A 55883-nucleotide genomic window follows, 5' to 3' on the forward strand; every position below is an offset into this window, starting at 1 on the left:
CACCCCCAAGCGCACCCGCACGCCCACCCGAACGCCTGGCCCGACCCCCCCACCCACCAGCTCACCCCCCACGGCCCCCGCCCCCCCCCCGGGGGGCGCCCACCACGGTCTCACGGGAAATCTAGTACGGCTGGTCGTCGCCCGCATTGCACGAGCACATGACGGTTTCGATCAGCTCGTCCAGGTCGCCGACGATGGTGATCTCGTCGTCGGAGAGCGGGCGCGGACTGATGGTGACGGGGACCGGTGCCGGCTTGGTCTCCGGGGTGGTAGCTACAGGGCTCATGACGGTTACCTCTCTGCGTGTTGGCAGTACCTGTTCCGTGGTGCCTTCGCCTCCTGGTAGAGCTTGGCCAGCGGCCGACAAGTCCAGCAGGTGCCGGACAGTTGGCAGCCGGAGCATCCACCGGTGCGAAGCATGAGTGAATCGGCGATGTCGCCGAGTCGGGTGAGCCCTTCCACGCCTTCCTCGATGAGGTTGATGTTCGGGTCGCGGCCGACCTTGCAGATCGAGGCGATACCGAACGGGTCGGCGTGGAAGAAGGTGTGGCCGGCGTTACAGCCGCTGAAGGGCTTCCGCTGGCGCAGGAAGTCCTCCGCCTGGGTCGGCAGGGGGTCAGCGCTGCCGCCGATGGTGGGCGCCATGTTCGAGTACGTCTGGTGCGGGAAGCCGTAGCTGTCGGCGAGCTCCCGCATGGCGTCGAGCTCGTGCGCGTTGGCATCCGCGACGATGAGGTTCAGCCGTACGGGCAGCTTCGCCTCCCGGGCGGCGGCCAGTCCTCGGGTGAAGCGACCGAAGGCGCCGCGGTTCCGCGTGAAGCCATCGTAGGTCTCTGCGGTGGCGCCGTAGACGCTGAGCGTGAGCCGGTAGGGGCGCTGGCGGCTGAGCAGGTCGAGGATCAGCGGTTTGGCAAGCTGTGACCCGTTGGAACTGATGGCGATCATCATGCCCAGCGCGTGGGCGCGGGCGTACACGGCCGCGAAGTGCCGGTCGATCAGTGGCTCACCTCCCGTGATCTGGAGCCACACCACCCCGGCGTCTCGCATGATCTCTAGCAGGCGTGACTTGTGGTCGAAGGACAGCCCTTCGAACTTCTTCTGCCCGAGGTAGCAGTGTGGGCAGTCGTAGTCACACCCCTTGTTGATCTCGTACGAGGCACGGGCGTACCCGTAGGGCGAGGGAGTACGGACGAGGACCGAGTCGCCGGTGGAGCGGCCGGCCAGGTCCAAGCCCCAGGCTTTGCGTGCGACCTCCTCGGCCCAGCCGGGTACCGGCAAAGCGTTGTCGGCAGCGTTCTGGATCTCCTGGTATCGGGCGGTGCCGATACGGACGCCGGATGCCTGGCCGGGGCGGAGGAGTAGATGCTCGCCTAAGAACGGGGCCGCGATCATGTCATGGTGCGTTGTCACTGATCCCACCTCTTCTGAGTGGTCGACGGACGCTGGACTGGAGGGCTTGAGCGGGGGCCCGTACCCGCCGGGGAGAGCTGTGAAGCGGTACGGGCCCCCGTTCCCGTGCGGCGGACTCGGAGTCTCGCCGGCCGGGACCGGCCGCGTGAATCGGCTCACGCGGCCGGGGTCAGTGAGATCGGACCAGCGGTCCGCTCCGGTGCCGGGTGCGCTCGGGTGCGTCCCATTCGCCGGCGAGCGTCCACGGCCAGGGGATGAGCCGGGCGCAGAGGTAGACGGTGTGGGGGATGGTGCTGGCTTGGACCTTGTTGAGGAGCTGCTTCTCCCACACCGACCAGGCGGGCGCGTCCATGCCCAGCTCTGCGGCCAGGTCGGCAGAGAGCCACCCTGCGGCCAGCCCGCTGACCGTCCAAAGCATGGGGCCGTCCAGGATGATCTCTGTGCGGCGTGGAAGCGGCGGCGGAATCTCCTGATGGACCACGGCCCGGTAGACGAGCTCGGGCCACCGCTTCGTACGAGCTCGCATCTTGGTCTTGACGCTGTCCGCGTAGTGCCCCATGTCGCGCCGCTCGTAGCCCCATGCCCTGTGACGCCTGCTGTCACCGAGGGCGAAGCTCGTAAGGAACGCCTTCTCGACCGGGGTCAGCGGGTGTATGGCGGGCGCGTAGTGAGGCGGCGCCGGTAAGGGTGCGAACACGGGGCTACTCCCATGCTTGGGTGACGATCAGTACGGGCGGCCTCTGCGAGGGGCATGTCCCCCTCCATGGCCAGCAGACGAGCCATCAACGGCTCCGGCCCCGGCCGGGGCCGGAGGAAGAATGGCACCTTCACGGCCACCCGCGATCTGCCGCCGGTGCCGCATCGCGGGCGATGGCTCTCGCGGCCAGGCGGTCGTGAATGCGCCTCTCAGCCTCTGCGCCCACCGTGCTCAGGGCTCGGACCAGGCGGGCGAGGTTCTGCGCGCGCAGAGCGTCTCTCCTCGCCGCGGCCTTGAGTCGCCGGTCGGCCTCCCCCTGCGTGACGACAGCGCGCCGGCGGATCGCGTCATCAGGCGGCAGAGCCCAGATGTGGGCGGCGAGGTCATCGCGCAGGGCCACAGCGTGCTGGGTGAGCTGCGTGATCGCTGCCTCAACGGTCTCGGAAGGCGGCTCTTGCCTGTCGCGGGTACTGAGATCCCAGCCCAGCACCGTGTTCGCCAGCGCCACAATCTCCACTGGGTACTGCGCGGTGCGTGTGCTCGGCTGGCCAGTCATGCCGAAGGCTCCTTTCAGGGGAAGGGCGGGGTTAGGCGCTGACGTAGTAACCCGGCCCATGGGGACCGTGCTCGTCGTGGCGCAGCGTGCCGTCGGCCACCAAGTGGCGGAACGCGCGCGGTATGCACTTCGGCTGGACGCCATGCGCGACGGCGAGGATTGAGGTCGGGATCGCCTGGCCCCGGTGGTAGACGCCGGCCCTGACCCGTGCTCGAACTTCCTTGACCAGGTACACGTCCTCGGGATGCACCTCGCCGGGCGCCAGGACCTCGCCGCGCTGGTGCATGCCCCAGACGATTTCACCGGCGCCGTCCAGGTGGACCAGTGCTGCCTTCAAGGTCGTGTACGGCACCGAGAGATCGTGGGCCAGGACGCGGGCGCTCGGGAGGGGGCCGCCCGGTGAGCAGTGCTGCGCGATGTACTTCCTGACCAGCCAGACGGCAGACGCCAGGCGCTGCTCCATGCCCCGGTCCACGGTGTCGGTGCGCATCGTCGTATCCGTATCTCGTCTCGAAGGGACCATCGCTGCCGGAACCGGATCCGTTCCGGCAGCGGGGGAGTGAACCGTGTCGCTGGCGTCCGAGGGCAGCGCCAGCGACACGGAGTCTCAAAGGGTGGTGCCGAGCTGGGCCGCGAGAGCGGCGTGAGGCGTCGGCTCGGGGCTGAAGTGGGTGAGGGCCTCGCGCAGCGGTCCGGCCGGCACGAGTCGGTCGCTCGCTGATCGCCGCAGCCAGTAAGGGCCGGGTGGCCTGTTGGTGCTCAAGGAGGGCAGGGTGATCACGTGCGGGGCGCCGAGGCATACGGCGTGGGAGTGAGGGGCCCACCGGCTCGACGTCCCGGGCGGGACCAGCCAGTACAGCCACCCGTTATCCGGGTCTGCGATGACCGGCCCGCATCCGTCTTGGACGACGTCCATCCGTGCGACGACGTCGTAGGCCTGGGGGCCTGCGCCTGTGATGACGACGTCGAACAGGCTGCCTCCCAGGCGCACGCGCGTGTCGCGGCGGGCCCGGACGTCCATGAGGGTTCGGAGTAACTCGGCCAGGTCGGCCATGTCGGCGGCCGGTTTCCGTGTCGGTCCTGACTGCTCGATCAGGTGATTCATCACCTCTTCGCCGGTCCGCAACGGCGTGGTCACGGCGTTCACAGCCCTACCCGGCCCTGGCGCATGGTGGCTCGCACGGTCTTGCCGTGGGAGCTACCCGGGAACCACGTAATGGCAGCCCCGAGGCGCTGCGCGCCTACGAGGCCCCGCCCCAGCTCCCCGTTGACGGCCTTCTCGAAGTCGGGGAACGACGGGTTCGGATCCGTGACGTCGATGAGCAGGTCGTGCGCCTTGGTGATGCGGAACCAGACGCCGACCTCGTGCCCGGTCTTCTCCGACAGGCCGCCGTGCTGCAGAGCGTTGTGGACGAGTACGTACAGAACGTCGATGGCGTCGCTCTGGTTGCCGTGCCAACTCAGCACGGTGAGCAGCATCCGGCCCCTGATCCGTGCCATGCTCACCGCGCTGGAGTCGGCGGGGAGCCGCAGGAACGCCTCGTGTAAGACCGACGTGGTCTCTGCGGGGCCGGCTTCCACCTCCGTACGTCCTTTGGCCACGGCGAGAGTGCACCAGGTCGTCGTGCCGTCGGGGCTGACGCCCCACTCCTCGGCCATGGCGTCGACGATGAGGAGCCCGCGGCCGTTCTTCTCCGTGTGTGTAGCGCGGCGCAGTACAGGACGCTGGGAAGAGCCGTCGCGCACCTCCATAACGAACTTCCCTCCGGTGAGGTACAGGCGCACACCGACGTCGTTGCCGTTCCCATACCGGAGGGCGTTGGTGACGAGCTCGGTTAACAAGAGTTCGGCGGTCTCCACGAGGTCCGGCCAGCCCCAGTGCTGCAGGATGGCTCGGACCACACGGCGAAGACGCGCCGGCCAGATGGCGTCTGCCTTACACAGCTCTTCCGTCCCGGGAACTGAGCCCCGTTCGAAAGACATGTCGAAGCCGTCACGCACCGCACGAGGTTTGGGGCTCGCCCACGTGGTGATCGCAGTCGTCGACATGCCGAGTCCTCCGAATTGGGTCATGGTCATCCGTGGTCGGGTGGGCCGCTGCTGTGACGCCAGGCAGCGCAGCGGCCCACCCTGGGGGTGACGGACAAGAGAGGCAGAGACTCCCCAGTCGGGGCCTTCTCTTGCCCGCCGAGATCAGTTAACTGCCGCTCATCAGCCAGGCACAGCCTCGGCAAGGGGTCTAAGCGTTCAACGCGTTCAACGGCTCAACTAGGCCATTCAGAACTAATGTTGAGACATGACCCGGTCGGAAAACACGAAGCTCGCACGCGCGATCGAGCAGTCAGGCTTGAGCTACAGCGCAGTCGCGCGCGGGGTCCAGGCGCTGGCAGCGGCGTCTGGCGACCCTTCTATCCGCACGAGCAAGTCGAACGTGTCGTACTGGGTCCAAGGAACGCCGCCCAAGCCCAATACCGCTCGCTACCTGCACGAGTTCCTCTCGCGCCAACTCGGCCGCACGATAACTCTTCGTGATCTGGGCCTCTCCACCCCCGATGACTGTTCCGAGTCGACCGACTTGGGGCTTACCGTCGAAGATGACCCGGTGGAGACGCTGGGGCGGATTGGGAGAGCTGACATCGAGCGACGAACCTTCTTGACCACAGCCGCTTACTCCGTGGCCGGAGCCGCCCTGCCCCTCGGGGTAGCCGGCGAGATCCAGTCCCGCACCGCGCGCGCGATCACCGGCGGCATCGCTGGCGCCGCCGAGGTGGAGGCCGTCCGTGACATGGTGAAGATGTTCACGGCAATGGACGAGCGCCACGGCGGACAGCACGGACGCAGCACAGTCGTCCAATACCTCACCGATGACGTGCAGTGCTTGTGTAACTCGCGCTTCCGAACTGAGGCCCTTCAGCGAGAAATGTTCTCAGCAGCCGCCTCGCTGGCCTACCTAGCCGGATGGAAGGCTTACGACGCCGGCGAGCACGGCCTGGCGCAGCGTTACTACCTTCAGGCGTTCAGCCTGGCGCGCTCAGGTAATCCCGCTGATCAGGCGTACGTCCTGCGCATCCTCGCCCACCACGGAATGGACAACGGCCGGCCGGAGCACGTGCTCGGGCTGGCAGATTCTGCGCTCAGCATGAGCCGTGGCACAGATCCAGCAACCGAGTCGCTGTTCGTCATCTGCCGCGCCCGCGCGCTCGCCGAGTCGGGGAAGGACGCTGACGCTCTGCGCGAGGCGGACCGTGCCCGCGACCTCGCAAGGGAAGGGCAAATCGGGGACATGACGGGGTGGGCAGCACTGTGGGGAGCGCCCGCAGCAACGGTCAACTCCCACACGGCGAAGATCTACGAGCGTGTCGGCGATCACGTAGCCGCCGAGCAGCATCACGCCCACGCGAGGAAGCGGTACGGATCGACGGCACATCAACGAATTGCCGCGCTGTCGGCCGCGGCCGAAGGCCACGCCCAACTACAGCAGGGGCAGATCGAGGCGGCGTGTGCAACGTGGGACAGGGCGTTGGACACGATGACCGGTATCCGCTCCTCCCGAACGCGAAAGGCCGTCCAGTCGATGCGCTCCGACCTTGGCCGATTCCGGACACGAGGCGCTCGTCCGGCCCTGGAACTCGATGAGCGAGCTCGAACCTGGCTGCGTGAGGCGGTCTGATACATACGGCGGAGATGTGGAGCCGGGGTGAGCAGCACACTCAGTGAGTGAGGGACCGCTGACGCGTCTACGGAATGCGAACCCTCGTCTCTGTCGTTGCCCAGCGCACCCCGGTGTCCTTGTCGCCACTCCAGATGTACTGGTGCTCTGGGGTGCGCGTCATGCCGAAGTCGTAGAGGCCCGGTGCGCCGGCGTCCTGCCACCTCTGCCATGCCTGCTCAGGCTCTTCGGCCAGGCGCCGGGGGCCGCCCTGGTACGCCACAGCGGGGCCAGCTTCCGGAGCTACGAGCGTGGCCCAGGAGGAGTGACCGTCGTGGAGCCAGGCGGTCACGCCCTGGTCGACCTCCGTCGATGCGAGCCTCGGGCAAGGTGACGCGCAGGGCGAACCGCAGGTTCCAGTCCGCGTGTAGTGGCTGCAGGTCTCGGTTGATGGGGTCTTCGGCCTCGGGGAGGCCCTGGCCGCGGACTTGGTCCCACGGCTTGCCCTGGTCCGTGCCGCGGTTGGGCATGAACATTGCGAGGCCCTGCATCCATCCGCTGGCCGACTGGCCGTCAGGGGCAACGGTGAGCGCCACATGACCGAGCCGGCCCCAGGGGGTAACGATGCGGCCTCCCGGCCGCACCTGCTCTACCCATGGCCACGGCACGAGGTCGACCGCGTACGTCGCGATGCGACGGTCATATAGCCGATGGCTCTGTCCATGAGAACGGGCTCTGGCTCAACTTCTGTGACGCGGCCACTCTCCGTGACTGCTGGGCCTCTTCGAGCTGTGGGTGAAGTCGCCTGAAAATGATCCCTGGGCAACGCAGTTGGGCTGAATGTTCAGGGCCGTGGAAGAGGTCCTGCTCCGGCTCAAGGAGTTACTGTTCCCGTCGATCGCAGCCATCGCGGTGCTGTCGGTAGACGTGAACATCGCGATCGTGCGCGTTGACGCGCAATGCACCGCCGAAGGCGCCGTGTGCCCAATCTGTGGCACCTGGTCGAACCGGGTTCACGGTTCCTACCCGCGGTTTCCTGCTGATGTTCCCAGCGGAGGCCGACGGGTTGTCCTTCAATTGAAGGTCCGACGGTTCACCTGTGGAAACTCGGACTGCGCACGCCGTACCTTCGTCGAGCAGATACCGGGCCTGACGCGCCGGCACAGTCAGCGGACCGAACGGTTGCGCTCGACCCTGGCGTCGGTCGGCTTGGCGCTCGCGGGCCGGGCCGGGGCCCGTATCGCCGGCGTTCTCGGCGTTTCCGTCAGCCGCAGCACGGTGCTTCGTCTGGTGGACGCGCTTCCCGAGCCCGAGGTGGCCGCACCACGGGTTATCGGCGTTGACGAGTACGCGACCCGGAAGGGCCGCCACTACGGCACAGTCCTCATCGACATCGAGACCCGCCGCCCCATCGACCTGCTGCCCGACCGGGAGGCGTGCAGCCTGGCGGCCTGGCTCGCCACGCGGCCGAGCGTTGAGGTGATCTGCCGTGACCGGGCGCCGTTCTTCGCCGAAGGTGCCACCGTCGGCGCTCCACAGGCGGTCCAGGTCGCGGACCGCTGGCACCTCTGGCACAACGTGAGCGAGGCTGCCGAACGGGCCGTCGCTCAGCACCGCCGCTGCCTCCGCGCCCTTGTCACGGCCGCCCCCGATCCCGATCCGGAGCCTGCGCCGGAGAAAGATCCCTCTGGCTCGCCATGGCCGACCGGCCATCGTTTCGCCGACCGCACCAGGGCCCGGCACGCCGACGTCCACGCACTGCTGGAAGCCGGGCACAGCCGTCGCTCGGTCCAGCGGCAGCTCGGAATGACCTGGCGGACCGTCAAGCAGCTCGCCGAGGCCAAGGCTCCGGAGGAGCTGTTCACCGGCCAGTGGCAGAACCGGCCCTCGGTCCTCGATGATTACAAGCCCTACCTGGACGACCGGTGGAATGAGGGCTGCACTAACGCCTGGAAGCTGTGGGAAGAGATCGTGCCGCTCGGCTACAAGGGCAGCTACCAGCGCGTCCGCGCCTACCTGCACAAGAAGCGCACTTCCCCACGACCGGTAGTCGCCCGGCCGCCCTCACCCCGAACGGTCGCCGGATGGATTCTCCGGCGACCGGAAACCCTTCCCGAGCCCGAACAACTGCTGCTCAAAACCGTGCGCACCCACTGCCCCGAGATCGACGCGCTCACCCGACACGTCCGCGCTTTCGCCGTCATGCTGACCGAGCGCCAGGGCGAGCGTCTTCCGGACTGGCTCGTCGCCGTCCGGCAGGACGATCTGCCCAGTCTCCACACCCTTGCCGCCGGCATCGACCGCGACCGCGATGCCGTCATCGCCGGTCTCACCCTGCCCTGGAGCTCGGGCGCAGTTGAAGGCCATGTCAACCGCATCAAAATGATCAAGCGGCAGATGTATGGACGCGCTGGCTTCAACCTCCTGCGCAAGCGGGTGCTGCTTGCCCCCTGAGCGCACTGTCAGTGGCCAGTGCGACGATCCCCAGACGACCGCGCGAGGAGAGACATGGGCACTTGGGACATCGGCCCCTTCGACAACGACACCGCCGCCGATTTCGCCGGTGACCTGGACGAGGCAGCACTGGAAGAGCGCGAAGCCATGATCCGGGGCGTGCTCAAGCGTGCCGCCGGGCCCGCGGACTTCCTGGGTATCTACGACGGCGAGCGAGCCGTGGGCGCGGCGGCTCTGGTCGTTGCCCAGCATTCTGACTGCGATCGGCCGTGTTCGAACTATGGCCCTTCGGAGCCGCTACCGGAGTTGCCTGCAGACCTTCGAATGCTCGCCGTCGACGCCCTGGATCAAGTGGTTTCCAACCGGTCTGAACTCGCCGAGCTGTGGGCCGAAGCCGCGAACTGGTCGAAGTGGCGCCAGGACATCACCCGCCTCCGCGACGTCCTCGACCCTCCGATCCCGCCACAAGAGGAAGTCCTGTTCGAGATCTAATCGGTGACCCGCAGTCACGGATCACAGAACCTGAGCCAGAACCCCTTCTCATGAACAAAGCCAGGCCGATGAGGCGAGAAGCCCTGGGTGCCGTCGCCCACCTCCACGGCCACCTCGGCGCCGACCGCCTTGAGGCACTCCCGCGCGGCATTCGCCAGGTCCGGGTCGGCCTCCCCGCTGGTCACCTGGCCCGGTCCGGCGCGTGCGCTCAGCAGCGCAGCGTTCCAGCCGAGTCCTGTGCCGAGCTCCAATACGCGGTGGCCGGGTTCTGCCATCAGGGAGTCGAGCATGTCCACCACGACTGACTGTGGGAAAGCCCCCGCCACCGCCCAGCGGCACTCGCCGGAAGTAGAAGCCCGTGGACGAGTTCACTGCAGCACGGCACCGGCTGGCGCACGTCGTGGACGCCCGAGGTGCCTGGCCCGCTGGTTCCCCGTGGGTCCGCCAGGCTGTCGAGGATTTGCCGCGTCACCGCTTCACCCCTGGACGAGTGTGGTCTGGGACGGCTCGGAATAGGCATCGGTAGGGCTGCCGAGTCGAAGCACCTCCTTCACGATCATGCGATGGTCTCGATCCGCGCCCGGCGGCCGGACCCCAAGGAATCATGGCAACCTGTCGGCGGACACGATGCTGGCTCACATCGTCGCGGCCGACACCCTCTACACCCTGTACTCCATGGAGGAGGTGTCCGCCCGGCTCGGGTGGGCTGGGAGCCGCGCGAGGTGACGCCCAGCCGCCGGCCCGTCATGGAAATTGCTGGGATCGACCAGCGGCTCATCAGCTGGCAGTCGACCCGACGCCAGCAGATCGAGGACGCCATGTCCGTCCTGACAGCCGCGTACGAGAAGAAGCACGGGCACACGCCGGGGGAGCGGGCCGCCCACGCGCTGGGCTGCCAAGCCGCCGACCGCAGCCGCCCGCCCAAGCGCACCGAGCTGCTGTCGCTGACCGAGCTGCGCAAGCGGTGGCGCACCTCAGCGATCCGGGCCTACAGCGCCGACGTCGTCGACCAACTCGCACAGCGGGCGCGGGTGGCGGCCGCGGCGGTATGGGCGCGGGTGCGGCCGGTGGTCAACATCGTCCTGGCGGCCGTCGACGTCGTCGCCGTGGTGTACGTGATGCGTGGCAGCTTCAAGCGCCACCACCTGCTCGCCGAAGCGCGCCGCTATCTCTCCTACGTCCTGCGCGGCCAGCCCCACCAGGCGGGCCTGGACGAACAGATCGTGCAGACCGTCGTCGACTACACCCGCCCCGTCGGGCGGGGCCGGATGATGACCGCCGGTCTGCGCGCCCTGTACCCGCGCGACACCGATGACCAGGCCGTGCTGCGCCCGCTGACCCGCAACCGGATCGCTCCTCTCTACGAGCGGGCTCGCCTGGCAGCCGGAGCGCTGAGTGCCCGGGTCCATGCGGTGCGCCGCTCGGAGCGCCTGGGTTCCCGTGCCCGCACACCGTCGCCGTGCCCGGCACCTCGAGGTCTCGCCCGCATCCGTCGCGCACGGCCCGGAAGGCCGGCCTGGGCCAGGAGCAGAAGCGGGAACCGATGTCGCCGCGCTGGAGCAGACCCGCGCCACGATCGCGGCCGCCGCCAAGATGGCCGCCAAGCTCCAGGACGGTGTCCGTCAGCGGGCCGTCGCCACCCGCCCCGGCGCCGTCCCCGCCGTCACACACCCAGCAGCCCGGCGTGCAGCAGACGCCGGGCCGGACACCCACTGGAGGAGTCGCATGAGCACACCGGAGGAGAACCCGGAGATTCCGGGACTCGAGGACGCTCTCGCCCGAGCCCGCGCAGCCCACAAGGAGATGGCCGCCGCGCTCGACGAGGACCAGGAGCCCGGGGTGGCTGCCGGTCTGGAAGCGGCCCCGGAAGCACAAGTCGAAGGCGGTGCAGAAGCTGGAGGTGCACAAGCAGCGGCGGCGGCTCCAGGACGCCGGGAAGCGCCGCCTCGCGGCCGGGGAGTCCCGCCGGCCCCGGTCCCGGCAGAACCGGATCGGCATCGCGGCCGCGCGCCGCGATGCCCGCGCCCTGTCCCGGGTGCGGCATTCAAGTGCCTGGCTGTGGTGACGATGCCGGGCATCGTCCACCGAGTGGACCGCTCGATGTTCAGCATCCAGTGGACGATGCCCGGCATCGGGTGCAGAACATCGGGTGGACTCCACTCCCGTGCGCACCGGATGACGGTGGACTCCACTCCCGTGCGCACCACGATGTTCCGCACCGCACCCGGTGCGCCTCGCGACGATGCCTGGCACTCTCGCGCGCACCACGATGTCGAGCATCCGATGTTCCGCACCGCACGCGATGCGCACCGCCCGGATCGCGCGCACCAGTCGACGATGCCGGGCACTCTCGTGCGCACCACGATGCCCTGCATCCGATGTTCTGCACCGCACCCGGTGCGCACCGCCCGGGTCGTGCGCACTGGCGGCCCGACCCCTTGTCCGCCTCCGGCCGGGCGAACCGGCCCCCCTTGTCCGCCTCCAGGCAGGCCAGCCGGAGCGAGCGCACGTTTCCCCTTGACCACCTTCGCTACCGGAGCGTTTCCCCTTGACAGAGCCGGTCTCGGCCGCCGATCAGATCGAAGTCAAGGGGGTGTGTGATATAGGAGTCCGCCCCCACCTGAGGACGGCGATCAGCGACATGATGCGCGCACTCGATACACGCGACGCACGGTGCGCACCGCACCTTCCGATAGGTGGGCGCACCGGATGCGCGCGGCACGGTCCACGGTGCGCAGGGAGCACCGCACCTCCCGCCGGTGGCGCGCGCACGATGCGCATCACCGGCGGGCTCGGTGCACACTGCACGCCGGTGGTGCGTTCCACGGGTGCACCGGCCGGTGCGGGGTGCACTCCGATCGCCTGCTCTATCCCGATGGCCTCCAGTTGGCGGAGTACGCCGGTGACGTTGCCGGGCTCCTCCGTGAGGATGTTCTGGGTGAAGCGGACGATGGTGTCGGCGATGCCCGGCGCATTGGCCAGGCACTCGCCGTGGCAGAGGAGCTCCAGCAGCAGTCGCCCGAGTGCCGCTGCCAGGAAGGAGTGCGCGCACGGCTCCCTGTCGCAGTCGTCCACGGCGGTGACCGGGATGAAGACGCGCGCGGCGCCGTCCAGGAGCAGCGGGTGGAGCTCCGGGCCCGTGTCGTTGGCGACCGCGCAGGCGGTGTCGATGTCGTCGGCCTGCAACGCCCGGATGTAGGCGAAGGCGTCGGCGACGTCTTGCGGTTCCATCGGGGCGAGCGGCGCGGTGACGGTGTTCTCGGGCATGAGGGCTCCTCACGTACGGGCCGCCCTACTGATCGCGGCGACCTCACAACCGATGCTCTGGGCGCGGCCCTGTGGACAGAGTCCGCGCACCGACGGTGAGCGCCGTCCCGCGGCCGTCGCGCCGCGTTTCCCCTTGACCACGTTGGCTACGTGCGACATACCGCCGATTTCGATGGGGGGAGAGATCTCCGTCCCGGCACGCTGAGCGACGACCCGGGGAAGAGCCGCTGCCGCCCGGGGCGCGCCGCTGGGAGACTTCGTGGATGACCACGCAGCGGCTGCCGTTCCCGCTCCCGGATGAACGCGCCCACCACTTCGTCGACAGCTACGCCGACATGCACGACCTCGTTGAGGACCTGGTCGTGCCCGACGGCGCTCCCGAGGCCGCGGAGACGGTTCTGCGCACCGCCCGCGAGCTGCTGCGCCAGTCGTACTACTGCAACGAGTTCTCCACCGTGGCGGTCATGCACTCCCTGATCGCTGTCGAGATCGTGCTGCGCGACCGCATCCCGGACGCGGGCAAGAAGCCGCTGCACGGGCTCATCAGCAGGGCGCCGACGCATGCATCCTGACGGCTCGGCAGGCGGAGTACCTCGACTACGGTCGGCAGATCCGCAACGGCATGGCGCACGGCAGGACCACGCACGCGGTGATGCCGCCGGCCATGGCGGCGGAGATGGTGACGACCTCGTTCACGATCGTCTCCGAGCTCTGCGCGGCGCCCGCCGGATGATCACGGCTCGGTAACGGTGCTCGGGCGGATGTCACACCGTTGGATTTCGCCACACCTCTAGCAAGTGACGGGGGATTTCCATCCGGGCCCCCGCGCTACCTGCGTGAGGAGCCTCGCCATGACGTACACCAGCAGCGCCCGGCAGCCCGATCCGGAGCCGCGCCTGACCTGGACAAGGGGTGCTGAGCGCCCTGTGGGCGGCCCGGAATCCAGTGCCGCGTCCAGTGCCGTGAACGATTCCAACGTCGTTCCCATCACCGCAGCCCAGCCTGCCCGTAAGGGGGCCTCACGGCAGGCTGACACCTCTCTAACTTCACCTGAGACACCGGCGAAGGGGAAGAGGTCTACTCCCACAGCCGGGAAGGTGAGGGCTGATGCCTTGAGGTTGCTGGGGTGTGTGCGGATAGCGACGGTTCGGCAGATGGCTCAGGTGATCACGAAGGATGAGTCGGACGGCCGGTCGTACGTGCGCAGGGCGATGAAGCAGTTGGCGGAGCTGGGGCTGGCGGAGACGAACGGCAAGGTGGGCAAGGAGCAGATCTGGAACCTGACGGTGGCGGGGCAGAAGGCTCTGGCTGCAGGCAATGAGCTGCCGCCGCGTCCGAAGGCCGGCACCGGAGCGAAGGCCGTTCGAGCCGGGTTCGGCCCTCACGCTGTCGCGGTGACGGAGTTGATCCTCGCCTACACCGACACGGTCCTCTCCGGCCGCCGCGAGTACCTGACCGACTGGCAGGTGGAGGTCAACCACGCCATCAGGGAGACCGGCCTCAGCTTCAACACCGACGCCGTCCTCGCCGTCCCGACCAAGACCAGCGAGGTGCGTCTCTTCGAGCTCGACAACGGCACCATGTCCCAGGCCCGCCTCGCGAAGGAGGTCTGGGACTACGAGCGCTACGCCGGGCACCGCACGTGGGAGGGAGCCCGCGGCACCAACGGGCGCACGTTCCCGTTCTGGCAGCGCCACCGCTACACCCGCTCCGAGCGCTTCCCGCTGCTGTATGTCGTCCTGGCGGGGAAGGAGGAGCACCTGCTCGACAACCGCCGCCAGGCGCTCACCGCCGACGTGAAGGGCATTACCGTCGCGGTGTGGGTGAACACCTTGCCCCGGCTGATGCGCGGCGAGCCCTGGTACGAGATCGGCGTCGACGACCCGGACCGGCGCCGCCAGCGCTATCCCGAGCCTGTCGGCCGCTGACGCCACGCGCGACGCCGGACACGCCCCCGTTGTGGAGGGGCTGTCCGGCGTCCGGCCCGGCGGGCGGAACGGGCACCGAAGTCCCCGCGCCACCGCGCGGGACAAACGGGCCACCCGACGGCCACAGCCCAGAGGAGGCCGTACACAAGCCGTATGAAACGCAGCCGAGAAGAAGCCATCACCCCCGGCCTGCCGGGTGATCTGTGGCACGCCCTGGCCGAACTTCAGCACACCCATCCTGACCCGGTGGGCCGCGTCGGGCCGCTCGCTCGTCCGGCCGGACTGCTGTCCTTCACCGCGGCAGCCGACACCACCCTCGCGGCCCGGGTGCAGCTGACCGGCGCGGAGACGATGCACCAAGTGAACGAGACGCTCCGCGCGATGACCGGCAACCTCCCCCACGCCCACGCCCACGCCCACGTCACCGGCCCCGGCGTCGCCCTGGAGCTCACGCTCGGCAGACGGCAGGAGCTCCCGATCCACGCGGCGCACACCACCGGCCTCACCCGGCTCTTCCGACACGCCGCCGGAACCATCGGCGCCCGCAGCACACCAGGAGGCGGCCGGTGCTTCCACTGCCACGGGACCGGACGTGCCCGCCCGCTGTGGGAGCCGGCGGCCGGGCAAGCCTGAGCGGCTGGGCAAGCTGCCCCGAACGGCGGCTTGCGCGGCCTACCCACCCCGCCCCCGGCGCGCTGAGGTGGTGCCCGTCCGGCTGGACGTCCCCGCCGGGCTCGCTAGGGAGGCACCGGTGAAGACCTTCACGACGGGGGAGACGGCCATTCGGCGCGACGGCACCGCCCCGGGCACGTGTGGAGCGAGCAAGCACTACGCGTCCTCACCGACACCAGCGAGGCGCTGGTGACCGCCTGCGCGCCCGGTGCTCAGGCGCTGTGGCCGGCCCTGTACACCGAGGCCCGCGCCGACGGTGACCGGTCGGTCCGTACGGAGACGTTCGACGCGATGGCGACGGGGGAGTGGGGGCTCGCGCTCGGCAGGCAGCCGACTCACACGCCACGGTCGACCAGGTCATCGGCGTCCTCATCGCGGTCCAGCACGCTCCGCCGGCCGGCGGGTTCGGGTGCTGCGCGAGGTCTCCGAGCACACCGACATCGAACTGCGCATGGTCGCTGAAACGGTGGTTGCCTGGGCACTGGGGAGGCGCTGCCGCAGGCGGTGGCCCCTGCTTGGCCTGGCCGTGCAGGCGCAGCTGACGACCCCGTGACCCGGATCAGAGGTGGGCATATCACCGAGGGCTGCTCCTGGCGGCATGTGCGGTTGGCGTCGGTGGGAGTGATCCAGCACGCATGCGGGCAGGTCCTTCGGCGAAGGACGCCGCGATCATGGCCGATGAGGGGCGGAACTCCGGATTGGGCTTCCGAGGTCAGGGCAGGCGCTGGCCGGCATCGCGGACATCCGAAGGAACGGAGCAGTGGTCATGGCGGTGCAGGGCGCGGACGTGCTGGTGATCGGCGCTGGGGTGGTGGGTCGTTCGATCGCGTTCGCGATCGCTTCCGCGGATCCGACTGTGCGGGTGGTGTTGGCCGGCGACACCGGTGGTGGGGCAGCGTCTGGTGCGGCGGGTGCCATGCTCGGCGCCCTGGGTGAGGTCACTGCCCAGGGCGCACGAACTCGGCACGGACGGTTACGCACCGAGCTCGCGGTCACCGCGGCCAGACGTTGGCCGCTGTGGCGGGAGCAGGTACGCGCCCGCGCGGGTACCGGCGCCCCGCCAGCGGACGGGTACGGCAGGGGTACGTTCGTCGCCCTGAACGCCGTTTCCTCACATCTGGACGACGCTGCCTTCACCGCGATCGCCCAGGCCGCAGCGGAGCACAAGCTGGGCTGCCAGGAAACCGACCCTGCGGACATCCCCGGCTACCATCCGCTGGACAACGACCGTGCCCTGCGCGCCTGGTACCTCCCCGAGGAAGGCTTCCTCGACGCCCGGGCCTGGCTGGCCACCCTGGACGCCGCCCTGGAAACCCTGCCGAACGTCATCCGCACACCGGCCGGCACGCTCACCGCCCCACCCGCCCGCGGCTACCACCTGGCCACGCCCGCCGGCGTATTCCGGGCCCCGCGCACGGTGGTGGCGGCCGGCGCGTGGACCACCCCGATCCTGCAGGCCCTCGATCCGCACCTGCCCGTCGTACCCATCCTGGCCGCGGCCGGCACCGCCCTCACCGTACAAGGACAGCAGCCGCTGACGGCTGTGATCCGAACCCCCAACCGGGCATACGCCTGCGGCCTGCACGCCGTTCCCCAGGCAGACGGATCCCACTACATCGGCGCCAGCGCCCAACCCCGCCTGACCCCCAACTGCCACCCGACAGCCGGGTCCCTGCGCTTCCTCCTCGACAGCGCGCTCAGCCAGCTCAACCACCACCTGACCACAGCCGCCGTTGTCCAGACCCACCACGGCAATAGGCCCATCGCTCTGGACGGGCACCCGGTCATCGGCCCCACCCCCAAGGACGGCCTGTGGGTGGCCTCGGGCACGCACCGCGACGGCCTCCACGCCTCACCCCTCATCGCCGCCGCGATGGCCGACGCCCTCCTGTCCTGCGCAAGCACGGCCACCGCGCTTCCCGGACCGTTCGCAGCGTTCGCCCCGATCCGTACGCTGATCGCGGACCTCACCTGCGAGGAAGCGGCCACCGAAGCCGCCGCCCACCACGGCGCACTGGCGGCCGAAGCCCGGATGCGCCCCCCTCTGACCGGAGCCTGGCCGCAAAACCTCACCGACGCCTACAAGGATTTGATCGACCGCGCCTACGCAGCCATGCCCGACGGATACATCCCGCCGCCCGACCTCGCTCCCCTCGCCTACGAGGAAAGCGGGCCGGCTCTCGCTCAACTGGCCGCCGCTCACCTGGACCGCCACGCCGCCCATTCCAGGTAGAAAACCGCAGATTCCCCATCGTCGCTCTGGGGCGAGTGACGCAGGGGCCGCCGTACTGATTCGGCGGCCGGTGCGGCAGTGCGAGTAGGGTTCGTCGCCTCGGTAGAGGGGTCCTGTAGATTGTTGACGCAGGAGTCATCTCCATCGCGGCGGGTGACCGGTGTCGACCAGTTGGAAGTGGTCGCCGGTGTAGAAGGCGTCGCCGTAGTAGTGGACGGTGGGCGGGAGCAGGCCCTCTTCCATGCCGGAGTTCCTGAACGTGTGCCGCGCGGCTTCGTGGAGGTCCGCGGGCGTGACGCCGAGACGTTCGTGCGCGAGGGCGGCCAGGTGGTCCAGGGCATGGCCCATGAAGCTGTCGTAGGTGAGGCTGAAGACTACGGCTGCGGCGAAGGGCACGTCACGGGAGATCACAGAGGCGGGCGGCAGCGGCCCGGGCAGGCCCTTGCGGTTGCGGATTTGCGGGTCGGTGTGGATTTCGCAGTCCCGGTAGAGGATCTCCAAGCTCCGGCCGTTACGTGTGAAGGACACCAGGGTGTTCTGGCCGTGCAGCTCCAGCGCGCACCCGGTCGCCAGCAGCGTCCGTGTCCACAGGCGGACCATGGGGCGCACAATGCGTTCGGTGATGTAGTCCCCGGCTGCTTCTCCCGCAGCGGCCACCAGCTGCTCGAGCAGTGACCGGTCGCCCGGAGCGTGCAGGTCCTGACCGTAGAGGGCGAACAGCGGCACGGTGAACCGCTCCGGGGTTGCCGACAGCACGGGCGGCTCGCGCACAACAAAGCCCCAGGCCTCGCTCCCGGAGCCGAAGACTCCCGCGCACACGTCGGTCAGGAGCGGAACGCCCGCCACGGCGAGTTGCTCGGCCACCCACAGCTGCAGTTCGAGCTCCTCCCGGCGCTGCTGGCGGGTGAATCGCGAGAGCCGCCGGGGGTAATGAAGCTTCAGCAGGTGCCCGCCGGCCGGCTGACCGCCCACCGCCAGTACCGACACAGTGCGGGTGTTCGCCAGGGGCACTACCTCAAGGCGCGGGCCCGCCTCACAGCCCAGCAGTTCGGTGCGCCCGGCGAGGCCTTCGAAGGACAACGTGTCCGGGTGCACGGGCAGTACCAGGTGCCCTGTGGCGTGATAGAAGGCGGGGAGCGTCGAGACAATGTCGTTGGTGAGCAGCTCGCCATGCCCGTCGGGCACCAGGAAACTGGGCAGGGTAAAGGAGCCGGCGCCCCGCTGTGGGTGGCAGGCCGCGGAGACGTCCGCGTCATTGGCGAACCTGCTGTAGGCGCGTGTCCCCTCTCCGAGATACCGCTCCGCATAGTGCCAGACCCGCACCGGATCGTCTAAGTCCTCAAGCCTCACGATGGCATCGTAGGGGCGCCTGCGAAGGCACACCGTGCCGACGGCGGAATTTGAGCGCCGGCCTGGGCCAGCCGGCACCAGGCGTCTTTCAGTGCCACAGGGGTGCGCTTCAGCGCCCGACCGTGTCACTTCACAGGTGAATGCGTTGGGCCGGTATGAACCGCTTTACTTCCGCGGCCCCGCGGCCCCTGCCCGCTGCGCGGGGCACGCTCGCAGAATCAGGCGTCCGGGGTGCCCGCAGGTCGAGGACCATCAGCAGCCTGTCAGCAGCCGTTGCTGCCGCTGTCCTAGCGGTGGTGACGATGGCCGTCCCAGTGAGCGGCCACACCGCCACCCCATCGCGTTCTCCCGTCACGAGCCTCGGAAGGAATTCCAGTGCGGTCCCGACACCCGCGCGCGCAGATCCGGGCCCGGTGGGGAAGCTCTTCGGCGCGAAGATCCGGCGCATCCCCACCACACGCCGCGTGGTCGCGCTGACGTTCAACGCGGCGTGGGACACCACTGGGGTGGCCACGGCCTTGAACGTGCTGCGCAGGCACAAGGCGCCGGCCACGTTCTTCTTGACCGGGCAGTACGCCGAACGCCATCCGATGGCGGCACGAGCGATGGCGGCGGAACACGGGATCGGCAACCACTCCTACAGCCACCCGCAGTTCGACGGCCTCACTCGCTGGGAAGTGGAAGAGGAAGTTCTGCGGGCGGACCGGGCGATCCGTCAGGCCACTGGGGTGGTACCGCTGCCGTTCTTCCGTTTCCCTTACAGCGCCACCACCCCGCAAGGGATCGCGGACGTAAACGCACTGGGCTTCGCGGACATCGAGTTCACCGCTGATACCAAGGGCTACCTCGGAACCGCAGGCGGCATGACCATGAGGAAGACCGTCAACCGGGCCCTGGACGCCCTGACGCCCGGGGCGATCTTGCAGATGCACGTCGGCACCCCCGACGGGCATGGATCAGCCCTCGACGTTCAGGCCCTTTCGCAGATCATCAACGGCATCCACGCCCGCGGGTACCAGATCACCGACCTGCGCATCCTTCTCAACGGCTGAAGGGCAGCGCGGGCAACTGCCCGAGACCAGGACAGGCGCTACGCGAGAACCCCAGGCGAACGTGTGTCCACAGCCTCAAATCCGCGCCTGAAGCCAGGCTTCAGCTCATCGAGCTCGAACGGGCGGCGTAGACAACTGCCCGTGCCGTTGAGATGAAGCCCCCTGGCTTCGTCCAGCGCCACCCCTGCCCCCTCCAAGGCCTTCCCGCGGCTGCACGTCGTCCTGGCAGCAAGGCCGAGCACCTGCTCGACAACCGCCGCCAGGCGCTCACCGCCGCCGTCCAGGGCATCACCATCGCGGTGCGGGTGAACACCCTGCCCCGACTGCAGCGCGGCCAGCCCTGGTATGAGATCGGCGTCGACGACCCGAACCGGCGCCGCGCCCGCTGCCCTGGGCCCACCGGCCGCTGACCGCCACGCCGCCTGGTGGGCAAGCCCAAGGGGAGCCTGGGCAAGCCGCCCCGACCAGCGGCTTGCCCAGGCTGGCTCGAGCCCGCCAGCAGGGCCGCGTCGGTTACGTTCCCCATGCGGGCTTCTCGGCAAGTCCGTTGCCGGCCGAGGACCGGTCACCGGCTCGGTCGGGAGTTGCACGAGTCGGTCACGGCGCTGACCTGCTGACGCTTGGCCGCCCGCGGCGAGAGGGCCGATGCCTGAGACAGCGCGAGGCACTGTGCCCGCGTCGGCACACCTTCCGCACGACTTCCCGAACGCTCGAACGGCTGCGAGTCGGCGCCCCCCGCCCGGACCACGACCAAGTGGTCCGACTGTCCCCGTAGCACAGGATGCGCGTCGTACCAAGCTGGTGCCAAGACGACTCCAGGGTCGTGACCTGGGCCGTTGTTCGTCGTTGCATCGGACATGAAGAAGATCGTTACTGCCGCCGCGCTGGCCCTTGCCGGTGCGGGTCTCGCCTCGCCGGCGCACGCTGACAACGGATCCGACTTCGGTGGTGGCGTCGCCGCCAACGCCTGGAACTTCACGGCCGCTGCCGTGTGCCTGCAGGAAGTTGCGGTCGTGCCCGTTCTTGGCGACTGGACGGGTGACCACGCCAGGAACTGCTCCATCGGCAACGTCATCGACGGGAAGTAGCGCAGCCCCCGGAGCCTCCTCCCCGAAGCCTTCTCCCGGAGACCTCTGCTTCCGCACCGCTGACCGCCCGCCTCTCAACGGCGGCTGAGCACCGCTGCCGAAAGCCGGCTGCGCCACCTGCTCCAGATCTCAACTCGCCGCTACGTAGCGGATCGTCCTGTTTCCTGACTGAGGAGCCCTTGTGTTTTGTCGTCGCCCCCTGAGCGGGCGTGCTGTGGCAGCGTTCACCGCCGCGGCCTGCGCAACGCTCACCGTGCACGTGTCCTCCGGCGATGCGGCCGCCGATCAGCTGCGTACGCGCGGGCAGCAGCCGCGTGTCCTGGCTGCCAAGAACGGTGACGTGCTCAGCTCGGAGCCGGGTGCCTTCTACCTGGATGCACTCAAGGTGTTCAAGGCCGATGCGAGCGTGCATCGGATCATGTACCGCACGACCGACCGGGCCGGGAAGGCCATCGCCGTCACCGGCACCGTGCTGAACCCAAAAGTGTCCCCTCACGGCCAGCGCCCGATCGTCGCCTTCGCCCCCGGCACCCAGGGCCTGGCGGACAAGTGCGCCCCCTCGCGTCAGATGGCCGAAGGTACCGAGTACGAGGCGCTGCCCATCAAGAAGCTCCTCGACCAGGGCTATGCCGTGGTGGTGACGGACTACCAGGGGCTGGGCACACCCGGCGTCCACACGTACATGACCCGTGAGGCGCAGGGCCGCGCCGTCCTGGACTCTCTCCGCGCGGCGCAGCGCCTGGACGCCGTAGACCTCCCGGACGCCGGTCCAGTCGCGCTGTACGGCTACTCCCAGGGCGGCGGCGCCACCGCGTCCGCCGCCGAACTGGCCCCCACCTACGCGCCCGAGCTGGAGATCAAGGGCGCCGTCGTCGGAGCCCCGCCCGCGGACATGAACAAGGTGGCCGAGAGCATGGACGGCTCCGCCTACGGGGCGTTCTTCAACTACGCGCTCTCGGGCCTTGCCACCGCGTACGGCATCGACATCGACCCGTACCTCAACGCCCACGGCAAGCGCGTGACGAGCGACCTGCGGGACAACCTGTGCACGACCCAGGCTCTCGCCAAGTACCCCTTCTTGAACTCGCGTTTCCTGACCGTAGACGGGCGCCCGCTCACCGAGCGCCTCACGCGCGCCCCGTGGGACAAGATCGTGGCCGAGCAGCAGCTCGGCAAGCGCAAGCCCGCGGTGCCGGTCCTGCTCTCCCACAGCGCCCTGGACGACGTCATCCCCCAGAAGGTCGGCAAGAACCTGGCCGCCGACTGGTGCAGCCGGGGCGCGGTGGTGAAGTTCGTCGGCAACCACATCCCCGGCCACATCGCCGCGACCGAGGGTGCCGGCGCCGCGGGCCTGCCCTGGCTCGCGGACCGCTTCAAAAACAGGACCGCACCAAGTACCTGCTGACCCGGGCGACCCCCCTGCGCCTCCATCCGCAGACCCTGCGGATGGAGCCAGGGCGATGGAGCCCTTCATGTCGCTGTTCGCCGCGCGCCTGCGCCCACCACCCCAAGCCACCCGCTGATACCTTCCGGCACGATGCGGTTGGGCGCGCATGGTGCCTCTCGCCGAAGCCTGGGACGCCGGGGCCGGGGCCTGGTCGGCGAAGGAGCGGGAAGCGTAGGCGAACGACCTCGGGTACGACCGGGCCCTGATCGCGGTCACTGCTCGCTCCAATCGGTCCAAGGTCGGCCGGGACCCGGCGACGTGGCTGCCGCCGCAGGAGGCGTACCGCTGCCAGTACCTGAGCGATTGGGTGGCGGTGAAGATGCGGTGGCAGCTCACGGTGGACGACGCGGGACGCCGCGCACTCACTGACGGTTTGGCCGGGTGCCCGAACGCACCGGTGAAGGTGACGCTCGCCCGGTAGCCCCCGCGGCCGCCATGCCGGGATGCTGACATCGGGTCATGGGACTCTCGAGCTGCGTCGGGTGAAGCGGGGGAGTGTCTGCTCCGGCCTGTGCATCCGGCGTGCGCTGGCGGAGCGGGCGGCCGCTGGTGAGCTGCGGCACCCACCCAACTGGTGGTTTAACCGTAACGCTATGTAAGTAGATCAACGCATAGCGTAGTTGTTGTTCCATTCAGCGGTGCCGCGTCCCACGGTGGGTGCGGCTGAGAAGGGACACACCTATGCGTACTCGAATCATCGCCTTCGTCGCCGCGATCGCGGCGTCCGTGACGTTTATGACGGGCACTGCCTCGGCGGCCCCGGCGGACCTGAACGCCCCCTACGCCCGGGCAGCCGCCAAGGTCGGCGGTGACGGAACGCTCCTGGCGACCAAGAACGTCGCGTCAGCGGCGCGGCTCAACGGCCAGTCTGCGGGCTACTACTGCGTGCAGGTGTCCGACCCGACCATCAACCTGCGCGATGCGGCCGTCCTCGCCACGGTCAACAACTTCCGCGCCACGATCACCGCCATCCCGAACAGCAACTGCAACGGCCTGACCCGCACCATCACGGTCGTGACGTCCGACTACAACAACAACCTCAGGGACGTCCCCTTCACCGTCGCCGTCCTGTAACGGACAACGCGTCTGCCGCCCCGCTCTCGCGTATGCCAGGCCCCAACGAATGCCGGGGGAGGGGCGACAGGTCGACGCGCGACCACAACACCGGTCCCCGGGCTGCAAAAGGCCCGGGGACCGGCACGCGAAACGCTGACGGATCGTCCCCGGCTCTGCCCGCTCTGCCCGGCTGGTCCGCCGGCGGCACGCCCAAACCGAGGAACGGGACGATCCGACGCAGGTCGGCCCACAGGCCATCGGCCGCTGCGAGCACCGCTCGTAAGCCATACCGGTTGCCGCTGTCGTGAGGCGGAGGCAGCGTGGACGACGGTGACGTGGCGGCGAGGCCCAGACGTGGCTGGTTGTACGTCGCTGGCAGTGGCTGCTGCACGGCCGGCGCCCGGACTCCATTTCAACAGGGTTGGCGCGGGCGGCGCTGCCCGGCGGGCGTGGCTCCGTCTGGTTGGAAGCGGGTTCTCGTTCGCTACCGTGCGGCCGCCCTGCGAGCGAGGGCTGGAGGGTGCGGGCAGTGGTCACCGGGCAGTCAGCTCCTGAGGCCCGGCCGCACGGAACGCGAACTGCCGTTCTGGCGACAACCCCGACGCCGTCGCGCTACCGGAGTCAGTCCGGGATCAGTCCCTCATCACCCGGGCATGGCGCGGACCTCATCCATATCCGCCATCGGCCGCAGGGAGGTCAGCTCGCTCGGCTCCACGCTGTCTGCCGGTAGCGCGCGGGGGTGTCCGCGGGATGAGTGGGGGAGGGTTCATGGCGGTGCGCGGGTGCGGGCGCATGGGTGGCCGGAGGTGGACGGGGCCAATCTCCGCAAGCGTCAGTTCCTCTAGCTTGTTGTGGGGATCAGGGCTGCCATCTGGATCAGTGGAGCCCGCCGTCACACCCGGATATACCACCCACGTGCCACGAGCAGCCGTGCGAGCGGCACGTAGAACAGCGACAGCCACAACAGGGCCCACACCATGCTTGCCAGCGGCGCGGGCATCCAGGAGGCAAGGCCGACTTCGGCGCCGACGCTCCACACTGAACCCTCCTTGTCGTCGTGCCGGACAGGAATGTAATCCAGCGTACAGATGACGAGCTCGGACAGGACGTAGAAGAACAGCGGGTTGCGGCCGAGAGCCACCAGCGTGTCGCGCAACGGCATGATCGCCCGACGGACAGCGGCGGTCACGACCACGCGGGCCGACGATCGCCAGCTTGTGAAGTGCCTCCCCGCGCCGCCGGACCTGGCGCCGCCGACCGGGCTGTGAGGCACAGGCCACAGCCCGCCGTCGAACACCAGGAGGATCAAGCCAAAGCCAACAGTCATGATCCCGATGGTCACGAGGGCGTATGACGGCGTCCACAACTGCTTGCCGATCGGGATCATCAGGCCGATGGCGAGGCCGGCCCCGACGCACGTCGCGCCGACGGCGGCCAGCAGGGACGCACGCCTGCGGACGCCGTCCATCACTTCGTAACGCCGCTTGTTCCGGACAATGTCCATGCCGATGACCAGACCTGCCCAGCAGTTGACCACTGCGACCAGCGTCGACATGAGACCTTCTGGGTCGAACGTGCCGCCTTCGTAATTGTGCTCGACACCCCACACGCTCGTGTCGATGTAAGCCTGAAGTGAGCAGTTGGGTGTTAGCGCATGGGCATCGGCACATGCGGGCCACGGGCTGTGAAACGTGTACGTCGCCGCGATCCAGGCGGTGAGACACAGAAGGGGGAAGCCGCCCAGCAGAAACGCCCGGACCAGGAAGCGGACGACACGGGAGTGCGCGCCGGCGGGTGTCGGGACCTTGCCCCCGGAGGCTCCGGGGCGGCTGACGGGCAGCATCGACCAGGCGCATGTGACGTACAGTAGCGACACCACCAGGTACGCGACGGCCAGTCGCTGCAGCACGCCGACAAAGCGCAAGTGCTCCCATGTTCCGGGCAGGAAGGGAAACGCGTTGAGAAACATGCCGATCGCATACAGAAGGATGACTCGGCGCGCGATACGAAGAAGATGAGGCCGTCTTTCCGGTCCGGCTGGGCCGTATGCGGCTGGCGGGCGGAGAAATACCGACATGGACACCGGCACCGCCATACCCATGACGAACAGGAACCCGGGAAAGACCAAGTCGGCGACTGTCAGCCCGAACCCGTCCGCGTGCAGGAGGGCAGGAGCAGCGATCTCAGCCACCTGGCTGCCGATGAAGATGCGCAGTACTACGACGGCGCCGCGGGACGCGTCCAAGGCGTCGAGGCGCCGGCGGGCAGGTACTGCTTGCGCCCTCTCGGTGACCGGCTGCTCAGTCGAGGTGTCGGCGGCGGTCGGCAGGGGGAGGGGAACAGCCTCCGACGCCGGACCTGCATTCAGCCGACCCATGCACACCCCTGCCTCATGTCAGTGTTCACTCTTGTGTGGACCGTTCGACGTGTCTCTTGAGCTGCCGCAGCACGGATCAGCGCAGGGCTTTGGGCGAACTGGCCTTGATGGTGGCGCCTGTGGTGACGAAGTAGAAGTCCTCGTCCTCCATGTCGGCCCGGGTCTGTTCGCCGATGTACAGGTCCAGGTGCTTGGCGTTGTCGCAGCCGATGCTGCACAAGTCGTCGACGCGCCAGTGGGCGGATTTCACCCGCGTGCAGATCTTGTCGGATACTCCCGGACCGCAGTCGGTGACACGGATCTGAGTGCCTGGTGACAGGTGGTTGGCGGCGACGGACTGCCAGGGCGCCAAGGGGTTGTCGTGGGAGCCCACCGGGGGCTTACTGGTCGCGAAGTAGCAGTGCCGATCGAAGTCCCAGCCCAGATAGTCCCCGCGGGCGGTCTTGCCGAAGCCCTCCAGGCCGACGCGCTCCAGGTAGTCGGTGGGGAAGCTGTCCGGCAGGTTCTGGCCGGCGCAGACCTGGTCGCGGATGCTGCGCTGCGGGCCGCGGTAGTGCGCCTCATTGGGAGTGAAGTAGACGGTGAGGGTGTATCCGCTCTGGGGGTCCGCGTTCGCCTGCGGCAGGTCGATGGTGTTCAGCCGGTGATGCAGCCGCAGGCCGGCGTAGGTGAGGGCGGCGAGGGCCAGCAGGCAGCACGCCACACGTACCAGAATCCTGCCGCGCGTGGTGCGCGGGCGGTGTCCGGGTGGCGTGGGCGTGGTGGGTGGGGCGGTGTCCAGGTGTGCGGCCATGGATGGGGGCCTACTCCGTGCGGGCTAGTGAGGCAGGCGCAAGGGCCCGACGTGGCGTCATCTGTGCAACAGGGGTTGGGGCGCTGCTCAGCAACCCAGCGGCGAGTTCAGGAAGTCGGAGGGAAAGCCCCGCAGACGTCCGGGCCCGCGGCGCGGCCTGTGAGCCGCCCGCCTTCACCCTTGCGTGATCATTTGAACCATAGGGCATCGAAGTGAGTCAAATCGCTAAAGTGCGCCCGTTCGCTATATCGGGCGTCAATGCGCGTGTATACGGATCATTCCTGCGGGGGAATGTCAGCGCGTCACGGGAACCGCTCGCACACGATCTTCCTAGCATCCGGTGGGTGATCACCGAGCTTCTCCGCCCGCCGCGTCCCAAGCCCTCCCAGCCCGTGTTCGACGACCCACGCGGCCGCCGCCGCAGGATCGTCACCGCCGTGGGAGCGGTGGTGTGCTTCTTGTGCCTGTGTGTCCTTGCGTTGGGCGGCAGCGTGCTGTACGCCGCCCCCGAGGCACCGGCAACGAGCCCGGCCGAGGCCGTCGGTACGACCCACCGGCGATGAGGGCGATCTCACCCCGCGGGCACTGGTGGGTCCTGACCGGTGTCCTCACGGTGTTCCTTGCGGCCCTGTTCCTGGCCACCTCGGTCCTGCACGGCGACGGCGTGCCACACAGCGCCCAACACCATGAGCCCGACGGCCTCGTACCGCATTCCGTGACAGGCGGCGGACCCGTCGTCGACCCCCGAAGCGGGCCTCCCGTCAGCCTAGACGTGCGCCCAGGTACTGTGGCGCTCACTTTCGACGACGGCCCGGACCCCACCTGGACGCCGCAGATCCTGAAACTGCTGGCCGCTGAACAGGTACCGGCGACCTTCTTCGTCACCGGCCGCCACGTAGCCGAACACCCCGAGCTGGTCCGGGCACAGGCTGCCGCAGGACACGAAGTCGGTCTGCACACCTTCACCCACGCCGACCTGGCCACAGCGCCGATCTGGCAGATGCGTCTGGAGCTCGCCGCCAGCCGTGCCGTCCTGGCCGGAGCCACCGGGACGAACACGACGCTCCTGCGACCGCCGTACTCCTCCCTGCCCGACGCGGTCAACAACCGCGACTGGCACGCCACCTTGCGCACCGGTGCGCTCGGATACCTGACCGTCCTGTCGACCGAGGACCCTCTCGACTGGGAGGCACGAAACGCCACAGACATTGTGCGCGGCGCCGCACCGCAGGGCGGCCGAGGGGCCGTGGTCCTCCTGCACGACGGCGGCGGCGACCGGTCCCAGACCGTCGCGGCCCTGGGACAGCTGATCGACACCCTCAAGGCACGCGGATACCGCTTCACCACTCTGACCCAGGCCGTCGGCCTGCCGCCCCAGACAACCTCGGCCTCAGGGCTCGAGCGCTGGTACGGCACCGCCCTGATCGGCCTGATTCAGGCAGCCCTCGCCGTGCCCCCCGCTGCGGTCTGGCTCCTGTACGCGGTGGCTCTGCTCACCACCGCCCGCCTGCTCCTTCTGGCTGCCGCCGCGTCAGCACATCGAAGGCGCGACGAAACCCGAGCCCCGGCCTCACCCCTGCCCCGCGTCTCCGCCGTCATCCCCGCCCACAACGAGCAGGACACGATCGCCTCCTGCGTACGCGCCCTGCTGGACGGCGGCTGCCCGGACATCGACGTCGTCGTGGTCGACGACGGGTCCACCGACGACACCGCGGCAGCAGCCCGCACCGTGACGGACCCCAGAGTGCGCGTCGTCACTCAATCCAACCAGGGCAAGCCCGCCGCACTCAACACAGGCGTTGCCCACGCCCGCCACGACGTTGTCCTCATGGTCGACGCGGACACCATGATTGCCACGGGCGCCGTGGCACGCCTGGCCGCCGCCATGGCCGACCCGTCGGTCGGCGCGGTGGCCGGCAACACGAAGGTCGCCAACCGCAAGGGCCTGCTGCCCCTGTGGCAGCACCTCGAATACGTCATGAGCTTCGGCCTGGAACGCCGTCTGTTCGACCTGCTCGGGGCCAGCCCGACCGTTCCCGGCGCCATCGGGGCCTTCCGACGCTCGGCCCTGGCGTCCTGCGGCGGCATCAGCGCCGACACCCTCGCCGAGGACACCGACATCGCCATGGCCCTGTGCCGGACCGATTGGCGCGTCGTCTACCGAAGCGACGCACACGCCTACACCCACGTCCCCGCGACCATTCGAGACCTGTGGCACCAACGCCACCGGTGGGCCTACGGCACCCTGCAGTCCATCTACAAGCACCGGCACGCCGTCAAGGAAACCGGCATCGCAGGCCACCTCGGCCGCCGAACCCTCCCCTACCTGTTGCTGTTCCAGCTCGCCCTGCCGCTCGCAGCACCCCTCATGGACGCCGCCGCCCTGTACGGACTCGCCTCCGGGACCACCCCCGTCCCGGCGTTCACCTGGGCAGTCTTCACCCTCGCCCAACTCGCCCTCGCCGCTTACGCCCTGCGGAGCGACAACGAAAGCCTGCGCCACCTCTGGCTTCTCCCGCTCCAGCAGATTCTCTACCGCCTGGCCCTGTGCCTGGTCACCGTCCACGCCCTGATCACCGCAGCGCTCGGGGCCAGCCCTCGGTGGCGCAATCCCTCGACACTCCGTGCGGAGGCACATACCGCAACGGTGTGACCGCCCGACCCAAGACCTGATCCAGGACCGTTCCAGGTTGTGGGCCACCGGGGTGCTGTCGAATCTGAATCTGGTGAACATGTGCTGTCGGAACTCAGGCTCTGGCACAACTCCTGTGGAGTCCAGCCAGTCCTCGGTGCCAGTGATCGGTGAGCCCAGAGAACCGGCAGGCCGACGGCTTGCTCCGAGGCGGGGCCTGCCGTTTCGGCGGCCGGGGCGGCCGGACAGCAGGTCCTCCTCTAGGAGTGTGGTCCGCTTGGCGTGGATCAGGCCGAGGAGATAGGCCTTCGTGTCCGACTTGGAGGCCACGAGCTGCTCGCGGCTGCGGTCGAGGGAGAGCAGTTCGCGGTGAGGCGGTGGTACAAGTCGCGGTCAGTGAAGGGGCGAGTAGTTCGCTGCTCACCACTGCAGGGACCGGCAGCGCGAGGCTCTGTATCGGGTCGGCGGGCCGTTGGCCATTGCGTCGAGTGGTTGTCGACGATCGCCTGGATCCGCGGGGCCAGCTGGTTGATGCGGCGGGCGGTGAACTGGAAGGTGACCAGCCGGCGCAGCCGGGTGTGCTCGGGCGGGTCGCTGGCGGGCAGGGCCGAGGGGCGCAGTACGGCCATCTCCTGGGTGGAGATGAGACTGGCCCGTACATGGTCGCCCCTGCACCCTGGGCCGGAGCCGTCATGCGTACCGCCATGGTTCCCCTGGACACCCTCCTGCCGGGCAGAAGCCGCGGCCGCCTCAGCGTCGGGAAGACTCTGGGAGTCTCCTCCCTTCTGCTGACCACCACCGGCGCCTGCACCGACCAGCCCTGCCCCACCCCCCTCTTCTACGTCGTGCACGATGGCGGCTACGCCGTTGGGGTCGAACTTCGGCCTCACACATCACCCCGCCTGGACGGCCAATCTCCTCAAGACCCCGACCGCCACAGCGCTGGTCACCGGGCAGAAGGTCCCAGTCACCGCACGCCTTCGCAATGGCCCCGAACGTGTAGGTGACCGGAGGTGGACGGCGTTTGTTCGGTTTCAGGTGGTCCGGCGGTTGCCTTGGTTGTCGCAGGGTAGTTCGGCGGCTGTATGGCGGGCGAGGAAGTCGCGTTCGGCCTGGCGTTCGGCCTCGGTGATCGCGGTGGGTTGGACGTCGATGATGCCGCCGAAGGGGCGGTCGACGTCGCGGATGATGCACAGGGTGGCCGTCAGGAGCGCGGTGATGACGGCGAGGGTGATGATCTGCCCGCGGTTGTTGCGGCGGGGGATGCATGTTCCGAGGGCCATGACGGTGATGACCAGTGTCGCGAGCAGGAACCAGAGGATCACGCTGGGGATGCTCGCGGTGGCTTGGGTGAGGCGCTCCTCGCGCTCCTCGGAGCGCTTGTTGTCGGCGGCCACGAGCATGCCGAAGACCGGCTTGCCCTCCACCTCCCGAAAGACGCGGCGGAAGTCGGTGGACCAGATGCTGGGCGCCGCGGAGCCTTTGCCGTCGCCCATGGCGGGCCATTCCTGGACGCGTACGGCACGGGCGTAGCAGACGGCGTCCGCCTGGATTGCGGCGCGTGGCGCGGCGGGGGCGTATTCGGCTGCCTCGACGAGCTGGTCGACGGCCCGGGCCTCGCCGCGTGAGGCGACCTCGGCCTTGCCGTACGAGCCGTTGGCGGTGACGAGGACGAACGCGAGCAGCAGCACGGTCAGCGTCAGCAGAGGGCCCACCAGGTCTTTCACCGCCATACCCGAGTCGTCGTCCTCGTCCAGGAGGCGGGGACGAAGGAACCGGTTCGCGGCAAGGCCGGCGAGCAGGGCCAGTACGGCGACGACGATGACAAGAATCACGGACGGACACCTCCGGGATTGGGAGAAGACCCCGGCTTAGGGGCGCCGGGATCATGTCCCGCGCCGTGTGCCGCGCAGAACAGAGGAAACGTCTCTTCGCCCCCGAACGAGGGACGCCTGTTGTGCCGGAGAGCGGCACTACATGCCAAAACCACTAACGGCCCCCCAGCGCACGCACGCTAATGCCTGAGGCCATGTCCGCCCCGGCCTTCGCGGGACCCCTTTGGAGTGCACCCGCTCAGCTCTTCGCCCCGGCTGCGGCCGCCCCTGGCCGGTTGTTGGCTCAGTTGTAGAGGAGGGAGGCGGTCGTGGTGGTCGCTCCTTGGCGGCCGGGTGTGGTGTAGGCGAAGTTGAGTACGGTACGCCGCAGCCCTTGACGCTCGAGCGGGGTGACGCGGTGGGCGGTGAGGTCGCTGCGCAGGAGGTAGCCGTCGGCCGGCCGGTGATGCACGCGCCGGGCGCCGGGCGTGTCGAGGGCGTCGAGATCGCCGCGGCCCGGATGGAACTCCAGCAGTCCGCCGTCCGTGGGGTGCGGCGGGGCTTCCAGGAAGAGGACCAGGGCGAGCGGGTAGTCGTCGGTGTGCGCGCCGTGGGTGTCCCCGGGGCGGTGCAGGACGTTCAAAACGTGCCGCTCGACGGGGTCGTGCACGGCGACGACCGCCTCGCCCAGCAAGGAGGCAAGCAGACGCATCAGATCCCGATCCTCGTAGAGACGCGTGATCACCGGTGAAGCGCGGGCGATCTGGTGTCCCCCGAGCGTGGTCATGTGGCGGGGGCTGTCCGCCATGCCCGGCATGCGGAAGTCCCGCCGCACCGCGTCGGCCTCCAGCCTCCGCGCTTCTCCTCCCAACTCCGCGAGCCCGGTGGGGCCGAGGAGCCCGGGTAGGGCGACGTAGCCGTCGGCGGAGAACCGCCGGCGCAGGGACTCCCAGCGCGGCGGCACAGGTAACGAGAACACGGCCGATGCATCCCCACCTGCCCGCAGGGGGCAAACCCGCTCACATCTGGACCCCGTCTCGCACAGAGAAGGCCGCTTCGTGAGCTGGCAGTACATGGCACGCACGTGAAGATCCAACATGGAGGTACAGGGACCGCCGCGCACACTGCCGCGACGGAAGCCCCGCACACGCTCATCTCGAGAGGACAGGCGGGGGCGGCGGTCGCCCCTGACGGCACCAACGCCGAACATCTGGGACCGTTCTGGCGCCTCATCAGGATGGGCGTGCGGTCCGGTCGGAAAACGAAGGAAACGGTCGAGTTCGATCGCGTTTGGGGCAGTATGGATGGATTTCGGCGCTGGCCTGTCGTACGCGCCGCGGGAGGTGTCATGGTCGGGTTGAAAGGGATCTCCGTACGGACGGCAGGGTGATCGCGTGTCTTCGCAGGTTTCGGCGACGCTGCCCAGGCCGCGTCATCTGGCGATTCTCCCGGACGGGAACCGGCGGTGGGCCACGCGGCACGGGCTGGTGCCGTCGCAGGCGCACCGGCACGGGTTCGGGCGGATCCCCGACGTGGTGAGGTGGTGTCAGGACAGCGGGGTCGGCGTGGTCTCGTTCTTCATGATCTCGGACGAGAACGTGCGCAAGCGGTCGGAGGAGGAGCGGCTGCACGGTTTCTCGGCGGTGCGGGACCTGCTGGCGGTGCTGCTCGCGGAGCCCGGCTGGCGGATCGGTCACGTCGGTGATCCGGCGCTGTTGCCCGCCTACCTCGTCGAGGCGTTGGCGCGGGCGCAGGAGGCGAGCGCCGACCGGGAGGGTCTGCTGGTGAATCTGGGTGTGGGTTACGGCGGGCGGGCGGAGATCCTGGCGGCGGTCCAGCGTGCCGCCACCGTCCTTGCCGCCGGCGGCGGGAGCGGCGAGGTGACGGAGGAGTTCTTCTCCCGGCATCTGTCGACCGCCGGTCAGCCCGATCCGGATCTGGTGGTGCGTACCTCCGGGGAGATGCGCACGTCGGGGTTCATGCCGTGGCAGGCGGCGCAGGCGGAGTGGTTCTTCTGCGAGAAGCTGTGGCCGGATTTCGGCCGTGCGGACCTGGAGTCGGCGCTGGCTGCCTACGGGTTGCGGCAGCGCCGTCTGGGTGCTTGAACGGCCGGCCCGCACGGTGCGGTGTACCGGGAAGTCGTCATGGGAACGGGTGGGGATGAGCGGTTCGGTCGGTGTGTCGGTCAAGGCGCCTTCTTCGCCCGGCGATGGCGGCGCGGCGGGAGCGTGGACAGGGGCGGGGGACGCCCTGGCGAGGGCAACGGAGGTCGCCGTCGCCACCCAGGCCGCGGACGGGGGCTGGCACGTGCCGGCCGAGCCGCGAATCCTGGAGACCGCCGTGGTCGCCTGCTCCCTGGCCGGCGTTAAGGGCGCGAAGGAGGCGCACGCCCGGGCTGTGGAATGGCTGGCGCGAGCCGAGCCGCAGCAGCACGACGCGTTCGTGACAGCCGCCGACCGGTGGCTGGTCACCGTCACCACCGGTGACCCGGCGGCGCTCGCGCACCCGCCGGCGCCGCAGGGGCCGCACGTGAGGCGGGCCATGTACCTGCACGCCGTAGCCTGCGCGGTCCAGGCCCCGGGAGCCGACCCGACCCGGTTGCTGGCAGATGCCCGCCGCGCCCTGGCCGCAGGGGCCGCTGCCCGGGTCAAGCCCTGGCAGCGGGCGATGCTGCTGGCCTTCGAGGCCATCGCCCGCCACACGCTCGGACAGCCGGCGGACCCGGCCACAGTGGAGGAGTACGGGCGGGCGCAATCCGCGGACGGCACCTTCTACGCGATGCCGTTCGTCACCGGTGTGGTCCACTTGGCGCTGAACCTCACCGCCCCTGACCATCCGGTGACCCGGCGCTGCCTTCAGGGCCTGCTGGCCAGCCAGCAGGCGGACGGCACCTGGCGGTTCCTGGTCGCCGACATCTGGGACACCGGCCTGATGGTCCGTGCCCTGCGCGGCCAGCCGCACTTCGAGGGGGCCGCCCTTCCCGGGGCCCTGGCCTACCTGCACGCGGCGCAGAATGAGGACGGCGGCTGGGCGTGCAACGCCGAGATGGAGTCCGACAACGACACCACCGGAAACACCCTCCTCGCCCTCGCCGACAGCCCGTGGACCAACCGCGGCCGCGCCGCCGCCGCCGGGTACGCCCGCCGCCTCCAAATGCCGGAGGGGCTGTGGACGACGTGGCACTCCAGCGACGACACTCCCACGCCCGATGTCACCGCCCACATGGCCGCCGGCACCGCCGCCACCGGCCTGCCCGGCCTCGACCTTGCCCCCGCCCGCCGCTGGCTCGCCGCCCAGGCCAAGGGCGGGCACTGGCCCAGCGACTGGTACGTACCCCCGGCCTACGGCGCCGCCGAGGTCGCCGTCCACTTCGCCACCCCAGCCCAGCAGAACCAGACCGTCCGCGCCCTACTCCATGCTCAACGCGCGGACGGCGGCTGGCCCCGCCTGCCGGACGAGGCCTACTCCAGCCCCACCGCAACCGGTCTCGCCCTCACCGCGCTCACCGCCCTCACCCACGAAGGCCATGACGCGACCTCGGCGGCGGTGCAGCGGGCCGTGCGCTTTCTCGCCCATACCCAGACTGGCGAGGGGACGTGGCACGACCGGCCGATCATGACCGGCCCCCGCCCCTTCCTCTCCGTCACCTCCGCCCAAGTCCACGCCCTGGCCGCCCGCGGACTGCGCGACGCCCTCACCCACCACACCGGCCAGGGCCACCGGTGAACCCCGCCACCACCCCGCAACTGCGCCACGAGGACCGCGAACTCCTCGCCGCCCTCGACCCGGCAGCAGTGATCTTCGACTTCGACGGCACCCTCGTCCACACCGACGCCCTCAACACCGACGCCATCCGCGCCAGCTTCACCGACCTCGCCATCACCGTCCCCGACGCCTGGCTCCACAACACCGCCCTGGCGGACCTGACGGTCCTGCGCACCCGGCTGCGCGACGACCTCGGCCTCGACCTGCCGGGCACCGACGCCCAGTTCGTCGACCGCACCCGCGCCCACTGGCTCAACCGCGCCCACCGCATCCGGCCGATGCCGCGCGTCGCGGCCGCCGCCCGGCACCTGTCCGCCGGCCTGCCCGTCGCGATCGCCACCGCCAACGACGGCCGGCTCGTCCGCGCCGCACTCAAGCTCACCGGACTCGACTCGCTGTTCGAGACCCTCGTCGCGCGCGAGCACGTCACCCGCCTCAAGCCCGCCCCCGACGCCTACCACCTCGCCGCCCAGGCCCTGGCCCAAGCCCCCGGCCGGTGCCTCGCCTTCGAGAACACCGACGACGGCCTCACCTCCGCCCTCACCGCCGGCATCCCCGTCATCGATGTCCGCCACGCCTCCTGGACCCCGCAGCATCCCTGAGCGGCAGAACGAGAACCGCGCGCTCGCACCCACCGGCGAAGCACGCCGGCACTCACGCCACCGGCACAACCCACAGGCCCGCCAGCCGCCACGCCGTCGGGGCCGTCGACGGGCGAGTCGTACCGGTCGGGCTACCACCGGGCTAGGCCGTGTATCGAAAGAGTCCTGCTGAACACCGCGAGCCGATTTCGACGGCACGTGGCTGTCAGTGCCCTCAAGTAGGTTCTGTCCGTTCGGCCTGACAGGTGGGTCGTGGAGCTGAGGGATTCGTCGTAGTGAGCATCTACCTGCACTTTCGTGCCGTGGCTGAGTCCGAGATCCGGGATGACCACACCTGGCTCGCCGCGTTCATGTCTGAGGCTTGGGAGAACGACGACGCCGAGTACGCCGCAGGCATCGCCCACTCGATCAACAAGGGCTGGGACGCTGTAAATGACCTCTACGCAGCCGCCGATGCCCTCTATACAGACGCCGACGAGCCCTGGAATTTGCCGATCTACGGCGGCCGCCCGGTACCCCACAGCGCTGACGCCGATCCCTCCGATCCCCCGCTGATGCTTCTGGAGCCGTCTGGGGTGTCACAGGCCGCGCGTTTCCTTATGAATGTCTCTTTCGACGAGCTGTGGAACGTCGTCGACGCAAGGTTCAGCGCCCTCGGCCGGACCAAGCAGGAGCACCTCGAACATCACAGGAACCTCCAAGAGTTCTAGGGACAGGCGGCTTCGGCAGGCCACGCGGTGGTCAAAGCGGTATGGGCTTGAGTCGTGGCTACGTGCTGATCACAGCCATTCGTTGATGGCCGCGACCAGCACGGTCGCCTCGTAGCGGACGGCGAGTTTGTCGTACCGCACCATCACGGTCGTGACGTCCGACTACAACAACAACCTCAGGGACGTCCCCTTCACCGTCGCCGTCCTGTAACGGACAACGCGTCTGCCGCCCCGCTCTCGCGTATGCCAGGTCCTCACGGACGCCGGGGGAGGGGCGACGGGTCGACGCGCGACCACAACACCGGTACCCGGGCTGCAAAAGGCCCGGGGGCCGGTACGCGAAACGCTGACGGATCGTCCCCGGCTCTGCCCGGCTGGTCCGCTGACGGCACGCCCAAACCGAGAAACGGGACGATCCGACGCAGGTTGGCCCACAGGCCATCGGCCGCTGCGAGCACCGCTCTTCCCGATCTGGGACAAGACGCTGCCGACGGTCACCGCGATCTGACTGCAACATCATCTCACCGGCGCCGCCACTAACCTCGCCCGCGTCATGCGGGCTCACCGGCCAATTCCGTTGCGCCCTCACGAAGTCAGTTCACCCTTCAGGTGTTCTGCCCCGCTAAATTAGAGCCAGCGGGGCAGAACACCCCAACAGAGCCCGAGACCAAGCTGGCCGGAGGCTTCTGCTGCAACACTTTTGACCGTAGGCAGGTCAGTGCACGAGGTATCGGACCGCGTCTACGACGTGCGGTCCGTGCCCGAACGCTGCACTGAGGCGTTCCAGGCGGCCGTACGTCTCGGGGGACAGGCGTGTGCCCCAACTGTTGGCGGCGCAGAGCACGAAACGGAAGGCCAGTTCGGCGCAGACGGTCTCGGCGCAGCGCCGCAGCGTTGTCCGGGTGAGGCCGAGCGGTACGTCGCTTTGGCGGGACTGGCTGAGCAGACCCACAAGAGCCACCACTTCAGGTGTCAGCCTCCGGTGCTCGATCGCCGCCGGTGAGGCGCCGTCGGGTACGCATGGTGGGACCGTCGAGCAGGAAGCAACTGAGGCACCGCGCGAGCGGGCGATGGGGACGAGGAAGGACAGTACCTCGTCCAGCCACTCACGCTCCTTGCCGGGGAGATGGGGGGCACCGAGAGAAATGCCCGTCGCTCGCCACAGCAGGCCGATCTCCTCGCCCCTGAGAACGGAGGTCCGCAAGCGCAGGAGGTCCTCGATGACCAGAAGAACAGAGGTCGGGTCGCCCTGCGTGCCGTACCGCTGGGCGATGTGGTCCAGCGCGTCGTCGGCATAATTGGTCCAGTCGAGGTGGAAGGTGGTGGCCAGGTCGGTCGCTCCGAAGTCGAAGATGAGGTCATCCCGTTCAGCTACGGGATTGTGCATGGAGGACTCCTCTACAGCACCGGGTAAGCGGTTAGGACATAGAAGCCGCCGGGCTTGTGGCCCTTCTTAATGGCCAGGGTCACCTTAAAGCTGTTGCTGGTCGTGGGGCTGTAGTTGCCAAGGTGGTCCATGCTGTCGCCCAGCGATCCGGTGCCGTACGTGCCGGTAAGGGTGAGCTGCTGCGGCTTGCCGGGTTTGCCGGCGTCCTGGACGAACTTCTCGATGCGCGCCTTGTTCTGCTCGACGAGCTGGTTGACCGCCTTTTGGGCAAGGTCGGCGCTGGACCAGCGAGAGTTGGGTGTGGGCTGGCCCCGCTTGCGGGTCTTACTGATGGCGAGGTTCTTCATCTGCTGCTGGTTGACATCGACGTGTTCGTCCAGTGTGTGTGCGACGCCCGGGAACATTCGCTCGGCGCGCGCCAGGTCGGTGCAGTTGTGGACGAGGACATCGTCGGTGCCGACCTGGACGTAGTAGCTGTCGATTCCGCTGACGTCGAGGTCGTATGTGTCCTGCCGTTCGTCGGAGCGGTCGGTGGCGGTGACCGTCACAAGGCCGCCCTCGGGGGTCCGCAGGCGGTCGCCGGGCCGCAGTTCGCCGGCCGGGACCCAGCTGGCGCGCTCGGGCAGCCAGTACCGGTGGTTGTCGGTGGAGGTGACAGTGTCCTGTCGGCGGGAGTCTTCCTGGTCGGCGGCCACGGTCAGGCGGACGAAGGTCTTGTCCGTGTAGGCGGATGTGAACGGCACCGACTGGACCGGCCGCGGCCGTGTCAGCTCGCCATCGCCACCAGGGTCCGTCGCCAGGACCAGATCGCCCGCACGAACGTCCTCGATCGGCTTGTGCGAGCCGTCCGCCATCAGCACCGGTGTACCGGCCGGGAAGCTGTTGCACTCGAACACCGCGTCGCCCTTGCGCGCGCCCTTGATGTCGTCCGGGAGGAGCTTGCCGCCCAGCTTGAGCCAGCGCAGTACGGCCAGGGAGCCGAGGCCCCGGTCGAAGCCGCTGATGTGGTCGCCAGTCACCAGGTCCTTACCGGTGACGGCCTCGACGATGCCCTTGCCGTCCCCGACGCCCGGCAGCATGCCGAGCAGGATCGACATGCGGCGCTGCTGCTCGGCACTGTCCAGGCTGGACGAGTTGTCGCTCCACGTCTTGCCCAGGTCGGAGAAGTCGAACTCGAAGGCGGGCACTTCGTGAAGTCCTTCGGCGGCCTTTTTGATGGCGGGGACGACCTTGTTCATGTCGTCGACGCCCTTGTTGGCCTCGCCGATGCCTTCGTTGAGCTGCCCCATGCCCTTGTTGGCCTGGCCGATGCCTTCGTTGAGCTGCCCCATGCCCTTGTTTGCCTTGGCGATGGACTTGTTCATGTCGTCGAGCGAGCCGTTGATGTCGTCGAGGGCGTCGTTCATCCCGTTCAGCCCGCGGTTCATCTGCGCGAAGCCGGCGTTCATCTGGTCGAAGGCCTTGCTGATGCCGTCGAGGCTGCCCTTGACGCTGTTGACGGCCTTCTGGAATTTCGGGTCACCGACGATCTTCGCCAGCATCAGGATCAGCTGGATGAGCATCAGTGTCAGCTGGATCATGACCAGGATGGTCTCGATCGTCTCCAGTACGTCCCGGATCAGCTTGTCGATGTCGCTCTGGGCGCCGGCGGCGACCGCGCGGATCTGTCCCTCGACCTGCTTGCGGTACTCGGGGTCCGCGATGGTGCTCGGGTCCTGCTTGAAGGCCTCCTTCAGCTTCTGCAGCCCGGTGACCTCCTTCTTCACCGTGCCGAAGTGGTCGACGGTGTCCTTGTGGAGGTAGTGGATGCCGTACGCGAACATGCCCAGCCCCGCGCCGACTTTGACCGTCTTACCGGCGAAGTCCCGGTAGCAGGCAGGCTTCTCCAGGAGCGGCAGCTTGCCGCAGCCGGAGAGGGCGGCGGTGCCCTTGGCGATGGAGGCGAGCCGGTCGGTGTCGAGCCCGGCCTCCGCGCGGACGAGCTCCTTCTCCGCGGCGACGACCTTGATGCTTTGTGCGGCGAGCGCGCTCTCCTTACCCATGCCGAGCGTCACGAAGAGGCTGAGCAGGAGAAGGAGAGAAACGGCCCGCAATCTCGAATGCTGATACATACACGTCCCGTGCCTGAGGGCGCGGCGCCACCGGATGGTCGGTCCGGCGCGGCCTGCGCCCTGTATTCCCCCGGGAGGACGCGCCGCAGACACGGCGACCCCCCGATTTACCGACGAGTAGCTTACGGCCTCTGCGGCCCCACCTGATCACCAAGACGCAGACGCCCCGGACTTTCCCGGGCGCCGCAGCCCGCGCCACCTACTCGGAGGCCGGAACGCTAGCCGCGCCCCGGCACGGGACGGCCTTGGGCCGGTCGACAGGGCAATGGCTGACCCATCTCCGGCGTCCCGGCCGGAGAAACCCGAGGACGCCATGACCACGGCACCCGACCCGCACACCCCGCCGACCCTGGCGGACACCGCTGCGACGGCGGGCCCCGCGACAAGCCCCGCTCCCAGCCCCGCCGCTTCCGGCCGCCGTCTGACGGTTGTTGCTGATCAGACCCCCGATGTGCCTGCTCCGGCCGGTTGCAACTCCTCTTCTCCTGTTACTGATGTACCTGGAGAAGCGTCCCGGCCCCGGAAGGCCGCGGCGAGGAAGGCCGGCGCGGACCTCCGCGGCGAGGTCCTGCTCACCCTCGCCCAGCTGCGCTTGGCCACACCCCGCCAGCTCAAGGCACGCTGCTGCCCCATAAGCAGGACACCGACCATGTCCGCCGCGCGCTGCGCAATCTGCTCGTTGAATCCCCGGCCCTGGTCGGCCGGACTCACCGCGCCCAGCAGAGCTACTGGTACTGCACCCCGGCGGGTCTCGCCGAAGCCGCTTCCTCCGGTGAGCTCGCGCCGGCGGCCGGCCGGACGACGGGGAAGCGCATCGCGGCCAGCAGGAAGGGCCTTCGGGAGCACGGCCTCGCCCTGGTCGACACCGTCATCACCTTCCACCAGGCGGAGGTGGCGGACCATGCCGACTGGCAGGTAGAAGTCGCCCACCCCACCCCGGCCGGCAACCTCCTGCCCGACGCCATGGCGCTTTTGGCCGACGGCTCCAGCGCGTTCGTGGAGATTGACCGCACCATGTCCTACGCCCGCCTGATCTCCAAGCTGGAGCGCCACGACGCCTACCGCAACGCACCGCCGTCCGGGCGCGGAAACGCCGCCCGCGCCCCGCGCAACCACTCGCTCACCGCGGCTTGGGCGCTGCGTCCGCATCAGGAAACGGAGCCGTTCACCTCGCCCCTCACCGCGCGGCTGATGCTGACCGGTCGGGTCAGCGCAGGAATTCCAGCAGCCGCTTCGTCAGCTCCTGCGGAACTTCTTCGGGCAGGAAGTGACCGGCTCCGGGGATGACCTGTTCGGTGACGTCGGTGGCTACCAGGCGCATGGTCTCTGCGGGGATGGTGCCGGTGCTGTACTGGCCGCCGATGGCCAGGACCGGGATGGTCAGCGGTCCCTGGTCGCGCCAGTGCTGGACGTGCTCGGCGGTGGTGTCGAGGGTGCGGTAGTACTCGAAGCTGGCACGCCGGGCGGCCGGGTCGCGCAGGTGGTCGACGTACAGGTCCACGGCGTACTGCGGGATGGCGCCGGGGGTGGCGGTCTTGGTCGCGAACTGGTGGCCGAAGTAGATCTCCTCGCGGCCGGCGATCAGGCGTTCGTTGAGGTCTGCGAGGCGGTTGATGACGAAGTGCGACATCAACTCGTTGGTGGCCGGGTCCGTCAGCATCGGTGGGAACGGAGTGAGGCCGGGGAGGATCGACTCGGCGCCGACGAAACGGGTGACGCGGTCGCGGTGGGTTGCGGCCAGGGCGTAGGCGACCAGCATGCCCAGGTCGTAGCCGACGACGGCGAAGCGGTCGTGACCCAGGGCGGTCATCAGCTCGGCCATGTCGTCGGCGAGGGTGAGGGCGTCGTAGCCGGTGTCGGGCTTGTCGCTGGCACCCATGCCCCGCAGGTCGGGGGCGATGACGGTGAAGTGCTCGGCGAGGGCGGGCATGGCCAGGCGCCAGCTGTACCAGAACTGGGGCCAGCCGGGCAGGAGCAGCAGCGGCGGGCCGTCGCCGCCGACGACGGCGTGCAGGGTGACCTCCTTGGTGGTGACGGTGCGGCTGGTGAAGGTGTCGGTGAACCCGGCGGGCAGGCTCGGGACGTCGGTGACGGTGAACGTCATGGGGGTTTCTCCTCGGGACGGGAAACGCGGCCTTGATGGTGGCGGTTTTGGGGTCAGCCGACGGCGCGGCGCAGGAGTGTTTCGGAGGCGTCGAGGAAGCGGTCGTTGTAGTCCGTGCCGAGTCCAGGGGTTGGCAGGAGCACCTGGGCCTTGTTGTTGAATATCAGGGCGTTGCGGCCGTTGAGGTCGTCGGTGAACAGCAGGGGGACGATCCTGGCCGCGTAGGTCTGGGGGGAGGGGCCGGCCAGTCCGACCGCGGCTTCGGCCAGACGGTGCAGGAGGCTGCCCTCGCCCAGGTAGTTGGAGCGGATATCGGTCTTGATCAATCCGGGGTTGAGGCCGAAGTACGCCGGCCCGGGCAGTCTGCGGTCGCCCGCGAGTACGAGGACCTCGTTGCCGGCGACGGTGTTCATGTGCGCGGCCATCGGTTTGTAGTAGTGCTCGGAGTTCAGGTCCTCGAGCCGGCCGACGTTGCCGGCCCCCGGTGCTCCCATGATGAACACCCGCGCCTGGGGGGAGCTGTCCGGGCGGGCGGTTCCCAGCCTGGGGCTGAGGCCCTTCAGGACCGCGAGGCGGCTGAGGTAGCTGACGGCCAGGTCCCGCTCGATGCCTTCGGCGGTTTCCTCCCGGGTCTTGGCGGCCATGATGCCGAGCGAGAAGAAGGCGACGTCGTAGGTTTCCGCGGGGAGGTTCCTGCCCAGCCGGACGGCCTCGCGCATCGAGGTCAGGTCCGCCTGGACGAAGGTGCGCCGGTCCGTGGGGTGGTCGCGGAAGGTCCGTCCGACCACGGTCACCTCGGCGCCGAGGGCCAGGGCCTGCTGGGCCACGGCCCGGCCCAGGCCCCCTGTCCCGCCTACGACGAGTACGCGCTTGGCTGTGAGATCCAGCTGCTCGATGGAGGGGGTGTAAATCGTGGTCGTACGGTCGACGGTGCCGTTCAGCCGCGCTTTGGGCTTCTTCGTGGCTGCCGAGCTGTTGGGAGGGTTCATTGCGGGTGCCTTCGTTCCTGGTGCGGGTTGGGTGTGTCGGGTCAGGGCAGGGCGGGGTAGTCGGTGTAGCCGTGCTCGTCGCCGCCGTAGGTGGTGGCCCGGTCGGGGGTGTTGAAGGGGCCGCCGCGTGCGAGGCGTTCGGGCAGGTCGGGGTTGGCCAGGAACAGGGCGCCGTAGGCGATCAGGTCGGCGGCGCCGTCCTGGATCAGGTCCAACTCCTGGGGGCCTGTGGGCTCGGTGCCGGTGAACGGGTTGAGGATGAAGGTGCCCGGCCACTGGCGGTGCAGCCGAAGCGTCAGCCCGCGGGCCCCGGCGGACTCCATCTGGTGCAGGTAGGCGAGGTTCAGTGGGGCCAGGGCGTCGACGAGAGCGGCGTAGGTGAGCTCCATGTCGTCCTGGTCGGCTTCGGAGATGTCGTTGAAGGGGTTGCCGGGCGACATGCGGAAGCCCACCCGTTCCGGACCGATCGCCTCGGCGACGGCCTTCGCCGTCTCCACCGCGAAACGGATGCGGCGCTCCGGGGAGCCGCCCCATGCATCGGTTCGCGTGTTGGAGTTCGGGGCGAGGAACTGGTGGATGAGGTAGCCGTTGGCGCCGTGCAGTTCCACGCCGTCAAAGCCGGCTTCGACGGCGTTGCGGGCGGCGGTGGCGTAGTCGGCGATGCTCTGGGCGATCTCTGTCTCGGTCAGCTCACGGGGGGTGACGAAGTCCTTCGGGCCCTCGTTGGTGTAGACCTGGCCCGCGGCCCTGACCGCGGAGGGCCCGACCGGGGTCAGGCCTGTCAGGCTGGGGTGGCCGACCCGTCCGGTGTGCATCAGCTGCAGGAAGATCACCCCGCCGCGCTCGTGGACGGCGCCGGTGACCTTCTTCCAAGCCTCGATCTGCTCGTCGGAGTGGATGCCGGGGGTGTTCGGGTAGCCCTGACCGACCGCTGAGGGCTGGGTTCCCTCGGTGACGATCAGCCCGGCGCCGGCGCGCTGGCCGTAGTAGGTGGCCATCAGGTCCGTGGCGGACTGGCCGGGCCCGTAGGCGCGGCTGCGCGTCATCGGGGCCATCACGATGCGGTTGGCCAGCCGCGTGCCGGCCAGGTCGTAGGGGGAGAAAGCCTTGTTCATGATCGTCGTCCCTTGTTCGTACGGGCCCGTGGCAGGGCTACTGTCGCCAGACGTTCTGACGTTACCTGCTCGAACAAGTAAAGCTCACTGTGCATTCCCCGAGTCGTCCGCTAAGGCAATCCAGGTGTCAAAGCGCAGGATTTCTTACCGAACCGACGCCTTCCCTGGCTGGTCTGGGCCTAGACTGGGAAGGGCATACATGTCTGGACAGTTACCCGAGGAGCGCAGCATCATGATCCGTCCAGAATTCGAGGCTCCCGGGCCGGAGGCTGCCGAAGCGGCCCACGTGACGATGCCGCCCTCGGTCCAGGCGGGGCCGATGGCCCACGCGATCTTCCGGGTGGCCAGGCTGCACCGCATGCTCGCCGGGCAGCTCCTGCGCCGGGTCGGCCTCCACCCCGGTCAGGAACTGGTGATGATGCAGCTGTGGGACCTGGGGCCTCAACGCCAGATCGACCTGGTACGGCTGCTCGGGTCCGATGCGGCCACCATGACCCGCACCGTCAAGCGGCTCGAACACGCCGGGTTCGTTCGCCGCCGCCCCAGCCCCACCGACAAGCGGGCAACCATCATCGAGCCCACCGAGGCCAGCCTCGCCCTGCGCCATCAGGTCGATGAGATCTGGGCACAGTTGGAGGAATGCACCGCCGGGGAAATGCCCAAGGAGCGGCAGGCCGAGGCCGTCCAAGTCCTGGACCAGATCGAGGCGAACCTGGCCCTGGCCGCGACCCGGCATGCGCCACAGGAAACCGGAGATCCGGCCGCCCCGCCCGAGGGGCGGGCCGGCCACAGCTAGCCGATCGCGCCCCGGGCGGCTCACCGGGCCTAGGCCCTGGACAACATTCCCGACGAGGAGAAGCGGTGCGCCGCCATCGAAATCCTCTCGACCCCCACCGTGCCCTCGGCGCAGCGGTGACCACCGACTTCCTCAAGCGTCCAACGGCAAGATCACCGGTCTGCTCCGCCCGCCGGTCGCGTTGTGGTGTGATGAGCGACGACCAGCACTCGCCATCAGGTCGATCCCGCCGAGGTCGAGCGGGTCGAGAGGCCCGCGAGCACGTTCAGGGCGGCAGCCCGCCCGTTGTGGCGGACCGCCACATCGAGGCGGTCCGCCGACTCGGCCGGACGCTGGTTCCCCGCCCCTGCTTACCGCCTGCCACGGGTTCATGGCCGCAGCCGGGTGGGCGGGGCCCCCTGTCGGGATCGCCCCTGGGCGAGGAGAACGGACGGTCGGGCACGAGACCGGGGCAGTGGCGCGCCGTGCTCGCCCGGACGCCGCTGCCCACCCGGGCGGGCGGGCCGAGCACGTCTCACCGGCCCCGGTCCTGACGTGCGCGGCAGTGGTCAGGTGGTGGTGTGGGCGAGGTGGTGGTCGATGCGTGCCCAGTGCTCGTCCAGGTGGTGGAGGGCTTGTCGCCGGTTGCCTGTGGCGCAGGCCGTGAGGAGGGCGTGCCAGTCGGCGTCGTGGACAGTGGCGGTGGGCAGGTGGAGATGGTGTGCTCGTTGCCATACGGGCTTCAGGTGGGTGACGGCGTCGTACAGGGGCCGGTTGGCGCAGGCCAGGACGAAGGTGTCCCACAGGGCCAGCTCGTTGGCGAGGGCCTCGGCGGCGTCGCGGCGAGTGGTGGCCCGCGCGTGTGCAGTGGCGCAGTTGCGCAGCGCTTGGAGACGATCCTCCGGCAGGGGCCACGGGAGGGTGGTCAGGGCGGTGCGGTACAGGCCGTGCAGGACGGTGGCGGTGTGCCGACTTTCGGCGGTGTCGATGCTCGTCACGCGCGCGGTGTCAGGGCCGGTGTATTCGACCAGCCGCTGATAGTCGAGCATGAGCAGGGCTTCTCGTACGCGGGCCTGGGGAACCTGGAGCCGCTGGGCGGTTGGTGCCTCGTCCAGGGCGGTGCCCGGGGGCAGCGCCCCGTTGACGATCTCTGTGAGCAGGGTTTCGTGGGTGCGCACGCGTAGGGCGTGGGGATCGTCGAAACCGTGGCGCAGGGACAGGGGAGTGCGTGCTTCGTAAGTCATCGCGTCCTCATGAGGGGGTGGGTCGATCGCTCGTAAACGGGTGCGTGGCAGGTTCAGGTTGGTGGCCGGTGCAGCAGGAAGCGGTGGCTGTCTTCCGATTCGTAGTAGGCCAGCACGCCGGGGATGCAGGAGACGAAGGCACCGTAGCTGTGGCCCACGGTGGTCTCGAGTGCCTCTTGTAGTGGCTTTTCGCCGGTTTCGGAGGAGGAGCGGCTGATGACGACGGCTGTCGCCGGTGCTCCCGCTGTGCGAAGCACCGCCCGCACCGCAGTGACGTTCTGTTCGTGAGGGGCCAGCGGTCTCGCCCATTGTTCGTCGAGGTGGGCGCAGATGTTGTGGGGCAGTTCGCGGGAGAGTTTCTGCCGCTTTCGCGGGCTGGTCAGCTGGGAGAGCCGGTCGCGCCGGGGTCGGAGGATAAAGGCGCGGATCAGGTGCTGGGCGTGTGGGGTGACGGGGTCGGTGTGCAGGTCGTCGTGGTTGCCTGATGCCTTTTCGTGGATGGGCATGGGTGTCTTCCGTTGGTTTGCCGCGCGGCGGGGGATCGGGGGCTGTGGGGGGCCGTTGCGGCCGGTGTGGTGCCCGGTGTCTGTCGGAGTTGGGTTCAGTAGCCGGTGGGTCGGACGAGTCCGGTTTCGTAGGCGAAGACGGCTGCCTGGGTGCGGTCGCGCAGGTGGAGTTTGTCGAGGATGCGGCTGACGTGGGTCTTGATGGTCTGTTCGGCCACGACGAGCTGGGAGGCGATCTCGGCGTTCGACAGGCCCTGAGCGACCAGCGCCAGTACTTCGGTTTCGCGTTCGGTCAGGTTCGCGACGCGCTCCTTCACCAGGGCTTGTGGCGTGTGGATGCGGGTGAACTCGGTGATGAGGCGTTTGGTGATGTTGGGTGCCAGGAGTGCGTCCCCGGCGGCGACGACGCGGACGGCTTCGGCGAGCTGCTGTGCGGAGGCGTCTTTGAGGAGGAAGCCGGAGGCGCCGGCGCGCAAGGCTTCGTAGACGTATTCGTCGAGGTCGAAGGTGGTCAGGACGAGGATCCTGGTGTCGCCGGCGGGGTGGGCGGTGATGCGGCTGGTGGCTTCGATGCCGCTGGCGCCGGGCATGCGGATGTCCATCAGGACGACGTCGGGTCGCAGTTCACCGGCCTTGGTCACGGCGTCGTTGCCGTCGACGGCTTGGCCGACGACGTCGATGTCGGGCTCGGCGCCCAGGAGGACGGTGAAGCCCTGGCGGACCATCATCTGGTCGTCGGCGATCAGTACGCGGATTGGGGTCATGCGGGTCTTCCTGTCGGGGGAGTGCCGTCGTCGGGGGTGGGGAGCAGAGCGCTGAGAGGCAGGCGGGCGGTGACTCGGTATCCGCCGTCGGGGGTCGGCCCTGTGGTGAGGTCGCCGCCGAGCATGGTGACCCGCTCACGCATGCCGAGCAGGCCGTGCCCGGCGCCGGGAGAGGAGGCAGCAGGCCGGGCCGGGGCCGTGTTGGTGACGTCGATCCTCAGGCCCCCCGGCCTGTGCTGGAGCTGAACATCGACGTGCGAACCGGGCGCGTGGCGCAGGCAGTTGCTCAGAGCCTCCTGCACGATGCGGTACACGGACAGCTCCGCTCCGGGCGCGAGCGGCCGCGGCGGCCGGCCCGTCGTCTGCGTAGTGACAGACAGGCCGGCTGCGCGGACGTTGTCGACCAGCGTGCCGAGGTCGGCCAGGGTGGGCTGGGGAGTGCGTCCGGTGTGCGGGTCGGGGGCCTCCTCGGTCCGCAGCACACCCAGAACACGACGTAGCTCGGTGAGCGCGTCCAGCGCGTTGTTCCGGATCCCGGCCAGGTTCTCCTTCAGCTCCGGTGGGTTGTCGAGGAGGTGAGGCGCTACTTGTGCCTGGATGGAGATCACGGACATGTGGTGGGCCACCACGTCGTGCAGCTCCCGGGCGATCCGGCCCCGCTCCTCGAGCAGGGTGCGCTGGGCACGCTCCTCGGCGGTCAGGCCGGCCTGCGCCTCCAGCCTCACCTGGGTCTCTCGCTGCCCGCGCAGCGTGATGCCGAGCAGCACGACCACGGAGAAGAGGACCAGGGCCAGCACGGTGGTGGAGCGGTGAGCGGCTCCACCACCGGTGATTAGTTGGATCCCGCCGGGCAGGAGGACGGACAGGGCGAGGGCCTCGCAGGCCGCGCGGGTGCGCACGCGCAGCGCGAGCAGCAGGAGGATGGCGGCGTGGGCGCACAGTTCGGGGATGCTCCAGGGCCATGGGGTGTTCCACAGCAGGTACGGTGCGCTGGCCGCGGCGGCGATAGAGCATCCTGCCAGGGACAGCCACCAGGCGAGCACGGGGCGGGCCAGGGCGAGGAGCAGCGCGCCGCCTTGCAGCAGGGCAAGCAGGACGCCGTACCCCAGACCCAACTCGTTGCGGTGGCCCAGCTGGTCGCTGTCGGCAATGACCACCACGACAGCCGCCACGGTGATCAGGACGTGGGGCAGCCTGCTCAAACGCCGGGGCAGGCCGAGGGGCGGCAGCGGGTCGGCCCTGAGGACCAGCAGGTCCTCGTGTATCCCTCGCACGGCGCTGATCACTTTGGTCTGGTCTCGTTGGTCAATCATGTCTCATCCGGCGATCGTCGGTCGGGGGTCATGGTCGTGGAGCGCGAGGCAGCCCGTGTGGCTGCGGCCGGTCGCGAGCGGGTCAGGGGAGACCGACGCGGCGGCCCGGGCCGGTGTTCGTGGGCGCGGAAGGCCAACCAGCACACCAAGAGCGCGGTGGCGAACACGGGCAGCCAGAGCAGCCGCCCCACCACCCACCCCGGACCGTCGGGCACCGTGTGCAGGCCGGGCATGGGTGCTCCCCACAGCAGTGCGGTGGCGGTGACGGCCATCATCGCGGTCTGGTGCCACAGGAAGACGGTCATGGCCGACAGGTTGGCCAGCGCGACCGCCGCCCAGGCCGCCGGTCGCCGCATCAACCGCGCCAGCCGGTCTCGTGCCAGCAGAGCGAGAGCGCACTGGGCGAGTCCGAACGTGACGACGGCCAAGGTGGGGGGATTGAGGTTGGAGATCCTCTCGCCGTCGACGCCCACCATGCTGGCCGGGTAGCCGCACCATCCGACGAGCAGGGCTGCCGACAGGCCGGCGCTGGCCAACAGTGCAACCAGCGGAGCGCGTCGGGTGAACGCGCCGCGGGCCCAGGCCGCTCCCAGGCAGTAGGGGACCAGCCACCCGGCGGCCAGGTTGATCCAGCCGAGCCAGGCAGGGGCATCGAACCCGAAGCGCCCGAGGTCCACCAGGGCGACGACGGCCAGCGGCCACAGTGGGCTGAGACCGGCGACCACCGGCGTCAGAGTCGTCAGCAGCGCGAACACCACCAGGAACCACAGCGGCGACAGGGCCAGCTTCAGGAGCGTGCGGGCCGTCTCCACGGCCGCCCCCAGGACCAGCATGGCGACGACGGCGACCGTCCACCAGCACACGAGTACGGCGGTCGGTCTGAACAGGCGCCGCACTCTCCGGGACAGCCACCGCGCATAGCGCTCCCCCCGGGCGCGGGCCGACAGGTAGCTGGTGGCGCCGGCGTGGCCTCCGACGAGGAAGAACACCGCCAGGGTCTGCAGGAGCCAGGAGATGGGAGCCAGTTGGGGCATGTGCTGCAGCGGGCTGGTGGAGCTCAGCGCACCGTCGGCGGTGGTCAGCGCCGTGACCAGCCAGTGGCCCAGGACGACTCCGAGGATCGCGAGAGCCCTCAGCGCGTCGACCGCCCGGTCGCGATCGGGCGGCGTGCCCTCTTCGATCCTTCCCGTCAGCCGCGCAAGACGTATGCCGAGCTCAGGCACCGGCCGCCTCCGTGGAGGAGCCGAGGACGATCCGGGCGAGGCTCCGCAGGGATACGGAATCGGGCCGCAAGTAGCCGCTGTGGTCGGCGTCGCCCGCCGCGAACGGCCGGGCGCCGAAGGCGGGGTCTGCCGGGTCGGCACCGAAACCGACCTCCGTATCCAGGAAGGCAATGCTGGTGTGCGGCACGTTCGCGATCCAGTCGCCGCTGCCCCGGCCGGCCCAGACGCGGGCCGAGGTGCGCAGTTCGGCCGCGTTCGCGCGACCCGCGCCGGGGCTCCCGTACAGGACGATGTCGGCGACCTGCAGTCCCGATGCCGCCCTGCCACACACCACCGAACCGTAGGAGTGGCACAGCAACGACACCCGCGCCCCGGGGCGGCCGGCGCCGTGCAACTCCGCGACAAAGGTGCGCAGAGCGCGGGCGGCCTCGTCGGCCCGGCCGGTGGTCAGCACCTCGGGACTGACCGTCCCGGGGGTGTCGTAGCCGAGCCAGGTGATCACCGCTGCGCGGGAGCCGAGCTCGCGGTGCAGGGCACCGGCCCCGGCGCTGAACCGGCTGTAGGTGTCCAGGCCGGTGTCCGACCCCGGCACCAGCACCGCTATTCGGTCGGCTGCAGCGAGGTCACCGAACACCTCGACGGCCCGCCCGGCGCCTCGTCCGTCGAAGGACAGGAAGTGACGCCCAGGACCCGCCAGGGCGGAAAGCCGGCCGGCCCTGCCGGTGCGTCCGTACTGCTGAGCCATGCGCGCTGCCCGGACGATGTTGTCGTGGTTGGCCTCGTAACGGGAGTTCAGAGTCTGCGCGGATACCGGCGCCAGTACGGCGGGCGCCGGCGCTGGGACACTGGGCCGGGCAGCGGCCGAGACGGGAATGACCACCGCGGCGGTCACCAGAGCGGCGAGCATGGTCCGGCGGAAGCGTCCGGCACGGGGCGTCATCAAAATCCTCATTCGTTCCACAACCTGCGGGGCTGGAACCGAAGCTATGGATCACAGCTGGTGGTCGGCATCACTCCGCAGAGCCGCTTCCTCGCGTAGCTCTGACGTAGGGGGTATCCCGACCGACGACTGGCCCGCCGGTCCGAGCGACAGGGCTGCCTCATGCTGGTGAAGCTGCGGCCGCTGCCTGCCGTCGCCCAACGACGGCAGGCAGCGGCATGTCGAAAACGTGGCAGTGGCCGGTGGCGACGGTGCCAGCCCCAGGTCAAGCCGCCGCACCCCCGCTCTCGTCATCAGCAGCCAGAAGGCCAACTGGCACTCGCCGCGGTCCGGGGAGTAACTGCCAACAATGCGGCGATACGGGCGGACGGTACTTGTCGGCCGTCGGCCTCAGGCAGTCGGTGACTGAGAAGCGCCGGATTGCCCGGCGGCCAGGTTCTGCGCGAATCGGTTCAGGACCTTCATGGCGGTGGCTTGCTCCTCGGGCGTCATGTCGGCGACGGTGAGCGCCTCGAGTTCCCGCCAGGCGGCCTCCACCTGAGCGCGCAGCGCCTGCCCGGCGCGGGTGGCGGAGACGAGTACGACCCGCCGGTCCATCTCCGCCCGTCGGCGGGTGACGAAGCCGGCCTGTTCCATGCGCTGCAGCATCTTCGTCACCGTGGAGGAGTCCAGCCCAAGGACCTTGATCAGGTCGGACTGGCGCTGCTCGCCGTGCTCCCACAGCTGCATCATCAGCACCTCCTGCCCCGGATACAGGCCGGTGGCGCGCAGCAGGGCACCCGCGGCGATGCGGTGGAGGCGGGCGGTACGGAAGATCTCCTCGCTGACCGGAGCACCGACAACCTTCGGAACCGGGTCTTCGGGGGAGGCGGGTTCCGGTACTGCTGGCACTGCCACAGGGTCTCCTTCATCGGCGTTTCACGCTCATTGCGCAGCGGTGTCACTCTTCGAGTGGACGCGGCATCAAGGTTACTCTCTTGCCGACCAACCAATTGTAGGCCCGTGACGCACAGACCGGCTCACCCGCCGCGTTCAGGACCGGCGTGGGCTGGTACGTGAGGACGGGTGTGACGACAAGGAGGCTCATGACGCTGCCCGTGCTGTTCGGGGCGAACATCGACCCCCTCTGGAGCGATGCAGGTGGCCCGCTGAGGCTGGCGCTGCAGGCCGAGCGAGACGGCCTGGAGCTGATCACGGTCCAGGACCATCCCTACCAGGCCGCCTTCTACGACATGTGGACCCTGATGTCCTTCCTGGCCGCCCGTACGGAGCGGGTGGTGTTCGTGCCGGCCGTGGTCAACCTGCCGCTGCGCCCACCGGCGATGCTGGCGAAGGCCGCCGCCAGCTTCGACCTGCTGTCCGGTGGGCGCCTGCGCCTCGGCCTGGGCACCGGGGCCTTCTGGGAAGCGATCGTCGCGATGGGCGGCCCCCGCCGCGGCAAGAAGGAGGCGGTCGACGCGCTCGCCGAGGCCATGGAGGTGATCCGCGCGATGTGGAGCGGGCACCGCTCCGCCCGGGCCGGCGGCGCCCACTACAAGGTGGCCGGCATCCATCCCGGCCCCACCCCCTCGGCTGATCTCGGGATCTGGCTGGGCGCCTACGGGCCCAGGATGCTCGCCCTGACCGGACAGAAGGCCGACGGGTGGCTGCCCACCCTGTCCTACCTCCCCCCTGACCGCCTGGGTGAAGCGATCACCCGCATCGACGACGCCGCACACCAGGCCGGTCGCGACCCTGCCGCCATCCGCAAGGTCTACAACCTAGGCGGACTGATCACCCCGGCGCCAAAGGGGCCGTTCCACGGTCCGGCGCACCAATGGGTGCAAGAGATCACCGGTCTGGTCCGCGACCGGGGGATGAACGGCTTCGTGTACTGGCCCGACCAGGACCACCAGCGCCAACTGGCGCTCTTCGCCCACGAAGTCGTCCCCGCCGTCCGCCAGAACCTGACCCTCTGATCACAGCAGCCGCCGACGTCAGCCAAGGCCGACTGGTGAGGACAAGAAATCTCCGGGCTTGGGAATCGCCGCTTCCGGGCGTACGTTGGACGAGAAAGATTGGCCGACCAGATAACTGGGTGTTATACCCATTTCGGCCGCCCTGGGTGTAGCTCGAAGGTGAGCAGCACTACCCGCACCAACCCCGCTAGGAGAGTCACCGTGTCCGAGCAGACCTTTACCCCCGAGAACACCGCGATGCTGTTGATCGACCACCAGGTCGGCACCATGGGATGGGTACGCTCCATCGGCTTCGAAGAGCTCAAGGCCAACGCCCTGGCCCTGGCCAAGGCCGCCAAGGCCCTCGACATCCCCCTCGTCCTGACGTCCTCGATGGAGAGCTACGCCCAGGGCCCGCTGCTGTCCGAGCTCGAGGAAATCGCCCCCCAGGAGCACGCCGCCCGCGTCCAGCGCCAGGGCGTCGTCAACGCGCTGGACGACGAGAACTTCGCCGCCGCAGTCAAGGTCACTGGAAAGCGCAACCTGATCATCGCCGGTGTCACCAACGACGTCTGCACCGTCTTCCCCACCCTCACCGCCCTCAGCGACGGTTACCAGGTCCAGGTCGTCGCCGACGCCGGCGGCTCACCCACCGCCATGGCCGACCAGGTCGCCCTGCGCCGCATGGAGAACGGCGGAGCCACCATCACCTCCACCAACCAGCTCCTGGCCGAACTCGCCCAGTCCTGGACCGGCCCCAACGGGGAGAAGATCCTTCCCATCGTCGCCGGCCTGATGCCGCAGTAACACCCGCGCCTACCGCCCGGAGCGCCCGCTCCTGCCCGGACCGGTGGTCCGGGCAGAAGCCACTCCCGGCACACCCCGCCTGACCGCACCGGCGCCCTCAGAACGCCCTGACCTTCAGCCAGCTGCTGCCGGAGCTCACTGAGATTCTTCGTGGATGTGTGGGCCTCGCGTTCAACGTTGTCTTCGACCGCAATTGCTTCGAACGGGAAGTGCGCGCCGTCATCAGGCCCTCACCAGCGTTGGCCCAGCTGGGAGCCGAACACCCGACCCTCCGGAACTGGAGACATCCTGCCGCTGGGGAAGACGCCATGGAGCCGTACTCGGTCTGGCGAGGCCTGTGGCGCGCTGATCGCGGGACATACCGGCTCCAGAGGGTCGGTGGGGCTCATGACGCGGTCGGAGACTGCCTGGCCATGCTTCAGCGGATCGAGGAGATGGCGAAGGGCGCACCCCCGGGCTTTCTCAGGCAGTCCGGAGTCGTTCGAGGAACTCGGGGACACCGTCCACCTTCCGGTAGGGCTTAAAGGCGGGGGCGAGTCCGCGGACCAGAGTGACGCATCGGTCGGCGCCGATGCGGGTGGCGAGGTCGAGTGACTCGGTGCTGACGACGAGGGCCTGTTCGACCTCGCGGGCCTGGAGGAGGCTGCGTGCCTCGTAGGTGCGGAAAACGCCACGCGTCTTGTCCCGTGCCCGGGGAAGCAGGGACAGGCCCTCGTCAATACTGGCTCGGGCCTCCTCGGTACGGCCGAGGTCCAGGAGGCACTGGCCGGAGTCCACGGCCAGGTCCGCCGTGCTCATCCACCGGCACCAGCCCGGTGCCGGGTCGGCCGCGTCGGTCAGCAGGGCGGTCTCGGCTGCGGCGAGGTCGCGGTGGCAGTCGGCGGCGGCCCCAAGAGCGGCGTGGGCTCGTGCCCTGCGCAGGTGCAGCAGCGAGCGGGCGGTGGGGTGCCTCGTGTGGATCAGGGCCTGGCTCAGGGGTTCTACGGCGGATCCGGGCTGGCTGAGCCAGATCGACTGGTAGGCGAAGTCGGACAGGACCCCGGCCCCGAGGTCCCGGTCGCGGGCGGTGTGCGCGTTCGTGAGGGCCGCGTTCCACAGCTTGCCGGCCGCGTGGTGCTCGCCTTGGTCGAAGCGGTACCAGCCGCAGGTGCTGGAGAGGGAGGCCGCCAGGCGGTGCAGGCGGCGGCCGGTGGCCTCGCTGTAGCGGGCGCCTTCGAGGAGGTCGGTCACGGTGGTGAGGTGGGCGTCCATCAGCTTGATGGTGTGCTGGCGCTGCTCGGTCGGCAGGGCGGTCAGTTGGGTGCTGGTGTCCTCCAGCCAGTCCACGAGCTTGTCATCGACGCGGTTCCCGCCGAGTGCGGTGGTGAGGCGGTCGGGTTCGAGCGCGGCCCACTGGGAGGCCAGCCCGGCAAGGGCGAGCGCGCTGTAGGTCAGGAAGGTACGGCGTTCGCGGTTCATCGCGGCTCTCTGTGCATCTCGAAGTGCTTGGACGGTGTACGCCGCCCCGAGCGGCACCGGGTCGTCCCGGCCCGGGAGCCAGTGGGGCCACGGGTACCGCTCCAGGTCGGAGATGGGCACGTCGAAGGCGTCCGCGATCAGGAGCTGGGATTCGATGCTCGGCGTCTTGCGGCCGTTCTCCCACTTGCTGACGGCCGCCTTGTCGGTGCCCGAGCGAAGACCCTCCGGCCGCATCGCGGCAGCGCGGTGCAAGCGCTCTACGAGGTCGCTCTGGGACCAGCCGCGTAAGAGGCGGGCGTAGGCGAGGGGGTGCCGAATCGGGTCGTCCACGGGAGTAATCCCATCATCGACGGTGACGGCCAGGCTACCGCGCGTACGGGCGGGACAACCCCGGGACAACAGTGAACGCCTATGGCTGGACGCCGAGTTGGGGCTGTACTCGTCGTTCCTCGACACGTTCCTCCCGAAGTGGGACACGTTCCTCCCCGAAGTGGAAGGCGAACGCGCATGAAACGACGCGCTGCGATCATCGGCCTGGGCCACCAGGCCGCCGAGGATCACCTGCCCGGCCTGCTCGGCTCCAGCCGGGCCGAACTCGTCGCGGTATGTGACAACAACCCAGACATCCTGCACGAGCGAGCGGACACTCTGGGAGTGCCCGGTTTCACCCGGGCAAGTGACCTCCTGGCCGAGACGGCCCCGGACTTCGCGATCGTCGCCGTCCCCCACCACGCCGGACGCGCGGTGATCGAGGAGTGCGCCGCCGCCGGCGTCCACGTCCTCAAGGAAAAGCCGTTCGCCACCTCCGTCGAGGAGGCACGTGCACTGGCCGGTACCTGCCACGACGGGCGGGTGGAGCTGATGGTGACGCTCCAGCGCCGGTTCAACCCCATCTACACCAGCGTGGCCGGAATGCTGGACCAGATCGGCACCGCGTTCCTGGTCGGCGGGCACTATTCGTTCCACACGCCCAACCCCGGCGCCGGATGGCGCGGGGACCTCAAGCAGGCCGGTGGCGGCTGCATCATCGACATGGGCTACCACCTGATCGACCTGCTGCTGTGGTACTTCGGCCTGCCCAGCCGGGTCATCGCGGAGTTCTCCACCACCGCCCTTCCCGAAGGCGGGTACGACGCGGAGGACACCGCCGTCGTCCAGCTCGGGTA

General features: G+C 69.2%; 52 protein-coding genes and 2 pseudogenes (1 of these 54 cut by a window edge). 25 read left to right on the plus strand and 29 right to left on the minus strand.

The window, feature by feature from the left end:
* Positions 1 to 121: 121 nt before the first annotated feature.
* The 7 genes from ACWGH0_RS08165 to ACWGH0_RS08195 all read right to left on the minus strand — a co-directional run bounded on the left by ACWGH0_RS08165 (position 122) and on the right by ACWGH0_RS08195 (position 4742).
* Positions 122 to 286, minus strand: coding sequence for a hypothetical protein (locus ACWGH0_RS08165; protein WP_453403332.1), 165 nt, complete (start codon positions 284 to 286; stop codon positions 122 to 124).
* Between the two features lie 5 nt (positions 287 to 291).
* Complete coding sequence (locus ACWGH0_RS08170) at positions 292 to 1392, minus strand: radical SAM protein (RefSeq protein WP_453403393.1); 1101 nt, start codon at positions 1390 to 1392, stop codon at positions 292 to 294.
* A 187-nt stretch (positions 1393 to 1579) separates the two neighbouring features.
* Positions 1580 to 2107 carry a hypothetical protein gene (locus tag ACWGH0_RS08175; RefSeq protein WP_453403333.1) on the minus strand — a complete coding sequence of 176 codons (528 nt, stop codon included), beginning with the start codon at positions 2105 to 2107 and terminating at the stop codon, positions 1580 to 1582.
* 130 nt (positions 2108 to 2237) lie between these two features.
* Entirely contained in the window at positions 2238 to 2663 is a 426-nt protein-coding gene (locus ACWGH0_RS08180; protein ID WP_453403334.1) for a hypothetical protein, read from the minus strand.
* Positions 2664 to 2694: 31 nt separating this feature from the next.
* Entirely contained in the window at positions 2695 to 3153 is a 459-nt protein-coding gene (locus ACWGH0_RS08185) for a hypothetical protein (RefSeq protein WP_453403335.1), read from the minus strand.
* Positions 3154 to 3270: 117 nt separating this feature from the next.
* Complete coding sequence (locus ACWGH0_RS08190) at positions 3271 to 3810, minus strand: hypothetical protein (RefSeq protein WP_453403336.1); 540 nt, start codon at positions 3808 to 3810, stop codon at positions 3271 to 3273.
* Complete coding sequence (locus ACWGH0_RS08195; RefSeq protein WP_453403337.1) at positions 3807 to 4742, minus strand: ATP-binding protein; 936 nt, start codon at positions 4740 to 4742, stop codon at positions 3807 to 3809. The genes ACWGH0_RS08190 and ACWGH0_RS08195 overlap by 4 nt, the downstream gene beginning before the upstream one ends.
* A gap of 217 nt (positions 4743 to 4959) precedes the next feature.
* On the opposite strand from ACWGH0_RS08195, the gene ACWGH0_RS08200 reads away from it, so the two are divergent.
* Positions 4960 to 6333 (plus strand): hypothetical protein, encoded by a 1374-nt coding sequence (locus ACWGH0_RS08200; protein WP_453403338.1) that lies wholly within the window; start codon positions 4960 to 4962, stop codon positions 6331 to 6333.
* Positions 6334 to 6400: 67 nt separating this feature from the next.
* Here the strand turns inward: ACWGH0_RS08200 and ACWGH0_RS08205 are convergent, their stop codons facing one another.
* A complete protein-coding gene (locus ACWGH0_RS08205; RefSeq protein WP_453403339.1) occupies positions 6401 to 6664 on the minus strand; it encodes a hypothetical protein in 264 nt (87 codons plus the stop codon).
* Positions 6665 to 7164: 500 nt separating this feature from the next.
* On the opposite strand from ACWGH0_RS08205, the gene ACWGH0_RS08210 reads away from it, so the two are divergent.
* Positions 7165 to 8766: an ISL3 family transposase gene (locus ACWGH0_RS08210; RefSeq protein WP_453403340.1), complete on the plus strand. Its 1602-nt coding sequence runs from the start codon at positions 7165 to 7167 to the stop codon at positions 8764 to 8766.
* A gap of 54 nt (positions 8767 to 8820) precedes the next feature.
* On the plus strand, positions 8821 to 9258 hold the full coding sequence (locus tag ACWGH0_RS08215) for a DUF4259 domain-containing protein (protein ID WP_453403341.1): 438 nt from the start codon (positions 8821 to 8823) through the stop codon (positions 9256 to 9258).
* 14 nt (positions 9259 to 9272) lie between these two features.
* Here the strand turns inward: ACWGH0_RS08215 and ACWGH0_RS08220 are convergent, their stop codons facing one another.
* On the minus strand, positions 9273 to 9548 hold the full coding sequence (locus tag ACWGH0_RS08220) for a protein-L-isoaspartate O-methyltransferase family protein (RefSeq protein WP_453403394.1): 276 nt from the start codon (positions 9546 to 9548) through the stop codon (positions 9273 to 9275).
* Between the two features lie 273 nt (positions 9549 to 9821).
* Here ACWGH0_RS08220 and ACWGH0_RS08225 point away from each other — a divergent pair.
* A pseudogene (locus ACWGH0_RS08225) lies at positions 9822 to 10178 on the plus strand (relaxase domain-containing protein); the annotation flags it as partial.
* A gap of 54 nt (positions 10179 to 10232) precedes the next feature.
* Here the strand turns inward: ACWGH0_RS08225 and ACWGH0_RS08230 are convergent.
* Positions 10233 to 10667, minus strand: coding sequence for a hypothetical protein (locus ACWGH0_RS08230; RefSeq protein ID WP_453403342.1), 435 nt, complete (start codon positions 10665 to 10667; stop codon positions 10233 to 10235).
* A gap of 316 nt (positions 10668 to 10983) precedes the next feature.
* Between ACWGH0_RS08230 and ACWGH0_RS08235 the strand changes: the two are divergent.
* Positions 10984 to 11323, plus strand: a pseudogene (locus ACWGH0_RS08235) (hypothetical protein).
* A 509-nt stretch (positions 11324 to 11832) separates the two neighbouring features.
* On the opposite strand, the gene ACWGH0_RS08240 reads toward ACWGH0_RS08235, so the two are convergent.
* A complete protein-coding gene (locus tag ACWGH0_RS08240) occupies positions 11833 to 12525 on the minus strand; it encodes a hypothetical protein (RefSeq protein ID WP_453403343.1) in 693 nt (230 codons plus the stop codon).
* A 263-nt stretch (positions 12526 to 12788) separates the two neighbouring features.
* On the opposite strand from ACWGH0_RS08240, the gene ACWGH0_RS08245 reads away from it, so the two are divergent.
* The 4 genes from ACWGH0_RS08245 (at position 12789) to ACWGH0_RS08260 (ending at position 17358) form a co-directional block, all read left to right on the plus strand.
* Positions 12789 to 13097, plus strand: coding sequence for a hypothetical protein (locus ACWGH0_RS08245; protein WP_453403344.1), 309 nt, complete (start codon positions 12789 to 12791; stop codon positions 13095 to 13097).
* Between the two features lie 279 nt (positions 13098 to 13376).
* The gene (locus ACWGH0_RS08250; RefSeq protein WP_453403345.1) at positions 13377 to 14453 is read left to right on the plus strand and encodes a replication-relaxation family protein; all 1077 of its coding nucleotides are present in this window, start codon (positions 13377 to 13379) and stop codon (positions 14451 to 14453) included.
* Positions 14454 to 14606: 153 nt separating this feature from the next.
* The gene (locus ACWGH0_RS08255) at positions 14607 to 15086 is read left to right on the plus strand and encodes a hypothetical protein (protein WP_453403346.1); all 480 of its coding nucleotides are present in this window, start codon (positions 14607 to 14609) and stop codon (positions 15084 to 15086) included.
* Positions 15087 to 15891: 805 nt separating this feature from the next.
* The gene (locus ACWGH0_RS08260; RefSeq protein ID WP_453403347.1) at positions 15892 to 17358 is read left to right on the plus strand and encodes an NAD(P)/FAD-dependent oxidoreductase; all 1467 of its coding nucleotides are present in this window, start codon (positions 15892 to 15894) and stop codon (positions 17356 to 17358) included.
* Positions 17359 to 17493: 135 nt separating this feature from the next.
* On the opposite strand, the gene ACWGH0_RS08265 is transcribed toward ACWGH0_RS08260, so the two are convergent.
* Positions 17494 to 18708, minus strand: a complete 1215-nt coding sequence (locus ACWGH0_RS08265; RefSeq protein ID WP_453403348.1) for a ferric iron reductase — start codon at positions 18706 to 18708, stop codon at positions 17494 to 17496.
* 413 nt (positions 18709 to 19121) lie between these two features.
* Here ACWGH0_RS08265 and ACWGH0_RS08270 point away from each other — a divergent pair, with 413 nt between their 5' ends.
* From ACWGH0_RS08270 to ACWGH0_RS08290, 5 genes are all read left to right on the plus strand, one after another.
* Entirely contained in the window at positions 19122 to 19760 is a 639-nt protein-coding gene (locus ACWGH0_RS08270; protein WP_453403349.1) for a polysaccharide deacetylase family protein, read from the plus strand.
* Positions 19761 to 19912: 152 nt separating this feature from the next.
* Positions 19913 to 20170, plus strand: a complete 258-nt coding sequence (locus ACWGH0_RS08275) for a hypothetical protein (RefSeq protein ID WP_453403350.1) — start codon at positions 19913 to 19915, stop codon at positions 20168 to 20170.
* Between the two features lie 447 nt (positions 20171 to 20617).
* Positions 20618 to 20848: a hypothetical protein gene (locus tag ACWGH0_RS08280; protein ID WP_453403351.1), complete on the plus strand. Its 231-nt coding sequence runs from the start codon at positions 20618 to 20620 to the stop codon at positions 20846 to 20848.
* A 214-nt stretch (positions 20849 to 21062) separates the two neighbouring features.
* Positions 21063 to 22253 (plus strand): lipase family protein, encoded by a 1191-nt coding sequence (locus ACWGH0_RS08285; RefSeq protein WP_453403352.1) that lies wholly within the window; start codon positions 21063 to 21065, stop codon positions 22251 to 22253.
* Between the two features lie 723 nt (positions 22254 to 22976).
* A complete protein-coding gene (locus ACWGH0_RS08290) occupies positions 22977 to 23369 on the plus strand; it encodes a hypothetical protein (RefSeq protein WP_453403353.1) in 393 nt (130 codons plus the stop codon).
* 874 nt (positions 23370 to 24243) lie between these two features.
* Here ACWGH0_RS08290 and ACWGH0_RS08295 read toward each other — a convergent pair.
* Together ACWGH0_RS08295 and ACWGH0_RS08300 are read right to left on the minus strand one after the other, a co-directional pair.
* On the minus strand, positions 24244 to 25596 hold the full coding sequence (locus tag ACWGH0_RS08295) for a hypothetical protein (protein ID WP_453403354.1): 1353 nt from the start codon (positions 25594 to 25596) through the stop codon (positions 24244 to 24246).
* 208 nt (positions 25597 to 25804) lie between these two features.
* A complete protein-coding gene (locus ACWGH0_RS08300; protein ID WP_453403355.1) occupies positions 25805 to 26521 on the minus strand; it encodes a hypothetical protein in 717 nt (238 codons plus the stop codon).
* 344 nt (positions 26522 to 26865) lie between these two features.
* On the opposite strand from ACWGH0_RS08300, the gene ACWGH0_RS08305 reads away from it, so the two are divergent.
* The 3 genes from ACWGH0_RS08305 to ACWGH0_RS08315 all read left to right on the plus strand — a co-directional run bounded on the left by ACWGH0_RS08305 (position 26866) and on the right by ACWGH0_RS08315 (position 30160).
* A complete protein-coding gene (locus ACWGH0_RS08305) occupies positions 26866 to 27084 on the plus strand; it encodes a hypothetical protein (protein ID WP_453403356.1) in 219 nt (72 codons plus the stop codon).
* A gap of 224 nt (positions 27085 to 27308) precedes the next feature.
* The gene (locus tag ACWGH0_RS08310; RefSeq protein WP_453403357.1) at positions 27309 to 29174 is read left to right on the plus strand and encodes a polysaccharide deacetylase family protein; all 1866 of its coding nucleotides are present in this window, start codon (positions 27309 to 27311) and stop codon (positions 29172 to 29174) included.
* 683 nt (positions 29175 to 29857) lie between these two features.
* Positions 29858 to 30160 carry a nitroreductase/quinone reductase family protein gene (locus ACWGH0_RS08315; protein WP_453403395.1) on the plus strand — a complete coding sequence of 101 codons (303 nt, stop codon included), beginning with the start codon at positions 29858 to 29860 and terminating at the stop codon, positions 30158 to 30160.
* Positions 30161 to 30187: 27 nt separating this feature from the next.
* Here the strand turns inward: ACWGH0_RS08315 and ACWGH0_RS08320 are convergent, their stop codons facing one another.
* Positions 30188 to 30988 (minus strand): bestrophin-like domain, encoded by an 801-nt coding sequence (locus ACWGH0_RS08320; RefSeq protein ID WP_453403358.1) that lies wholly within the window; start codon positions 30986 to 30988, stop codon positions 30188 to 30190.
* 283 nt (positions 30989 to 31271) lie between these two features.
* Entirely contained in the window at positions 31272 to 31946 is a 675-nt protein-coding gene (locus tag ACWGH0_RS08325; protein WP_453403359.1) for a HalD/BesD family halogenase, read from the minus strand.
* 415 nt (positions 31947 to 32361) lie between these two features.
* On the opposite strand from ACWGH0_RS08325, the gene uppS reads away from it, so the two are divergent.
* The 4 genes from uppS (at position 32362) to ACWGH0_RS08345 (ending at position 36044) form a co-directional block, all read left to right on the plus strand.
* Positions 32362 to 33072: a polyprenyl diphosphate synthase gene (uppS, locus tag ACWGH0_RS08330; RefSeq protein ID WP_453403360.1), complete on the plus strand. Its 711-nt coding sequence runs from the start codon at positions 32362 to 32364 to the stop codon at positions 33070 to 33072.
* A 55-nt stretch (positions 33073 to 33127) separates the two neighbouring features.
* The gene (locus ACWGH0_RS08335) at positions 33128 to 34693 is read left to right on the plus strand and encodes a prenyltransferase/squalene oxidase repeat-containing protein (protein ID WP_453403361.1); all 1566 of its coding nucleotides are present in this window, start codon (positions 33128 to 33130) and stop codon (positions 34691 to 34693) included.
* Positions 34690 to 35334 (plus strand): HAD family hydrolase, encoded by a 645-nt coding sequence (locus ACWGH0_RS08340; RefSeq protein ID WP_453403362.1) that lies wholly within the window; start codon positions 34690 to 34692, stop codon positions 35332 to 35334. The genes ACWGH0_RS08335 and ACWGH0_RS08340 overlap by 4 nt, the downstream gene beginning before the upstream one ends.
* A 275-nt stretch (positions 35335 to 35609) precedes the next feature.
* The gene (locus ACWGH0_RS08345; protein ID WP_453403363.1) at positions 35610 to 36044 is read left to right on the plus strand and encodes a DUF1877 family protein; all 435 of its coding nucleotides are present in this window, start codon (positions 35610 to 35612) and stop codon (positions 36042 to 36044) included.
* Positions 36045 to 36759: 715 nt separating this feature from the next.
* Here the strand turns inward: ACWGH0_RS08345 and ACWGH0_RS08350 are convergent.
* The 5 genes from ACWGH0_RS08350 to ACWGH0_RS08370 form a co-directional block, all read right to left on the minus strand.
* Positions 36760 to 37431 carry a hypothetical protein gene (locus ACWGH0_RS08350; protein WP_453403364.1) on the minus strand — a complete coding sequence of 224 codons (672 nt, stop codon included), beginning with the start codon at positions 37429 to 37431 and terminating at the stop codon, positions 36760 to 36762.
* An 11-nt stretch (positions 37432 to 37442) separates the two neighbouring features.
* Positions 37443 to 39524 (minus strand): pre-toxin TG domain-containing protein, encoded by a 2082-nt coding sequence (locus tag ACWGH0_RS08355; protein ID WP_453403365.1) that lies wholly within the window; start codon positions 39522 to 39524, stop codon positions 37443 to 37445.
* A 1225-nt stretch (positions 39525 to 40749) separates the two neighbouring features.
* A complete protein-coding gene (locus ACWGH0_RS08360; protein ID WP_453403366.1) occupies positions 40750 to 41646 on the minus strand; it encodes an alpha/beta fold hydrolase in 897 nt (298 codons plus the stop codon).
* Between the two features lie 53 nt (positions 41647 to 41699).
* Positions 41700 to 42635 carry an NAD-dependent epimerase/dehydratase family protein gene (locus tag ACWGH0_RS08365; protein ID WP_453403367.1) on the minus strand — a complete coding sequence of 312 codons (936 nt, stop codon included), beginning with the start codon at positions 42633 to 42635 and terminating at the stop codon, positions 41700 to 41702.
* Positions 42636 to 42676: 41 nt separating this feature from the next.
* On the minus strand, positions 42677 to 43750 hold the full coding sequence (locus ACWGH0_RS08370) for an alkene reductase (RefSeq protein WP_453403368.1): 1074 nt from the start codon (positions 43748 to 43750) through the stop codon (positions 42677 to 42679).
* Positions 43751 to 43982: 232 nt separating this feature from the next.
* On the opposite strand from ACWGH0_RS08370, the gene ACWGH0_RS08375 reads away from it, so the two are divergent.
* Positions 43983 to 44546, plus strand: coding sequence for a MarR family winged helix-turn-helix transcriptional regulator (locus ACWGH0_RS08375; RefSeq protein ID WP_453403369.1), 564 nt, complete (start codon positions 43983 to 43985; stop codon positions 44544 to 44546).
* A 548-nt stretch (positions 44547 to 45094) separates the two neighbouring features.
* Here the strand turns inward: ACWGH0_RS08375 and ACWGH0_RS08380 are convergent.
* From ACWGH0_RS08380 to ACWGH0_RS08410, 7 genes are all read right to left on the minus strand, one after another.
* Positions 45095 to 45769 carry a GntR family transcriptional regulator gene (locus ACWGH0_RS08380; RefSeq protein ID WP_453403370.1) on the minus strand — a complete coding sequence of 225 codons (675 nt, stop codon included), beginning with the start codon at positions 45767 to 45769 and terminating at the stop codon, positions 45095 to 45097.
* 53 nt (positions 45770 to 45822) lie between these two features.
* Positions 45823 to 46275 (minus strand): hypothetical protein, encoded by a 453-nt coding sequence (locus tag ACWGH0_RS08385; protein WP_453403371.1) that lies wholly within the window; start codon positions 46273 to 46275, stop codon positions 45823 to 45825.
* A gap of 95 nt (positions 46276 to 46370) precedes the next feature.
* Positions 46371 to 47039 carry a response regulator gene (locus ACWGH0_RS08390; protein ID WP_453403372.1) on the minus strand — a complete coding sequence of 223 codons (669 nt, stop codon included), beginning with the start codon at positions 47037 to 47039 and terminating at the stop codon, positions 46371 to 46373.
* Positions 47036 to 48352 (minus strand): sensor histidine kinase, encoded by a 1317-nt coding sequence (locus ACWGH0_RS08395; protein ID WP_453403373.1) that lies wholly within the window; start codon positions 48350 to 48352, stop codon positions 47036 to 47038. The genes ACWGH0_RS08390 and ACWGH0_RS08395 overlap by 4 nt, the downstream gene beginning before the upstream one ends.
* Positions 48349 to 49575: an acyltransferase family protein gene (locus tag ACWGH0_RS08400; protein WP_453403374.1), complete on the minus strand. Its 1227-nt coding sequence runs from the start codon at positions 49573 to 49575 to the stop codon at positions 48349 to 48351. Before ACWGH0_RS08400 ends, ACWGH0_RS08395 begins: the two co-directional genes overlap by 4 nt.
* Positions 49568 to 50515, minus strand: coding sequence for an alpha/beta hydrolase (locus tag ACWGH0_RS08405; protein ID WP_453403375.1), 948 nt, complete (start codon positions 50513 to 50515; stop codon positions 49568 to 49570). The genes ACWGH0_RS08400 and ACWGH0_RS08405 overlap by 8 nt, the downstream gene beginning before the upstream one ends.
* A gap of 390 nt (positions 50516 to 50905) precedes the next feature.
* Positions 50906 to 51406: a MarR family winged helix-turn-helix transcriptional regulator gene (locus tag ACWGH0_RS08410; protein WP_453403376.1), complete on the minus strand. Its 501-nt coding sequence runs from the start codon at positions 51404 to 51406 to the stop codon at positions 50906 to 50908.
* A 194-nt stretch (positions 51407 to 51600) separates the two neighbouring features.
* Here ACWGH0_RS08410 and ACWGH0_RS08415 point away from each other — a divergent pair, with 194 nt between their 5' ends.
* Both ACWGH0_RS08415 and ACWGH0_RS08420 read left to right on the plus strand, forming a co-directional pair.
* On the plus strand, positions 51601 to 52473 hold the full coding sequence (locus ACWGH0_RS08415; protein WP_453403377.1) for an LLM class flavin-dependent oxidoreductase: 873 nt from the start codon (positions 51601 to 51603) through the stop codon (positions 52471 to 52473).
* A 201-nt stretch (positions 52474 to 52674) separates the two neighbouring features.
* Entirely contained in the window at positions 52675 to 53259 is a 585-nt protein-coding gene (locus ACWGH0_RS08420) for an isochorismatase family protein (protein ID WP_453403378.1), read from the plus strand.
* Positions 53260 to 53721: 462 nt separating this feature from the next.
* Here ACWGH0_RS08420 and ACWGH0_RS08425 read toward each other — a convergent pair whose 3' ends face one another.
* Entirely contained in the window at positions 53722 to 55047 is a 1326-nt protein-coding gene (locus ACWGH0_RS08425) for a helix-turn-helix domain-containing protein (RefSeq protein ID WP_453403379.1), read from the minus strand.
* 177 nt (positions 55048 to 55224) lie between these two features.
* On the opposite strand from ACWGH0_RS08425, the gene ACWGH0_RS08430 reads away from it, so the two are divergent.
* On the plus strand, positions 55225 to 55883 hold the 5' portion of the coding sequence (locus ACWGH0_RS08430) for a Gfo/Idh/MocA family protein (protein ID WP_453403380.1). Its footprint extends 331 nt past the window's final position; only the first 659 of its 990 coding nucleotides appear in the window; it begins with the start codon at positions 55225 to 55227; its stop codon lies off the right edge, out of view.

The organism is Streptomyces sp. NPDC054887 (assembly GCF_053610585.1).

What these genes read in the sequence shown, in the direction of transcription:
- ACWGH0_RS08195 (WP_453403337.1), bottom strand. Translation starts at nt 4,742, where the DNA reads ATGACCATGACCCAATTCGGAGGACTCGGCATGTCGACGACTGCGATC.
- ACWGH0_RS08200 (WP_453403338.1), top strand. Translation starts at nt 4,960, where the DNA reads ATGACCCGGTCGGAAAACACGAAGCTCGCACGCGCGATCGAGCAGTCA.
- ACWGH0_RS08360 (WP_453403366.1), bottom strand. Translation starts at nt 41,646, where the DNA reads ATGACGTTCACCGTCACCGACGTCCCGAGCCTGCCCGCCGGGTTCACC.
- ACWGH0_RS08230 (WP_453403342.1), bottom strand. Translation starts at nt 10,667, where the DNA reads ATGGACCCGGGCACTCAGCGCTCCGGCTGCCAGGCGAGCCCGCTCGTA.
- ACWGH0_RS08170 (WP_453403393.1), bottom strand. Translation starts at nt 1,392, where the DNA reads ATGATCGCGGCCCCGTTCTTAGGCGAGCATCTACTCCTCCGCCCCGGC.
- ACWGH0_RS08220 (WP_453403394.1), bottom strand. Translation starts at nt 9,548, where the DNA reads ATGCTCGACTCCCTGATGGCAGAACCCGGCCACCGCGTATTGGAGCTC.
- ACWGH0_RS08405 (WP_453403375.1), bottom strand. Translation starts at nt 50,515, where the DNA reads ATGACGCCCCGTGCCGGACGCTTCCGCCGGACCATGCTCGCCGCTCTG.
- ACWGH0_RS08215 (WP_453403341.1), top strand. Translation starts at nt 8,821, where the DNA reads ATGGGCACTTGGGACATCGGCCCCTTCGACAACGACACCGCCGCCGAT.
- ACWGH0_RS08395 (WP_453403373.1), bottom strand. Translation starts at nt 48,352, where the DNA reads ATGATTGACCAACGAGACCAGACCAAAGTGATCAGCGCCGTGCGAGGG.
- ACWGH0_RS08260 (WP_453403347.1), top strand. Translation starts at nt 15,892, where the DNA reads ATGGCGGTGCAGGGCGCGGACGTGCTGGTGATCGGCGCTGGGGTGGTG.
- ACWGH0_RS08385 (WP_453403371.1), bottom strand. Translation starts at nt 46,275, where the DNA reads ATGCCCATCCACGAAAAGGCATCAGGCAACCACGACGACCTGCACACC.
- ACWGH0_RS08240 (WP_453403343.1), bottom strand. Translation starts at nt 12,525, where the DNA reads ATGCCCGAGAACACCGTCACCGCGCCGCTCGCCCCGATGGAACCGCAA.
- ACWGH0_RS08300 (WP_453403355.1), bottom strand. Translation starts at nt 26,521, where the DNA reads ATGGCCGCACACCTGGACACCGCCCCACCCACCACGCCCACGCCACCC.
- ACWGH0_RS08415 (WP_453403377.1), top strand. Translation starts at nt 51,601, where the DNA reads ATGACGCTGCCCGTGCTGTTCGGGGCGAACATCGACCCCCTCTGGAGC.
- ACWGH0_RS08390 (WP_453403372.1), bottom strand. Translation starts at nt 47,039, where the DNA reads ATGACCCCAATCCGCGTACTGATCGCCGACGACCAGATGATGGTCCGC.
- ACWGH0_RS08185 (WP_453403335.1), bottom strand. Translation starts at nt 3,153, where the DNA reads ATGCGCACCGACACCGTGGACCGGGGCATGGAGCAGCGCCTGGCGTCT.
- ACWGH0_RS08250 (WP_453403345.1), top strand. Translation starts at nt 13,377, where the DNA reads ATGACGTACACCAGCAGCGCCCGGCAGCCCGATCCGGAGCCGCGCCTG.
- ACWGH0_RS08380 (WP_453403370.1), bottom strand. Translation starts at nt 45,769, where the DNA reads ATGACTTACGAAGCACGCACTCCCCTGTCCCTGCGCCACGGTTTCGAC.
- ACWGH0_RS08290 (WP_453403353.1), top strand. Translation starts at nt 22,977, where the DNA reads ATGCGTACTCGAATCATCGCCTTCGTCGCCGCGATCGCGGCGTCCGTG.
- ACWGH0_RS08255 (WP_453403346.1), top strand. Translation starts at nt 14,607, where the DNA reads ATGAAACGCAGCCGAGAAGAAGCCATCACCCCCGGCCTGCCGGGTGAT.
- ACWGH0_RS08375 (WP_453403369.1), top strand. Translation starts at nt 43,983, where the DNA reads ATGATCCGTCCAGAATTCGAGGCTCCCGGGCCGGAGGCTGCCGAAGCG.
- ACWGH0_RS08275 (WP_453403350.1), top strand. Translation starts at nt 19,913, where the DNA reads ATGAAGCCCCCTGGCTTCGTCCAGCGCCACCCCTGCCCCCTCCAAGGC.
- ACWGH0_RS08350 (WP_453403364.1), bottom strand. Translation starts at nt 37,431, where the DNA reads ATGCACAATCCCGTAGCTGAACGGGATGACCTCATCTTCGACTTCGGA.
- ACWGH0_RS08335 (WP_453403361.1), top strand. Translation starts at nt 33,128, where the DNA reads ATGAGCGGTTCGGTCGGTGTGTCGGTCAAGGCGCCTTCTTCGCCCGGC.
- ACWGH0_RS08180 (WP_453403334.1), bottom strand. Translation starts at nt 2,663, where the DNA reads ATGACTGGCCAGCCGAGCACACGCACCGCGCAGTACCCAGTGGAGATT.
- ACWGH0_RS08280 (WP_453403351.1), top strand. Translation starts at nt 20,618, where the DNA reads ATGAAGAAGATCGTTACTGCCGCCGCGCTGGCCCTTGCCGGTGCGGGT.
- ACWGH0_RS08365 (WP_453403367.1), bottom strand. Translation starts at nt 42,635, where the DNA reads ATGAACCCTCCCAACAGCTCGGCAGCCACGAAGAAGCCCAAAGCGCGG.
- ACWGH0_RS08245 (WP_453403344.1), top strand. Translation starts at nt 12,789, where the DNA reads ATGACCACGCAGCGGCTGCCGTTCCCGCTCCCGGATGAACGCGCCCAC.
- ACWGH0_RS08165 (WP_453403332.1), bottom strand. Translation starts at nt 286, where the DNA reads ATGAGCCCTGTAGCTACCACCCCGGAGACCAAGCCGGCACCGGTCCCC.
- ACWGH0_RS08370 (WP_453403368.1), bottom strand. Translation starts at nt 43,750, where the DNA reads ATGAACAAGGCTTTCTCCCCCTACGACCTGGCCGGCACGCGGCTGGCC.
- ACWGH0_RS08315 (WP_453403395.1), top strand. Translation starts at nt 29,858, where the DNA reads ATGGTTCCCCTGGACACCCTCCTGCCGGGCAGAAGCCGCGGCCGCCTC.